Annotated in this window: 49 protein-coding genes and 1 pseudogene; 15 read left to right on the top strand and 35 right to left on the bottom strand. The window is 41.9% G+C overall.

Features of this window, described 5'->3' with window-relative positions:
* Positions 1-80: 80 nt before the first annotated feature.
* Positions 81-710, top strand: coding sequence for a CAP domain-containing protein (locus tag I8748_RS11405; protein WP_198124694.1), 630 nt, complete (start codon positions 81-83; stop codon positions 708-710).
* 353 nt (positions 711-1,063) lie between these two features.
* Positions 1,064-1,921, top strand: a complete 858-nt coding sequence (locus I8748_RS11400) for an alpha/beta fold hydrolase (RefSeq protein ID WP_198124693.1) — start codon at positions 1,064-1,066, stop codon at positions 1,919-1,921.
* 196 nt (positions 1,922-2,117) lie between these two features.
* On the opposite strand, the gene I8748_RS11395 is transcribed toward I8748_RS11400, so the two are convergent.
* The 5 genes from I8748_RS11395 to carA form a co-directional block, all read right to left on the bottom strand.
* Entirely contained in the window at positions 2,118-2,420 is a 303-nt protein-coding gene (locus I8748_RS11395; protein ID WP_198124692.1) for a DUF1816 domain-containing protein, read from the bottom strand.
* Between the two features lie 98 nt (positions 2,421-2,518).
* Positions 2,519-3,487, bottom strand: coding sequence for a 23S rRNA (guanosine(2251)-2'-O)-methyltransferase RlmB (gene rlmB, locus I8748_RS11390; protein ID WP_198124691.1), 969 nt, complete (start codon positions 3,485-3,487; stop codon positions 2,519-2,521).
* Positions 3,488-3,583: 96 nt separating this feature from the next.
* Positions 3,584-4,063: a Mini-ribonuclease 3 gene (locus tag I8748_RS11385; protein ID WP_198124690.1), complete on the bottom strand. Its 480-nt coding sequence runs from the start codon at positions 4,061-4,063 to the stop codon at positions 3,584-3,586.
* Between the two features lie 814 nt (positions 4,064-4,877).
* Positions 4,878-5,279, bottom strand: coding sequence for an STAS domain-containing protein (locus tag I8748_RS11380; protein ID WP_198124763.1), 402 nt, complete (start codon positions 5,277-5,279; stop codon positions 4,878-4,880).
* Positions 5,280-5,380: 101 nt separating this feature from the next.
* Complete coding sequence (carA, locus tag I8748_RS11375; RefSeq protein WP_198124689.1) at positions 5,381-6,547, bottom strand: glutamine-hydrolyzing carbamoyl-phosphate synthase small subunit; 1,167 nt, start codon at positions 6,545-6,547, stop codon at positions 5,381-5,383.
* 441 nt (positions 6,548-6,988) lie between these two features.
* On the opposite strand from carA, the gene I8748_RS11370 reads away from it, so the two are divergent.
* Positions 6,989-8,044 carry a retropepsin-like aspartic protease family protein gene (locus tag I8748_RS11370; protein WP_198124688.1) on the top strand — a complete coding sequence of 352 codons (1,056 nt, stop codon included), beginning with the start codon at positions 6,989-6,991 and terminating at the stop codon, positions 8,042-8,044.
* Here the strand turns inward: I8748_RS11370 and trpD are convergent.
* The 4 genes from trpD to tcmP all read right to left on the bottom strand — a co-directional run bounded on the left by trpD (position 7,974) and on the right by tcmP (position 12,473).
* Positions 7,974-9,119, bottom strand: coding sequence for an anthranilate phosphoribosyltransferase (gene trpD, locus I8748_RS11365; RefSeq protein WP_198124687.1), 1,146 nt, complete (start codon positions 9,117-9,119; stop codon positions 7,974-7,976). The genes I8748_RS11370 and trpD overlap by 71 nt on opposite strands.
* Before the next feature lie 367 nt (positions 9,120-9,486).
* A complete protein-coding gene (locus tag I8748_RS11360) occupies positions 9,487-10,371 on the bottom strand; it encodes a DNA adenine methylase (RefSeq protein WP_198124686.1) in 885 nt (294 codons plus the stop codon).
* 27 nt (positions 10,372-10,398) lie between these two features.
* On the bottom strand, positions 10,399-11,139 hold the full coding sequence (locus tag I8748_RS11355) for a DUF5131 family protein (RefSeq protein ID WP_198124685.1): 741 nt from the start codon (positions 11,137-11,139) through the stop codon (positions 10,399-10,401).
* A 32-nt stretch (positions 11,140-11,171) separates the two neighbouring features.
* Positions 11,172-12,473 (bottom strand): three-Cys-motif partner protein TcmP, encoded by a 1,302-nt coding sequence (gene tcmP, locus I8748_RS11350; protein WP_198124684.1) that lies wholly within the window; start codon positions 12,471-12,473, stop codon positions 11,172-11,174.
* 272 nt (positions 12,474-12,745) lie between these two features.
* Between tcmP and I8748_RS11345 the strand changes: the two are divergent.
* Positions 12,746-13,021, top strand: a pseudogene (locus I8748_RS11345) (cytochrome b/b6 domain-containing protein); the annotation flags it as partial.
* Between the two features lie 99 nt (positions 13,022-13,120).
* Here the strand turns inward: I8748_RS11345 and I8748_RS11340 are convergent.
* The 5 genes from I8748_RS11340 to I8748_RS11320 form a co-directional block, all read right to left on the bottom strand.
* On the bottom strand, positions 13,121-14,683 hold the full coding sequence (locus I8748_RS11340) for a sodium:solute symporter family transporter (protein WP_198124683.1): 1,563 nt from the start codon (positions 14,681-14,683) through the stop codon (positions 13,121-13,123).
* A 65-nt stretch (positions 14,684-14,748) separates the two neighbouring features.
* The gene (locus tag I8748_RS11335) at positions 14,749-15,024 is read right to left on the bottom strand and encodes a DUF485 domain-containing protein (RefSeq protein ID WP_198124682.1); all 276 of its coding nucleotides are present in this window, start codon (positions 15,022-15,024) and stop codon (positions 14,749-14,751) included.
* 394 nt (positions 15,025-15,418) lie between these two features.
* Positions 15,419-16,507 carry a hypothetical protein gene (locus I8748_RS11330; protein WP_198124681.1) on the bottom strand — a complete coding sequence of 363 codons (1,089 nt, stop codon included), beginning with the start codon at positions 16,505-16,507 and terminating at the stop codon, positions 15,419-15,421.
* 86 nt (positions 16,508-16,593) lie between these two features.
* Positions 16,594-19,998: an acetate and sugar kinases/Hsc70/actin family protein gene (locus tag I8748_RS11325; RefSeq protein ID WP_198124680.1), complete on the bottom strand. Its 3,405-nt coding sequence runs from the start codon at positions 19,996-19,998 to the stop codon at positions 16,594-16,596.
* Between the two features lie 242 nt (positions 19,999-20,240).
* Positions 20,241-22,793, bottom strand: coding sequence for a P-loop NTPase family protein (locus I8748_RS11320; protein ID WP_198124679.1), 2,553 nt, complete (start codon positions 22,791-22,793; stop codon positions 20,241-20,243).
* A 1,330-nt stretch (positions 22,794-24,123) separates the two neighbouring features.
* Between I8748_RS11320 and I8748_RS11315 the strand changes: the two genes are divergently transcribed.
* A complete protein-coding gene (locus tag I8748_RS11315; protein WP_318781209.1) occupies positions 24,124-26,130 on the top strand; it encodes a sensor histidine kinase in 2,007 nt (668 codons plus the stop codon).
* Positions 26,131-26,137: 7 nt separating this feature from the next.
* On the opposite strand, the gene I8748_RS11310 is transcribed toward I8748_RS11315, so the two are convergent.
* From I8748_RS11310 to I8748_RS11300, 3 genes are all read right to left on the bottom strand, one after another.
* Positions 26,138-26,872: an HNH endonuclease gene (locus tag I8748_RS11310; protein ID WP_198124678.1), complete on the bottom strand. Its 735-nt coding sequence runs from the start codon at positions 26,870-26,872 to the stop codon at positions 26,138-26,140.
* A complete protein-coding gene (locus I8748_RS11305) occupies positions 26,844-27,758 on the bottom strand; it encodes a DNA adenine methylase (protein WP_198124677.1) in 915 nt (304 codons plus the stop codon). Before I8748_RS11305 ends, I8748_RS11310 begins: the two co-directional genes overlap by 29 nt.
* A 138-nt stretch (positions 27,759-27,896) precedes the next feature.
* Entirely contained in the window at positions 27,897-29,018 is a 1,122-nt protein-coding gene (locus I8748_RS11300; protein WP_198124676.1) for a precorrin-8X methylmutase, read from the bottom strand.
* A gap of 167 nt (positions 29,019-29,185) precedes the next feature.
* On the opposite strand from I8748_RS11300, the gene I8748_RS11295 reads away from it, so the two are divergent.
* Both I8748_RS11295 and I8748_RS11290 read left to right on the top strand, forming a co-directional pair.
* Complete coding sequence (locus I8748_RS11295) at positions 29,186-29,755, top strand: Uma2 family endonuclease (protein WP_198124675.1); 570 nt, start codon at positions 29,186-29,188, stop codon at positions 29,753-29,755.
* A gap of 19 nt (positions 29,756-29,774) precedes the next feature.
* Positions 29,775-30,338 (top strand): Uma2 family endonuclease, encoded by a 564-nt coding sequence (locus I8748_RS11290; RefSeq protein WP_198124674.1) that lies wholly within the window; start codon positions 29,775-29,777, stop codon positions 30,336-30,338.
* Positions 30,339-30,561: 223 nt separating this feature from the next.
* Here the strand turns inward: I8748_RS11290 and I8748_RS11285 are convergent, their stop codons facing one another.
* From I8748_RS11285 to I8748_RS11275, 3 genes are read right to left on the bottom strand one after another with little or no spacing between them, the layout of a single operon-like run.
* Positions 30,562-31,185 carry a hypothetical protein gene (locus I8748_RS11285; RefSeq protein WP_198124673.1) on the bottom strand — a complete coding sequence of 208 codons (624 nt, stop codon included), beginning with the start codon at positions 31,183-31,185 and terminating at the stop codon, positions 30,562-30,564.
* 3 nt (positions 31,186-31,188) lie between these two features.
* Positions 31,189-31,536, bottom strand: coding sequence for an STAS-like domain-containing protein (locus tag I8748_RS11280; RefSeq protein ID WP_198124672.1), 348 nt, complete (start codon positions 31,534-31,536; stop codon positions 31,189-31,191).
* A 16-nt stretch (positions 31,537-31,552) separates the two neighbouring features.
* Entirely contained in the window at positions 31,553-32,464 is a 912-nt protein-coding gene (locus I8748_RS11275; protein ID WP_198124671.1) for a hypothetical protein, read from the bottom strand.
* 177 nt (positions 32,465-32,641) lie between these two features.
* Here I8748_RS11275 and I8748_RS11270 point away from each other — a divergent pair, with 177 nt between their 5' ends.
* The gene (locus tag I8748_RS11270; protein ID WP_198124670.1) at positions 32,642-34,561 is read left to right on the top strand and encodes a heavy metal translocating P-type ATPase; all 1,920 of its coding nucleotides are present in this window, start codon (positions 32,642-32,644) and stop codon (positions 34,559-34,561) included.
* A 396-nt stretch (positions 34,562-34,957) separates the two neighbouring features.
* Positions 34,958-36,235: a molybdopterin molybdotransferase MoeA gene (locus I8748_RS11265; protein ID WP_198124669.1), complete on the top strand. Its 1,278-nt coding sequence runs from the start codon at positions 34,958-34,960 to the stop codon at positions 36,233-36,235.
* Positions 36,236-36,260: 25 nt separating this feature from the next.
* On the opposite strand, the gene I8748_RS11260 is transcribed toward I8748_RS11265, so the two are convergent.
* From I8748_RS11260 to I8748_RS11220, 9 genes are all read right to left on the bottom strand, one after another.
* Complete coding sequence (locus I8748_RS11260) at positions 36,261-36,905, bottom strand: HAD-IA family hydrolase (RefSeq protein ID WP_198124668.1); 645 nt, start codon at positions 36,903-36,905, stop codon at positions 36,261-36,263.
* Positions 36,906-37,154: 249 nt separating this feature from the next.
* Entirely contained in the window at positions 37,155-38,348 is a 1,194-nt protein-coding gene (locus I8748_RS11255; RefSeq protein ID WP_198124761.1) for an NAD(P)/FAD-dependent oxidoreductase, read from the bottom strand.
* A 215-nt stretch (positions 38,349-38,563) separates the two neighbouring features.
* The gene (locus tag I8748_RS11250; protein ID WP_198124667.1) at positions 38,564-39,517 is read right to left on the bottom strand and encodes a LysR family transcriptional regulator; all 954 of its coding nucleotides are present in this window, start codon (positions 39,515-39,517) and stop codon (positions 38,564-38,566) included.
* Positions 39,518-39,792: 275 nt separating this feature from the next.
* Positions 39,793-40,554, bottom strand: coding sequence for a BMC domain-containing protein (locus I8748_RS11245; protein ID WP_198124666.1), 762 nt, complete (start codon positions 40,552-40,554; stop codon positions 39,793-39,795).
* A 155-nt stretch (positions 40,555-40,709) separates the two neighbouring features.
* Positions 40,710-41,450 (bottom strand): LbetaH domain-containing protein, encoded by a 741-nt coding sequence (locus tag I8748_RS11240; protein ID WP_198124665.1) that lies wholly within the window; start codon positions 41,448-41,450, stop codon positions 40,710-40,712.
* A gap of 192 nt (positions 41,451-41,642) precedes the next feature.
* Positions 41,643-43,307: a ribulose bisphosphate carboxylase small subunit gene (locus I8748_RS11235; protein ID WP_198124664.1), complete on the bottom strand. Its 1,665-nt coding sequence runs from the start codon at positions 43,305-43,307 to the stop codon at positions 41,643-41,645.
* Positions 43,308-43,549: 242 nt separating this feature from the next.
* Entirely contained in the window at positions 43,550-43,852 is a 303-nt protein-coding gene (locus I8748_RS11230) for a EutN/CcmL family microcompartment protein (protein ID WP_096551234.1), read from the bottom strand.
* A 6-nt stretch (positions 43,853-43,858) separates the two neighbouring features.
* Positions 43,859-44,206: a carbon dioxide-concentrating mechanism protein CcmK gene (locus tag I8748_RS11225; protein WP_015111750.1), complete on the bottom strand. Its 348-nt coding sequence runs from the start codon at positions 44,204-44,206 to the stop codon at positions 43,859-43,861.
* A 92-nt stretch (positions 44,207-44,298) separates the two neighbouring features.
* A complete protein-coding gene (locus I8748_RS11220; RefSeq protein ID WP_010995042.1) occupies positions 44,299-44,607 on the bottom strand; it encodes a carbon dioxide-concentrating mechanism protein CcmK in 309 nt (102 codons plus the stop codon).
* Between the two features lie 654 nt (positions 44,608-45,261).
* Here I8748_RS11220 and I8748_RS11215 point away from each other — a divergent pair.
* The 3 genes from I8748_RS11215 to I8748_RS11205 all read left to right on the top strand — a co-directional run bounded on the left by I8748_RS11215 (position 45,262) and on the right by I8748_RS11205 (position 49,972).
* A complete protein-coding gene (locus tag I8748_RS11215; RefSeq protein WP_198124663.1) occupies positions 45,262-47,118 on the top strand; it encodes an NAD(P)H-quinone oxidoreductase subunit F in 1,857 nt (618 codons plus the stop codon).
* Between the two features lie 122 nt (positions 47,119-47,240).
* Positions 47,241-48,746 (top strand): NADH-quinone oxidoreductase subunit M, encoded by a 1,506-nt coding sequence (locus tag I8748_RS11210; protein WP_198124662.1) that lies wholly within the window; start codon positions 47,241-47,243, stop codon positions 48,744-48,746.
* A gap of 95 nt (positions 48,747-48,841) precedes the next feature.
* Positions 48,842-49,972 (top strand): CO2 hydration protein, encoded by a 1,131-nt coding sequence (locus I8748_RS11205; RefSeq protein WP_198124661.1) that lies wholly within the window; start codon positions 48,842-48,844, stop codon positions 49,970-49,972.
* 121 nt (positions 49,973-50,093) lie between these two features.
* Here I8748_RS11205 and I8748_RS11200 read toward each other — a convergent pair whose 3' ends face one another.
* The gene (locus tag I8748_RS11200) at positions 50,094-50,879 is read right to left on the bottom strand and encodes a Uma2 family endonuclease (protein WP_198124660.1); all 786 of its coding nucleotides are present in this window, start codon (positions 50,877-50,879) and stop codon (positions 50,094-50,096) included.
* A 246-nt stretch (positions 50,880-51,125) separates the two neighbouring features.
* Between I8748_RS11200 and psbA the strand changes: the two genes are divergently transcribed.
* Positions 51,126-52,208 carry a photosystem II q(b) protein gene (gene psbA / locus I8748_RS11195; RefSeq protein ID WP_198124659.1) on the top strand — a complete coding sequence of 361 codons (1,083 nt, stop codon included), beginning with the start codon at positions 51,126-51,128 and terminating at the stop codon, positions 52,206-52,208.
* Between the two features lie 364 nt (positions 52,209-52,572).
* On the opposite strand, the gene I8748_RS11190 is transcribed toward psbA, so the two are convergent.
* The 3 genes from I8748_RS11190 to I8748_RS11180 are packed head-to-tail and all read right to left on the bottom strand — an operon-like array spanning position 52,573 to position 53,830.
* Complete coding sequence (locus I8748_RS11190) at positions 52,573-52,770, bottom strand: hypothetical protein (RefSeq protein ID WP_198124658.1); 198 nt, start codon at positions 52,768-52,770, stop codon at positions 52,573-52,575.
* 14 nt (positions 52,771-52,784) lie between these two features.
* On the bottom strand, positions 52,785-53,111 hold the full coding sequence (locus I8748_RS11185; RefSeq protein ID WP_198124657.1) for a Tse2 family ADP-ribosyltransferase toxin: 327 nt from the start codon (positions 53,109-53,111) through the stop codon (positions 52,785-52,787).
* A 17-nt stretch (positions 53,112-53,128) separates the two neighbouring features.
* Entirely contained in the window at positions 53,129-53,830 is a 702-nt protein-coding gene (locus I8748_RS11180; protein ID WP_198124656.1) for a Uma2 family endonuclease, read from the bottom strand.
* 838 nt (positions 53,831-54,668) lie between these two features.
* On the opposite strand from I8748_RS11180, the gene I8748_RS11175 reads away from it, so the two are divergent.
* Entirely contained in the window at positions 54,669-54,965 is a 297-nt protein-coding gene (locus I8748_RS11175) for a hypothetical protein (protein WP_198124655.1), read from the top strand.
* 46 nt (positions 54,966-55,011) lie between these two features.
* A complete protein-coding gene (locus tag I8748_RS34575; protein WP_225896382.1) occupies positions 55,012-55,371 on the top strand; it encodes a hypothetical protein in 360 nt (119 codons plus the stop codon).
* 95 nt (positions 55,372-55,466) lie between these two features.
* Here I8748_RS34575 and I8748_RS11170 read toward each other — a convergent pair whose 3' ends face one another.
* Entirely contained in the window at positions 55,467-56,396 is a 930-nt protein-coding gene (locus tag I8748_RS11170; protein WP_198124654.1) for a methylenetetrahydrofolate reductase, read from the bottom strand.
* A 58-nt stretch (positions 56,397-56,454) separates the two neighbouring features.
* A complete protein-coding gene (gene trpS / locus I8748_RS11165) occupies positions 56,455-57,462 on the bottom strand; it encodes a tryptophan--tRNA ligase (RefSeq protein WP_198124653.1) in 1,008 nt (335 codons plus the stop codon).
* Positions 57,463-57,671: the final 209 nt, after the last annotated feature.

Below are 57,671 nucleotides of genomic sequence, written 5' to 3'. Positions count from 1 at the left end.
CTATTGAACAAAGAACACAGTCAAGTATTGGAAACAGTCTGTAACAATTTTTTGAAAGTGTGTCTTAATTCCTAATTATTATGAAGTTACAATTTTGGAAATTTTTGCCAGAAATCCCACAAACAGGTGCTGAAAAATTAGTACGGGAGAATGCACTCTCTGTTTTAGAACAACAGGTGATAGCAGAAATGAACAAAGTGCGGACAAATCCTGCCGTATATCTCCCGATTATGGAAAATTATAGAAAGCGCTTCGATGGCAAAAAAGTCAAAATCTCTGATCGCGTTTATTTGCAAACTACTGAAGGAGTAAAAGCAGTTGATGAGGCGATGGCATTTCTCAAGTCAGCCCGTGCCGTAGGAGCATTAAGCATATCTCCAGGTATGTCTTTGGCTGCTAGGGATCATGTCCTAGACCAAGGACGAAAAGGTACAACGGGTCATTATGGCAGTGATGGCAGTGATCCCTTTACTCGCATCAACCGCTACGGCGCTTGGCAAGTGACTGCTGGCGAAAACATTAGCTATGGTTCTAGTACAGCCCAAGATATTATTATGCAGTTAATTATTGATGATGGAGCGCCATCACGCGGTCATCGTTACAACATTTTTAACCCTGCTTTTAAAGTTACAGGAGTTGCTTTTGGCATTCACGCCACATACAGGCAGATGTGCGTAATTACTTATGCTGGAGGGTATGTAGAGAAGTAGCTATTAAAAAAGGGGCATTGGGGAGCCACTGCGGTGAGGCAGCCCCCATCTTGGCGGTTTCCGTCGGTGGGGGACTGCCGAACCCGGAGGGTCTTGGGCTTTGCCCAAGTGGAGCAAGTGGCGTCATGGGGCATGGGGTATGCCCTATTTCCAAGCGAATTAGTTAAAATTAGAAACTTGAGAATATATAGGGACTCTTATTTGATTTTTGAATAAACGACCTACTCCTCGAAAACACTAATTCCCTACTCCCTACTCCCTGCCCACACAAGTAAGTTCAAAAATCAAAGCAGATTACTATAGACTCAAGGTGTCATAGAACATTTGTTCGGTAGACAGGAGAACGGGAAGTGATGAGCGATCGCTTTACTCAGACTACATCAACTACTGCACGTCTTAACGTGTATATCCAAGGTAAAGGCTTCCCGATTCTGGCTTTACACGGTCATCCTGGTTCGGGTCGTAGTCTTTCTGTATTTACCAATCATTTATCAAAGCGTTACCAAACTTTCGCCCCTGATTTGCGTGGATACGGCAAAAGTCGTTTTAATGGCATTTTTGAAATGTACGAGCATTTAGATGACTTAGAGGCGCTGCTAGACCGCTTTGGGATTGAAAAATGCCTCTTACTAGGGTGGTCGCTTGGTGGGATTTTAGCTATGGAACTAGCACTACGCCTACCACAACGTGTCACTGGTTTGATTTTGGTGGCTACAGCGGCTAGACCTCGTGGTAACCATCCCCCAGTTACTTGGCAGGATAATTTTTATACTGGTGCTGCTGCACTTTTAAACTCTATTAATCCGAGTTGGCAGTGGAATAGGGAGACTTTTGGCAAGCGATCGCTCTTTCGCTATCTGATCCAACAGCATACACCCACTGCTTATAATTACATTGCCAAGGAAGCAATGCGGGCTTATTTGCAAACCTCTCCTACTGCAACTCGTGCCCTTTATACTGCCCTGCGCGCTGGGTACGATAGACTAAAAGACCTACAGCAAATTGACTGCCCTAGTTTGGTACTCGCTGGCGCCCAAGACCGCCACATTACGGCTGAGTCTAGCTTAGAAACTGCTCAATATCTCAAAAATAGCCAGTGGGTTTGTTATCCTAATACCGCTCATCTGTTTCCGTGGGAGATCCCCCAGCAGGTACTAGGCGATATTGACCGTTGGCTAGAAGAGCATCCTCAAGTGATTGGTAGTCAATAGTCAATGGTCAATAGTCATTGGTCATTGATCATTAGTCATTAGTCATTAGTCATTGGTCAAGAGTTTTTGACTAATGACTCCTAACTCCTAACTCCTAACTCCTAACTCCTAACTCCTAACTCCTAACTCCTAACTCCTAACTCCTAACTCCTAACTCCTAACTCCTAACTCTTGACTATTGACTTTCGTGCCTTACCTACATCTGACCGCTAAAGACAGGCTTTACTTTGCGGTCAATCCTTTCCCCCAAGTCTTCAGCAATTGTCAAATTATTAGGTTTACAACGCTTCACATTTACTAATATTCCTTGCGCTCCTTCTATTTCCAAGTCTTCCACATATCCTTTGATTGCGACTTTGGCATCAGAAGAACTCAGGAATGGCCCAAAGTAGTAGGTGCAACGGGGATTTTGTGTAACAATCTCTACCCACCAAGCCAAGCCGAAATTGTTAAATGTACTAATTAAAGCTTCTTTCAGGTTATCCCAAATTGTTTTCATGGTTGTTACCGATTTATCAACGTGGTACTGAGTGTTAAACGATAAATTTTGCTGTTTTTTTTGATTTACATTTCTTTATACTCTGTTCCTCTTATTTTTCAAAGAGGTTTTTGTAACTTATCTAAGTACAAAGTGTTTAACGACCGTTGGCGATAAATCTCATAAAGTGCCATACCTGCGGCTACTGAGGCATTGAGGCTAGGGGTCTTACCCAGCAGGGGAATTGATACCAATACATCGCAGGAGCGTTGTGTTAACATACTCAGACCTTCCCCTTCAGACCCAACTACCAAAACGATGGGGCCTCTGAAACTGACTGTATGCAGGGGTTCGCTACCAGTGGTGGCGGTGCCATAAATCCAAAAGCCTGCTTCTTTCAATTCTTCTAAAGCGCGGCTGAGGTTAATGACTCTAGCTACAGGAAAATTTTCTAAAGCACCTGCTGCCACTTTGACCACGGTAGAAGTGATTCCAGCAGCCCTTCTTTGGGGAATAACCAATCCTTGAGCGCCTATTGCTTCAGCAGTGCGAATAATTGCTCCCAAGTTGTGGGGATCGGTGATGCCGTCAGCTACGACAATCACAGGTTCAGTGACTGATTTGGCCTGTTCAATCAGATCTGGTAATTCGATGTAGTCGTAGGGGGCAATTTGTGCTGCTACACCTTGGTGATTGGCACCGCTGGTAATTTGGTCTAAGCGCTTGGGTTCTACTTCATCAATGACTGTGCCATTGTCCTTAGCTTGGAGGATGAGATGATGAAAGCGGGGATCGTAGCGCAGGCGGGGGGTAATCCAGATGCGGTTGAGACCCCGTTGATTTTCTAAGGCACTCAAAACTGGATGGCGACCGTAGATCAAATCGCTATCTTCTGCGGGTTTCGTGATTGGAGATGAATGAGAAAACTGACGATTTGGGCGTGGATTGTTTAATACTGGTTTTCTATCTCCATCCCTGTGTTTGGGGCTGGGAAGAGAATTAGCAACCACGGGCTTGCTTTTAATTTTCACAGGTTGCCCACGGTTTGGTTCGCCAGAAGTCTTAATTTTTCTTGGTTTATTCGACATAATAAGTTTTGAGTATAGCTGAGGGATGGGCTTCCCGATTCAAAGAATTTATCAGGACACACTGCTGATTTTCCCGTCGTGAGATGGAGTTACTAACTATTTCTCTAGATGAAGTTGTTGCAACAGTTCAGTTAAACGCTGGGAATCGGTGAGATACAGGTAGCCAATTAAAGTTTCTAGACTAGTTGCTTGTTGATAAATTTCGGGATCAACCCGTTTTGGACGCCTTGTGGCAGCATTACGACCCCGCCTGACAATTTCTAATTCGGTTTGCCTAAGATGAGGGATCAGCGATCGCAAATGTAGCGCCTGTGTTTCCGCTCTGACCTGTGCTACTACTAGATGGTGGTAGTTTTCTATTCGTTGCAATGGCAATAGATAAGACATTCTAACATACAGTTCATAAATTGCATCTCCCAAATATGCTAAAGCCGCAGGGGAAATTTGTTGCAGTTGTGTCTGGGAAATCTGTTGTGCTAATGGCACTGTATTTGCACTGAATGCTTGGGTTAAAGATGAATCTAGCTTGGGAGCTTCATCTTGTCCACCTAATAGCTCTTCCTCCTTTGACTTCACAAGTTAATCATTCCTTAGCGGGCTATATATATTTAGAAGGCATCTTCAGATAGATTTATTTTTACTGAAGCAGGCTATATTGATATACCTGGCATAATCAACACTATCAAAATTGCTGACTAAATTTTATCTTTTTTAACTGGAAATTTGTACTCAGGATTAATCTGTTTTCTAGAACTACCAGACGGTTTTGCTATTTCTTCGGTCTGGCGACCGAACAGGGTGGCTTTCTAAGTTGACGAGGCACTGCGTAGCAAGGAGACTCGCGTAGGCGGGTCTTACCTGTTGAGCGCATCTGCTGTCAAATGCCATCATAGGGCATTTTTTCAAATATTTCATTTTCTCGTTATGGTAGTAAATTCCCTAACCATCTAACTTGACAAATAGTCGTTTGAAATCTCAAATATCTAAATAAAGTAACAATATAAATAATTTGTTACGCTGGTGTAAATTAAAAACGCCTCTTGTTCCGTAATGGTTTTAAGAATTGTCCCAAATCATGCTTTTGGAACTATCACGAAATTACAAGGGTTTTAATACTTAATTCACATTCAAAGTTTGTCGGTTGTTCCTATCCGCAAGCCATACTTTTTCGATTGATAGCTAGAGGCTACGCTGCTATTCAATAAGTGTATTCATTCTTAATTTTGTCTAATTGAGATAAATTTAGTCCCTGAGGGCGTATGCTGATATTGAGAGCTGCTGGCTTTTGTGCCTCTCCCACGAGGAGAGAGGTTGTCTGCCAGCGTTTCTACAAATTAAGCTACCCAGATAAGACATTCCGATAGCTAACTTGATCTCTCCAGTCAAGCGATCAAGCCTGGTTGATGTTTTCTAGAGCTACCTCAACTGAGGCTTGCAGCGCGAGAAACTTCTCTAAGCGAACAAGCTTGACCGTCTGAGTGACTCGGGGATTTGAAACAATTTGCAAGGTGCCGCCGCCATTTTGAGCCTTCTTGGCTAATTGCACCAGAGCACCCAAGCCAGAGCTATCAACGAAGTCAATCTTTGAGAGATCCAGAATAATATGCTTTGGACCCTCCTCAACTTTGCTTTCAAGTACCTTGCGAAACGTAGGCTCAGAAAAAGCATCTAACAAACCTGTGAGGCGGAATAGCTGACAGTTATCCCGGACTTCACGAGTGCCTCTCAGGCTCACGGTTAGATTAAGTGGCTCAGCAATAATTCCCTCCTCATCGTTAAAGTGAACGCTCAAGTATAGATGGTTTTTGTGCTTTTTGTCTACAACCGGCTGGGGGATTGGGAATTGGGCATTGGCAATTGCCAATGCCCAATTCCCCAGTCCCCATTCCCTTTTTAACTTACCTTGGCTGTTGCCCCATGTCTTGCGGCTCGCATTGCTTGCACAAACTCTTCAAACAAGTAATCAGCATCGTGAGGGCCGGGACTGGCTTCTGGATGATACTGTACAGAGAAGATGGGCAAGGACTTGTGACGTACCCCAGCAACGGTGCGATCGTTGAGGTTGAGGTGGCTAATTTCCACAACTGCTGTTGGTAAAGAATCTGGGTCGATGGCAAAGCTGTGGTTTTGGCTGGTAATTTCTATCCTTTGCTGTAAACCCGCAGGCTGATTTAAACCCCGATGTCCAAATTTGAGTTTAAAAGTTTCTGCTCCAAGGGCATGACCCAAAATTTGGTGTCCCATACAAATACCAAAGATGGGTTTTTGGCTTTGAAGCAGGGCTTTGGTAGTTTCAATTCCCTCGGTGACAGCAGCCGGATCGCCAGGGCCATTGGAAAGAAAAATACCATCTGGATTGTAGTTGAGAATTTCCTCTGGTGGTGTATCGGCAGGAACAACTATCACTTTGCAACCGTAACTTGCTAGGCGACGCAAAATGTTACGTTTCACGCCAAAGTCAACGGCAACAACGGTAAAGGATTCCCCAAGGTTAGCGATGGGCTGTGAATTGAACTCCCAAGTGGGAATTGTGGGATCTGACCATTGATAAACTTTGGGGGTGGTGACTTCCCGAACCAAATTTAATCCCGCCATGCTAGGAGCTGCTTGTACCTGCTCTAGCAACTCAGCTTCATCCAAAATTGTTGTGGAAATGCCACCGTTCATGGCTCCGAACATACGAATTTTGCGGGTGAGGGCACGAGTATCGATGCCGTAGATCCCTGGTATTTGGTGCTGTTTGAGGTAGTCAGGCAAAGATTGTGTTGAGCGCCAGTTGCTGGGTTGATGACAAATATTACGAGCGATCGCGCCCCGCACTTGTGGTCGTTCTGATTCTTCATCTTCTGGATTAACGCCAGTGTTCCCCAACTCGGGATAAGTAAAAATCACTATTTGACCGCAGTAACTAGGGTCAGTCAGCACTTCTTGGTATCCAGTCATGCCAGTGTTAAACACGACTTCCCCGATTGTGGTTCCCGTGGCACCGAAAGACCAACCGCGATAGGTGGTTCCATCTGCCAAGACAAGTAGAGCAGGTATTGCGTCAGTCAGGGACATAGGCGATAGATTAGGTATTGGGAATTGGGAATTGGGTATTGGGAATTGGGGAACCATTGCGGTGAGGCAGCCCCCGTCTTGGCGGTTTCCGTCGATGGGGGACTGCCGAACCCGGAGGGTCTTGGGGTCTCACGCCACTCCCTTTGGCTGTCGGGAGACCCGCCCACGGGGGTGGCTCCCCAAGTGGAGCAAATGGCGTCATTGGATATTGAGAAAACTCTTCCCTAGTCCCCAGTCCCTAGTCTCCAGTTAACAGTGAGCAGTCTTTAGTGACTATTTTAGTTAATACTGCGATCGCTAATTATCCCATGAGTTGAGAAATTTCGCGCTCTTTACGGAAATTAAGTAAAAATTAAGAATCAGAGTGCAAAATCTTTACAGGGGAATCGGTGGCGGAAGTGGATTTGCAGTCCCAATAGACAGGTAAAATTGAAATTAATTATGCGTCAGTCTTTTTTATCTCGTGCAGCCCTGGTTTTTCTCTCAAGTACTCTAGCAGTTCTGGCTGTTGCCTGTGGTGAAGATAAACAGACAACTGCGGTTCTTCGCAATCAACAGTCTGTGGTCAACGACAAGCCAGTAGTACCGCCTGTGGTAGAACCAGCAGCAGCGCCAGTCATGCCAAAACCGGAAGCTGTGCCACCGTTGGAATTAGCGCCAAACTTTTTTGAACTGGGATTAGATAAAGCAGCGGGTGCTGTGAGTATTAGCCAATCCGCTCAATCGCCAGATGATTGGAATTTGGTGGCAAGTCAATTTCAAGAAGCGATCGCGCTGATGAGAAAAATACGACGGCAAAGTCCCGAATTTGCGATCGCCCAAGTCAAAATTTCCGAATACCAGCGTAAGTACAAGTATGCCAAGAGCAAAGCTACTCCTAGCGATCAGGCGTTAGCAGAAACAGAACGACCACAGAAAGTAGTAGTTGTGGTTCCCCAGGCATCAACTGCACCCAAGGTGACTATACCCTTAGCTCCACCTGCACTCACAAAAGAACCAACAGCAAAACTGAACTCACCCTCACCAGAATTGCTCACCCCAGACAAAGAGGTATTTACAGCACCCATTAAACGGCGAGTTGGTGGAACCCCCATTGTAGAAGTGACTTTCAATGGTCGGCGCAAGTTCGATATGATTGTGGATACAGGAGCTAGTGGTAGTGTGATTACGCAACAGATGGCCCTTGATTTGGGTGTGATCCCAGTGGGAAAAGCCAAGGCCAATACCGCCAGTTCTAGGGCAGTGGAATTTCCCGTTGGCTATGTAGATTCGATGGCAGTTGGCGGAGTAGTGGTAAATAGATTACCAGTAGCGATCGCAGGTGGAGAACTCGAAACAGGACTTCTAGGACACGACTTTTTTGGTAATTATGATGTCACCATCAAACGCAATGTCGTAGAATTTCGCCCGCAATCGCGATCGCAAATCAATTCTGTAGAAACTGAACTAACTGCTCCAATTTCGCCCAAGCAGTACCGCTCTGGAGAATCTCCTTAGCTACAGTAACACCTTGAGCGTGATCCAGTAATGGGACTACACCCGCTACTTGCAGCGCCAACGATGCATTTAAAGCTACTGCGTCTTGTTGTGCAACAGTTCCCTTACCTTGCAGCACTGCCTTGAGAATCTTTGCGTTTTCCTGCACATCCCCACCCCGGAGTGCGCCAACAGTAGCATTTGTGACTCCCGCCTCTTCGGGATTCACGGTAGCTAACTGCACCTCACCTTCGGATAGAACTGCTAAATCAGTTAAATCTCCTAACCCCGCTTCATCGAGTTTTTCGCGTCCATGTACCACAATCGCTTTTTGTTTACCCAAATTGTTTAATGCTTGGGCAACCGTTGCCAAAAGTTTGGGAGTAAATAGCCCCACCACTTGCCCAGTGGGGCACAAAGGATTGACTAAAGGGCCGAGTAGGTTGAAGACAGTCCGCACCTTGAGAGTGCGCCGCAATGAGGCAACTGCTTTGAGTGCTGGATGCCAACCAGGGGCAAACAAAAAGGTGATCCCGACTTGTTGTAGTGCAGCTTGCACTTTCTCGCTGGGGGCAGTTAAGTTGACTCCTAAGGCTTCTAAAACATCGGCACTTCCTGTTAAGCTTGAGGCTGAACGATTGCCATGTTTAGCGACGGGTACACCATAGGCAGCAGCAACAAAGGCAACGGCTGTGGAAATATTAAAGGTTGATGAACCATCGCCGCCAGTACCACAGGTATCTATGATAGGGATTGGGGATTGGGGATTAGGGATTAGGGATTGGGTAAATTCTTGCCCAGTACCCAGTCCCCATTGCCCCTTATCCCCAGAGGGGGCCCCGAGTTCCCCAGTCCCCAACCTTGATTGAGATTGTAAGACAACAGCCATACCAGTCAACTCATCGGCAGAAACGCCTTTAAAGTTCAGTGCTGTTAAAATTGCTCCTGATAACTCTGGAGGAACCGCTTCAGTTAGCCATCCTTGCATCAATTCAGCGGCTTGGGTACGTGACAATGATTCACCATCTATTAATTGTTGCAGCAGGGTATACCAGCTAGTAGAGGATTCTTGAGCAGGGATCGGGGTAGTTGCCATAGCCAAAGTTTTTGTATGTTGTAGGGTGTAGCTACATTGAGGGGCATGGCAGCTATCCTACCGGAAAATTGGCAAGGAGCAAAGGTATAGTATTTTAGATTTTGGATGTTGGATTTTGGATTGCTAAAGAGTTTTTATTAATTGATTTTTACTTTCTATTTTTGGTAATCAATTTTTTATTGGTGTTATATTAGGTAGCAATTTTATCGAACCGCAGAGACGCAGAGGAGGACACTTGCGTGGGCGGGTTTCCCGACTTGAGGAGCCAGTGCGTTGCGGAGGTTCCCTCCGTTGTAGCAACTGGCGTCAAAGTGTCCGTCGCGCAGAGAGAGTAGAAAGATAGATTTCCACGAGTGATTTAGGATTGCTACATTTTCAATTCAAGGCTCATTTGAATTGGGTTATGCAAATTATTATTTTCTAGTTTTTTATTTCTATTTAATTGAATTTGGTAATTATTAATAAATAATTCTTTTCCTTTAGCAGCACCGCTCTGTTTATAGTTATTCATCCCATACTGCAATTCCCATTCTGAGATATTAGCCCATTGAAAGTTTTCTCGAATTTGGGGGGAATCGTCGTAAGTAATTAGCCAGTGATGATGACATTGTTTTAAAATTTCTGCAAATCTATGATGATCAAAGGACGTGTGTAAATTCCCGTCTTTTCCATACAGCCTTGATTTTGTAGCACTAAAATAGGGAGGATCTAAAAATAAAAATACATCTTCGCCTGCTTCAGTCAAGAGTTGGCTATAATCTAAATTAGTGATTTTTATATCTGGCAATAAAATATTTTCTAAGTTTTCTAGTCTTTCTATTGAAGAATCAGTAAATCTTTTTTTAAAAGCTTCCTGAGAATACCCACCTGATTCTACAGTTCCACTAAATGTAATTCTATTAAGAACGAAAAAGCGGACTGCTCTTTCTAAATCAGTTAAAGTATTTACATCCACAGTAGTTAATTCTGTAAATAGTATTTTACCATTGGTGTAGTTAAGCTTAATCTGGCGAATCTCTTTAACTAATTGAGCTATATCAGACTGTGCTAACTTCCAAAATAAGAATAGTTCACGGTTTAAATCATTAATCCAAATCTTCAAGTCAGGAAATTTTTGCTTTAAGTAGATAAATACAGAACCACCACCTACAAAAGGTTCCCTAAATTCTGAAAAATTATCTAGCAAGTATTCGACTATTTGATTGATTGCTTTTGATTTACCGCCAGGATACCGGAGAGGGCTTTTAAACATGAGTTGATAGCAACTATAAAAAAATTGTTAAAGGGACACTGGTGTATTATTGACATCTGCTATTTTAGGAAAATCATCCCAAGTTCTTCCATCTAGTTCTCTACCATATTTTTTCTTTTGAACTCCTCCCCATTGTTTAAAGAAAAACGGCACATTAGCTTGGATACACTGCTCTCTAATATCTCTCACCCATTCAACTTTCATTGGTCGAGCGCCCACTCCAGATTCTCCGCCAACGATAATCCAATGCAGATCATCCAAAGACAGTTTTAAAGAACCTAAAAGCGGCTCACAAGATAAAAACCTAATTTTTGCAGGAATCTCTTTTAAAATCTCACTTCTCCATACCCAAGCCTGAGATTCTATACTTACTCCAGCCCAAACGTTATTAGGCCATTCCTTCATACAGTTAGCTATTTCAAGCATTCGTTGTGGGCGTTTGGTTAATAATTGGAACTGATGCCAATGAGCCTCTTTCATAACATAAAATACTTTTTTGATAAATTCCTCTGGAATATCATCAAGGAATAAATCACTCATAGAATTAACAAAGATTAACCGAGGTTTCTTCCATGAAAGAGGCATTGTTAGTCTTTCATTCCAAGTTCTTACATCAAAGCCCTGTTCATAAGGATGACCAGAAATTCCCCGCCATCTCTCTGCAAAACGTTCTGCGTAACAATGGTAACAACCAGGGCTAATTTTATGACAGCCAGTAGTAGGATTCCATGTAGCTTCAGTCCATTCTATTGTTGAAGATACTGACATAAAATTTTGCTCAACAAAAAATCAATGTTATTTTAATACCATTGTACTAGTTTAATGTAATTATTTAAAGTTAAGTTACCTCTGACTCCCAAATCTCTGGCTTCTATAATCTTCTCATTATAAAGATTTAACAGAATTTCTCTATATTTGGCTCTACTGAGATAACCAAGGTTAGCAACTTCAAGAATAATTAGTGTTATTACCTCTTTCAATGTCATCCAATCTTTATTTTTTTCTCGTAAAATATCAATTATTTTAGGTTTAATCTGCAAAATTCGCTCATAATTTTGACGTTCCCATGCTTGAGAAAGAAATTTATGGTTACTTCCACTTTTGTCAACCTCAAAAAATAACAATTCATTTTCTTTACAGAAGAATTCATTTAAAAACTCACCGAAAGCTTTTTGAGGATGGTTACTACCAACTACAATATGGTACTGCGGTCTAGTATCGTTATATTCTTCCTTTACCTCAAAACTAGCCACTCCTTTAAAGCTGCTTTCCTTTTGAAGCCTAGACTTAAAATATTCAAGTGCCCATCTTTCAAACTTTTGCTTCTCCTCTTGATCTTGGTATTCGAGCCATTTTGGTTTCCAGTCTGAATCTGAGTTATGACCTAATAATTTGGTTAAGTTTTCTGTATATGTTTCAGCAGTTTTATGATCCTTATCATTTTTATATGTTGTTTTATAAAAACCTGCATTGCGAGCAACTGCACGATTATGAAACAGTAGAAATAATTCACCTTTATATTGACTGACATAATCGGCGATAGAACATATTTGCTCAAAGGTTACTCCTTTAACTCCAAAAGCGTCCAGAAAAAATAATGTTGGATATTTGCCTAATTCATTCATTATTTGAGCCAATACTTTATCAAATCTTTGAGGTTCATAAATTTTATAGGGCAATCCTTCACCTATGAAACTACAGTTACTCTTGAGTTTTTGGTTGAGGTCTTTGTCTTCCTCAGTAAAAAAACATCTTAAAGTAACGCGCCCTTCAGCACTAAATATTTTTGAACATTTAAGGGCTATCAAAGGTGAACCATCAGTATCTAAAAACTCAGTTTTGTATCTTTGCCAGAAATTGGAATTATCCACAAAATATTCAATACCAATTCCTTCATCATATTTGCCAGCACCAGCAAAACCATCTACATAGTTAATATACATAGATTGATAGGGTTTGTTACCACCGAGATTATAACAATGAGCCTGTATATATCTGAGCATGATCCGATGTTTAGCTGCTGACCAAGATCTTTTACGAGTGAAAAATTTATTTGAATCTTCTGGTTGTTCATCAAATAGAGATAGTTGTTTTACAGACATTGCTGAACCTCAGTAAGTAAAAAATATCTGGTAGCTTTGTCCTAGATTAGCAAATGCAAGCAAAATTGGTAAAAAATGCAATAAGTTCCCAAAAAGTAGCGTAATGAGCAAAAGATTACCCACCCTGAACATTTTTCTTGATTAATTCGTGCATAAACCCGTAAACAACTAATCTAGGGTAGGCAAAGCCCACCATGTCCAGGTTCTGGTAGACAAATTATTTCTTCTTGTCTGGTTAAAATTGTCTCAAGGAAGCTACTGAGGGTATTTCCATGTCTCGTTCTGCATCCTATCAACTTTTGTTGTTACGAATTCTTCATGACGTAAGTATAATTTTAGTAATTGCAGCAATTATTACAGGATTTTTAGTTTACAACAGTTATGATGGCAGGTTTGGCAAGTTACCAATTCCTGCAATCGGGGAAATTCAAGACATTCACGGAACCTTGGCTTTATTTTTATTGCTTGTATTACCAGCTTTTGCACTGTATAGCTTTCATGCTGGATACAAACGCCTCCTACAACCAGATTCTTTACCGAACATCTCTTTTGCTTGTAATTCAAATTGCAGCCAAAAATAAAAGCCCTCTAAAGAGGACTTGAGATGATATAAAAGGTTCTTTTAAGTTAAGTTGATCTATATACTTTTAGGAACCAAGATGAATACGATTTTCAACTTCTGCAAATTTTTCTTCTGCCTGTTGTTCTTTACTGAGTAGCGATACAACAATAGCGACAATAAAAGCCAACGGGATGGTAATTAATCCGGGATTTTTTAAAGGAAAAGGTGCTGTAGCGTGCTTGAGAATTGTTACTTGAATAGTAGGAGAAAAGTAAATCAATACTAAAGCGCAAACAGTACCTACCACCATACTCGCTACTGCACCATTGGTTGTAAAACGTCGCCACAGCATTGAAAGTAACAAAGCTGGAAAATTGGCACTTGCAGCGATCGCAAACGCTAATCCTACCATATAAGCAACGTTTTGCCCCTTGAATAGGATACCTAACAGTATTGCTATTAACCCTAAAAGCATTGTTGCACCGCGAGCAACCTTCAGTTGTTCTGACTCATCAGCATGGCCCGATCGCACTACATTCACCCATAAATCATGAGATAATGCGGCTGCACCTGATAGTGTCAACCCTGCGACTACTGCCAAGATTGTTGCAAAGGAAACGGCTGCAATAAATCCTAAGAAAGCATCTCCACCTAGAAATTCTGCTAACATTGGCGCAGCCATATTACCACCAGTACCTATTTGCTTGATTCCATCTTGACCTACCAGTACCATTGCACCAAAACCTAAAATAAAGGTCATAAGATAAAAGAAACCAATCAAAGCTGTGGCGTAAGTAACAGAAATCCGTGCTGTTTTGGCATCAGGTACTGTGTAGAAACGCATTAGGATATGGGGTAGTCCAGCTGTGCCAAACATCAACGACATTCCCAATGATATAGCATCAAGGGGATCTGAAACTTGCTTACCAGGGGCTAATACGCCTGTATATTTATCAGCAGCAGCGGCGAATAAAGCCAATGGATTGAAGTGAAATTGGGCTAATACTAAAACAGTCAATAAAATCGTTCCACCTAACAATAGAACTGCCTTAATAATTTGTACCCAAGTAGTAGCAATCATTCCACCGAAAATCACATAAGCCATCATTACACAACCAACGATGACTACAGCCAATTCATAATCAAAGCCAAATAATAACTTGATCAGTTCTCCAGCACCTACCATTTGAGCAATTAGATAAAAGCTGATTACTGCTAATGTTCCAATAGCTGCTGCAATCCTTACAGGCTTTTGTTGCAGTCGATAAGCTACCACATCTGCAAAAGTGTATTTTCCTAGATTTCGTAGTGGTTCTGCAATCAAAAACATTACAATTGGCCAGCCAACAAGAAACCCAATGGAGTAAATTAAACCATCAAAACCATTTAATGCTACCAGTCCAGCAATGCCTAAAAAACTAGCTGCGCTCATGAAGTCTCCCGCTAAAGCTAGCCCATTTTGAAAACCGCTAATCCCTCCACCAGCTGTGTAGAAGTGGGATGTACTTTTAGTGAGTTTTGCTGCCCAATAAGTAATACCAAGAGAAGTCGCTACAAATAGAAAAAAGAAACTGATCGCTAACGGGTTAAAGCGTCCAAAACTACTAATATCTGCTACCATTAGCAGAGTTGAACATAAATTAGTCATGCTCATGTTAGGTTTGATTAGATTTGATATTTTGTATTTGGCATTAAAGATTGATCATCAGTAACTCACTTATCTATCAGCTTGGCAACTTTGTTGTCATAATAATTATTTGCCCAGCGCACATAGATAAAAATTAGCACCCATGCTGAGATAATCACCAGCACTCCTAATAAAATTCCTAAACTTAGTCCAGGCAACACTAATGAACCCAACAAAGGTTTATTAAATGCAATTAGTAAGATAAAACCAAAGTAAATAAACATCATGGCTGCACTCAAGATTAAGGATACTTGCCAGCGTTTAGCTGCAAGACTTTCAAGAGCCTTTGCACGATCATTCATATCTTTTTTTACCTTGATTAAAGCTCAGATTATCTCATTTAAACTGACTTTATATCCAATTTTCTTAAAAAATATTAGTAATTATAGAGCTACAAAAAAATTATATTAAAAATTAATAAGATAATTAAAATATGTTGAAAGTCGCATATATATTTATTTTGTCATAGCAGTTCTAACTTTTAGGACTGACACACTGAGGTCTATAAAGATAAAAGGTGATGACTCTGTTGGTTTTTCATCAGAGTCATCACCTTGATCACAACAAATAGACGAACATTTCAGTCAATGTAATGTTCGACAATATCTTAACAGATGTATTGGCTATTACATAGAAAATTGTTATTTATTAATAATTCTTACATTACTTCTGTTCTGGACTTAAACATAATATAAACTAGCGTGATGAGCGAAAAATAACGCGCCCTGGAAATTCTTCTTGATTAATTCGTGCATACACTCGTAGACAAGTTAAAACTTCTCCAGGAACGCCACCACATTCTAGTTGCAAATCATCTTTTGCTAAAGCACAAATATCAGCATAAAGTCCTGATAATTGACGAATCCGCACATCATGACCAGCTTTAATAGCCCTGTCGGCTACTTTTTTTAATATTCGCCGTGATTCTTGTTGCAGCTTACCCCACCAAGAATAACGTTCTGCTGGTGGGACAAAAACTAAAGAGTGTATAGCTTCATCCATATCTATCCAAGCACGGAGAGTTAAAAGCGGATCGGCATTTTCCTCTGCTTTTAAGGTACGTTGAAAGCGGTCTGTTAAAGCATCAATATATAGCGATCGCTGTTCTGGTTTAGAATATAAACTAATAACGTCAAAACTAAAAACGCTCTTTAAAGCATGATGTAAATCTGGGTCTATCTCAATAAAATTAATATAAGTAAGCAGTAACCCAGCTAGTAAATCTATATCTTCAGAAGCAAAATCTTGAGTAATTTTAGAATTTAAAAGTGCTTGTTTAGATAAACACAAACCCTTAGCTTGTACAGTTCCACTTAGTCCAGGATAAATAATTTCATCCCGAATAAAAGGAAGTTCATAAACGTATGAATTATCCTGCATTGCACCAGCTGACTGTGCCATTTCCAAAGCACGCTGTTGCCAAGATGTAGCCAGTTCTTCAGGAACTCTTAGCAGCTTGCATTGAATTTCGTTCCACAATTCCGAGTCTGTCTGACTTTGCAGTGAGGAACTTCCAAGATAATAACTGAGTTCTGAATCAGAATCAAAAGCATCGCGCAGATGATTTAACTTGATCTCATCTGATGCTAAATAAACCTCCTCATCTACAGGCTGCAACAAGCTATGGAGTTCTTCCAACACCTCATCACATACCTTAGCCCCTGGATCTAAAGGTAATTGTGTGCGAGCCTGATTTAAAGTAGCCTCTAGTCCATGCAAACTAAACCGCAATAACCTGGCTAACTCCGAATTTTCTATCTTCAATAACTTACTTAAATCCTGCATGAATATCACCTTCTTTATCTCACGCAAAGGCGCAAAGGCGCTAAGAAAAGCTTTGCGTCTTTGCGACTTTGCGTGAGGTAATTCTTTTAATGTACCCCGCAAAACGGATCGCGTTCCTTATCAACTTCGTTGGGTTGCAATTCTAATTCAGCGCGATAAACGCATCCTTCTTGCTTGAGACATTCTAAACTTGTCGATGTCCAGTATGGCACTTCCCCGGCGTGCATACGCAAAATACCTTTGTTGTCAAGGGTGACACGATATTGACAAGGGTAATCTGTTGTTACTTCTGGTTTGCTGAGTGCGCCAATACGTATCCATTTTTTCGTGTTAGTTTCACTATCTGTTTGATAAATATAGAAGGTGTGCTGACCACTTTGGGGAAAGGGGGGTAAAGAATTACTAATTAAACCGCTTCCTGGTTCCGGTGCGCCATCACGTAGATAATGAAATTGTTGCAAAAACTTACTATCATCCTTGTCTACTTCAAATACTAAATGATAGGCATCTGGTTGATCTACAGTTGCAGACTCAATCACATTGATGGCGATATCACCATCATTTAAATCTTTTTGAGGACGTTCTACAGCAATATTCCACTTTAATTTACCATCAGCAAATAGCGTTGATGTTTCTGAAGCTGCTGATAAGGCTGAACCCACATCAATACCAGGAACATCAATCCAATAATGGGGATTTCCTTGACACAACAATACGCTAAACTGGAGTGTTTGATCAATCTCAAATTGGACTTTAATTTTTTTGAGAAACTCTACTTCTTCCATCCCCAATTTTTCCATGAGGTTTTTACCGTCGAAACTTCCCCAAAGTCGCAAATCTCCATCTTCATAGTCTTGACGATAAATAATATTAATCAATTGTATACCTTGCCATTGGGTACGAACTTTGGCTACATTTTCCCAGTAAGCAAGTTGATATAGTTCTTGTCCAGCTTTGAAGATTGTTAGTAAATCGTTGCTTTGGGTTTTGCGTTTGAAGTTACACGGCAGATAGTAAAATAAGTTTTTAACATCAATTTCTAGTTGGTTGGCTCCTTTACGCAACAATCCTTTGGATTCTTCGGGGTCGAATCTTAATCTTCGCAATTTCTCTGCGTAACAAGCACCTGCTGAGGTGGCTAGTTTGGTAAATTCTAATACAAAGGTAATCCTTTCTGGATTCCAGACGAAATAAGGAGAGTTGCTAAATTCCTGATAGATTTGGCGTTGCACTAAGTCGAGATTGCAGGTTTTACCAGAAAGAATTAACCAATCAACTTTATGTGTATTCCACGCATCTATATTGTTATCTTGAGGACGTAAACGACTTTCCATCAATCCTTTAGCAATGCCGATCGCTTCTTTGATTGCTGAAGCCGCAGCACGTTCAAATTGCTGATTATCTAGTGTAACACAGATACTCTCAGGGTTTTTTACTTGGAATTTTATGCCGCTTTGGGTAAGCAGTTCGGAAATTTGTTGTTCAGAAAGATTGAAGATTAACGGATAATTTTCAGCGGGTGGCTTTTGTCCGAGTTTGAGTTTGGCTGCTTCTGCATGATCCCAAAGGGTGTAAAATGTTTGCAAGCGTTGGGGTGCTTGTTGCCAACGAGTTGGTAATACTTTTTCGGCTGTATCTAAGGCATCTTTATAAGCAGCATCACCTTCGGGATTCTCTTTATCTAAACATTTGATTAGACTGCCGCTTTGATATTTTCCTTGTGCTAAGAAGCGTTCGTTTAACTCGGAGTTAATTAAATCTTCTAGCTTTTCGCTTTCAATATCACCTCTCGAAACTGCTGTTAATAAAAAGTCTGCGATCGCAACTTTCAATAATCTGAAAATTCGCAAGGTGATTAACTCACCGCCTAACTGTAAATGTCCAGAAGAACCTAACAGTTTGGGAGTGAGTTTATAGTAACGTCCGCCTAAACCCCGGTCTTCATTTTCGGCAAAGAAAGGAGTTTTATCTTCTAAAGTCAGTTCAATTAAAGCTAAGTCTGTGGTGCCGCCACCGATATCTAAAACCAGAACATTTTGCGACCATTTATTCCCGTCTTGGCGACAACGAGTTTTAAAAGATTCAATGCCAATATTCAAATTACCACCAAATTCTCGCCATAAGAAAAAGATGGCTACAGAAACGGCTTCATCATAAGCAGTTTGGACATCATCGATGCCTAATTCTTCAACTAGTTCCTTAACTTCTTTGCGAACAACTGGTGGCGCGACGGTGGGATAGGTAACAACTGCTGTGAGAAATTCACCTTCAGAAAATCTGCGTTTTGCCCGTTGGCGGTAATCTTCAGTTAATTCAATTAAATGTCCCCAAGCTGCTTGGATTAGTTGGTTAACATTAATTGTTTCTTCCTCACCATCCAAAGTTACCGGAAAAGTTCGATCCTGACCAAAATAACGTTTAGGTGAATGATGAAACCTGCTGATAATTTCCTTTAAAGAAGCACTTGTACCTTGGGCGATCGCTTTTTTTCTGTTGTCCCTGGCTTCCCTACCCATCTTGAGTTGTAGTTCTGACAAACGAGCAATTTCTAACTCACTTGGTACTTCTGTATTGCGGCGGTCAATATCTAAGACAACAGGAATTAAATTTTGTGATTCTAGGGTGGGGACGCGGAACACTTCATGATATATTTGATATAGCTTTTTGCTCACCGCCCGCCGAAATTGATCGCTATTACCCAAACACAATTCAATTTGACGAATTGCTTCTAAAAATCGCTCTTTGTGATCACTGGTAAAAATTTCACTCAAGCGATTGGGTTCGATTTCTAAATTTTTACTAATATCAGCGAGAAACTTTTCCCAATCAGCAGCACTGACATTTGGTAAAGCAACCGAGGCGGGAGAACTTAGCCATTGCGCCAAGCGATCGCGTAATCTTAATTCTTGTTCTTTTGGTAAAATTTCCGCTATTGGTACTTCAATGGGATCGAAAAGTGTCACTGTAGAATTGGACGTACCAAAATCAAGGGCGAACCATCCCGGAAATCTTTTTTGTTGTTTTTCGTTTGGTTGTTTCTCAATCGAGTTGTTTAATTGAAAAGGATTCATTGTAGTATCCGTTGAGATTGTTTGCTGGTCATAAATTGGTGCTGACCAAAGATGACATGAAGATGAAATTTGTTTGCGCTTAGATAATAGTGGATTTCCTCTAGAGTCAGAATCAAAATACTCGACAATTACCTTTAAAGTACAGTTTATTGGTTGAGTTAAAGGTTGCTTTAGTTTACAAGGATATTGTTCTAATTGTCCGATTTGAGAAATTTTTGGTGTAACTGAGTGGAATTGTTTATATGTTTGTTGAATTTGTGCTGCTACTTCGCTTGGTATTCCTTTCACACTACAAATGATACGCGAAATGTGAGGAATATTACTACCAGAAGCCACAAGTTGAATTTTGGGAAGTTCCAAATATTCTTTTTTGTAAACACGCACTTGAAATCGAGGAGAAAGTCGAATCTCTACAGGCATTTCATCTTTTCCTTGGTTGGGGGTATTGGGGATTAAGGATTGGGTACTGGGGATTGGGTATTAGACTTCTTACATAAATCTTTTTTGTCTCACGCAAAGGCGCAAAGACGCAAAGAAAAGAACGCTAAGAACGACTTTTGCAAGAGGTCTGTTGAGTATCGGGGATTGAGAAAACCTCACTTAGTCCCTATTCCCCAGTCCCTATTCCCTATTCCCAATTCCCCCTTCCCTATCCAGCAACTTTATCGAGAAAAATCTGAGTGAGAAATGGTGGTGATTTGTGAGAGAATCTGTAACCAGGTGGGAATAGCGATCGCAGTTGGCGAGTCTTTACCCGCCAGATATCTCAGCAACTCTTCTTTTTTGGAGATATTTTGTAAAGTGGGAACAATTTGATCTAAAATTCCCTCAAGTTCAGCATTGACTCGCTGATTGACTTCGCTGACATACTGCACAAGATGTAAGCTGGCGCTGGCTGTGATTTCATCCCGCAACCGCAAAACGAAAAGCTGGTGATTTGTGGATCTACTTAACCCTTGACTTCTTTCTGGTGCCCAGTCAAAGATTTGCCCAATGTTGTGTTTTTCATCTTGACGCGCCAAGGGAAACATGACTTCGGGTGAAATTGCTTTGTCTGTGCTGCTAATTTCCGAAATGATTGCTTCTTTCCATTGGTTAGGATCGCAACCCAGCAGCAACTTATAAAATAAGTCGGCTTCTTCCCCACTAAATGCAGCTTCAATTTCTTGTTCCATTTCTGGGTTGAGAATTGTCTTGAGGTGGTCGCGTTCTTGGGCTATTTGGTTGGATAATTTACTCAACAAGTCTACCACTGCTTGCCGGATGCGATCGCGGGCAAATTCTTCTAGTTCTGCCACAGTCTTGGCAAACGCTGGGTAAAAATCATCGCTTTTAGTGGGAATAGCAGTATTTACTCTATTACCACGATCAAATAGTTTACCAGCTGCACCCTTCGATTCGGTAAGAGCGATCGCGCCATTATGAGCTTTGTTAAATAGTAAAGTCCACTGAGTCCAATTGATAATTTTATAGGTGAGTTCATCTTTCACCACATCGCTGACGACTTCTCCCCGTCGGTCTTTGAGTGGTTCTTTGCCTAAATCTTTTTGGAAGTTTCTGTAGGTTTTATCTAAATTTTCAATAGCAGTCCGCAACTCAATTAAAGCTGGACTATCTCCGGTGGGTATGCCTTGCTCGTGAATTTCGGCAATAATATCTTCTAGGATATTTTGTTGTTGACGCAAATGGTCGGCAGCTCTGCGAGTATCTTCATGTAGTTGCTTCAGTCCGTGAGTAGCAACATGATTTTGAATTAATTCTCGTAGCTTGGCGATACCCCCATCTTGAGCAAAGTAACCTAATTGTCTACCTAAATGGCTACGTGCATTTGATTCTAACAGCCGTTCGCTTAACCTTCCCCACTTTTGTTGCAACCGCTTCGACCTTTCTAGGTAATCAGGATAATCCAAATTTGCTAAAAATTCTGGTGAACCAGCTTTGACAGTAGTTGAACGTTTGGCTAATTCCGCCAGTCCCAATAGTGGGGATAGTAAAACGATGCGGTCTTTGTGGGTGGTAAATGCATTTGCACCATCGATGGTGGTTTGCAGCACTTTCAATTTTTGGAAAACAGTATCCTCATGCAAAGGAATGTTAGCTGCGGTATCGTCGATGAGTTGGTCGAGTTCTCTTTCACCGCCTTCACTATCTAAGGGTAACTGGTCGAAGCGCCCCACACCAACTAAGATTAAATCTTTCAAATCTTGTCCCGGTCGCTGCTGCTGCATCATCGTGAAGATTTTATTGGCGCGATCGCTTCCCGGAGATTTGCCATTCAACAATACTAAAATTGTCTGGACTTCTGCCAATTCCCGTAATGATAAAAATGTATCCCTAGCGCCAGAATTAGCAGCACCCAATCCTGGAAAATCAAGGAGAACAAATTCCGAAGCATCCGTGACATCCCAAATTTCCCGTGAGATTTTCACTTCAATATCTATGCGGCGAATTAGGGGGAAACTGTTCTGTAACAGCTTTGCAGCCAGCCTTTGAGGAGAACTCGGTAATCGAATATTACCGGAAGGTAAATCTGCAAAGCTGAGGGTTTGAATCGCCATTGGCTGTTCAGCTAACTGTAACCCTTCACGAGCTGTAGTAGCATCAATCTGATATCTTCCACCACAAAGCGCTTCACCATAGGCGTGATAAGCACGCACAAATAAGACCAACTCCCGCAGCAAATAACGTAGTTCTAAATTGTTACTGCTGTTCCATAATTCTTCGCACCAGCCAATAACATCTTTACCGATGTCAAGATTTGATACAGACCTTGGTGTGAGTCCTGCTGCTATAGCACGTTGGCTTGCTTCGCTCAACATGAAGCCAAGGCACTCATCCACTCCATCGTGAGAAAGATACTCAACAGTAAAGTTACCTAACGCAGTCGTGCTAAATCCATCTTGCGGTATGAGATGAATTGCTGTAATATTACCTGTAGTCGGATTTTCACTTACTGGCAAAGCATCGGCAAATCCAATCAAGCTGCCTAAAAGTAAAGTTTTGCCACTACTAAATTCTCCCATCACACCGATTTTGACAGCCGAAGTCGCAAGTTCTACAGTTTTCTGGGCAGTTTCCCGCAGGCGTACCAGGCAGTCATCAAGGCTTGCCGGCACCCAATCTGCTTGTTGAGAGGGATAAGCAGGCACTGAGTCTATTTTCTGGAGAATAAATTCGCCGTACTCTTTAAAGCATTCCAGTTTTCCTGGTTCCATAGAGAATTTTTCCGCCCAAGATAAATTTCTGTGAGTTTTATAACACAAAAAATGCGATTAGCAGTCCTTGGTACAACGAGTTGATCAGCTGTTCTACATAATTGTGATCGCAGATGACTGATGAACGCCAGGAAAGCTCAAGTCGGGAAACCCGCCCATGCAACTGGCTCCTGATGACTGTCATCTATGAGAAATTTAAATGTAGAGACGGCTTTGTTGCAATCAATTTTCTTGTGGTGCGGGCTGGACAGCCCATTGGTGTCAACTTAAGTCAAAAAGCTTATTCCACAGTCGTTTTACCCCACCCCTTATACCGTTTCACTTTAAAGTTGATACATTTAGGCAAGCAGAGGGGCAGGGGAGCAAAGGAGCAGAGGAGAAATTATTTGTATCATTAATTTAGTGAAATAGTATTAATCCCCTCCCCGTAAACGGGGCTACCGTGTACACACAAGTATAGCCAGCAAAGGTTTCAACTCTTTTAGCCCCTATAAATGCCCAAATTTTGGGCAACTGGAAACTTCATTTATCCCCTTAATTTTAGGAATAGGGCAATGAAACCAAGTTTTGGGTAGGATTTCAAGACTTGTGTGTACACCGTAGGTAAACGGGGAGGCAGGGTGGTTTCATACCATCAGAGAAAAATTAAAACCAGGTATCAAAGCCTCTCCCCCACGGGGGGAGAGGTTTGGAGAGGGGTCAAAATCTATGGTTCAAAACGAGAAATAGAGGCTTTCATATTTTTCTTTTTTCGTATGAAACCACCCTGCCCTAAGAATTTATTCCTAGGGGATTTTACTTGGTTGTCTTCAACATAAATTTATGAATTTTTATGTCTTCTTTATGAAATTTTAAACATAAACAAATAGAAATCCCAAACAAATTAACTTTAACTTCACTGAAATAGTATTAAACTCAATTTTGATTACAATCAAGCCATAATAACTACTTGGAAAAATCCTCTTAAACTATTACTGTCTTACAGTCTTTTTCCCTGCCTGATACAGAATTTATAAATTTAGTAAAAATTTAGCCATGTGTTTTCTATTGGCTTAATTATGAGAAATTTAACTCAAAATTAGATCAAGTTTTTAGTGCTTCTGAAATTCAGATTCAAATGATTCCACAACAAATTTATAACTTTGGTTGTATAGACAATTCATGAATTATCTCTACGTCAATCAGAGTCATAATTACTAAAGCCTCTATTGAGGATGAAGTATCAGCATAAATTAAAACTTAATAATTTATTTACGATAAAGACTGTATATTAAAACGTTATATAACAAAAATCATCAAAAATAAATTTCAGCAAAGCAGGTAGATAAAAGTGTTTACTGAAAAGCTGCAAGATGCCATCGCAGAAACTCTAGTGTTTGAGGAAGAAATACAGCAAAATGCCACAATCCTTCAATACCAAGCCTATAAAGCAAATTCTGAATCAGAAATCCGAGTCGAGACATGCACAACAGAATTAACAAATACACTCAAGCGGCTGCAAACCGAAATTGCAGAACACCAACAAACTAAACAACAGTTACACCAAAAAACTTTAGAATTTGAAGCAGTGTTACAAATGCTGCCTCATTTATATTTTCGTATCGATACTGATGGAAAAATACTAGATTATAAACCAGGCAAAATTCAAAGTATACATCAATTAGAAGGAGTTGTTGCAGGTAAGAAAATTCTAGAATTTCTACCGCCAAATATCCGAATTAAATTTCAACAATCAATCAATAAAGTAGTTGAAACCAAAACTTTAGTTAGTTTTCAATATACCTTACTGCTATCAGAAGGAAATAGAAATTTTGAAGCTAGATTATTTCCATTACAAGAGCGGCAAATTATAGTTATTGTCAGGGAAATCAGCCATTCAGAAGCTAAATTTAGAGCGATCGCTCAACGAGAAGCCCTGCTGAATCGTCTGTCTAGTCAAATTAGAGCTTCCTTGGATCTCAATTGTATTTTAGAAACCGCAGTCCAAGAAATCCGCAACTTATTCGAGATAGATCGCTGCGTCTTCTTTTGGTATCGCCAAAACACAGATTCGCCCCAGTGGGAAAGTGTATACGAAGCAAAAAGTTCCATCTTGCCTTGTCTGCTGACAGATCAAGTCGTTTCTGATGAAATTGAACTCATCGCCGCCAAAACCTTGAACAAAGAAATCATCCGCATTGATGATGTTGAGACTGTGAGTGATTCCATGACACAGCAGTTTTTGAGCGATTTTGGCTTTACTGCTTTTATCTCACTACCAGTACATACTCAATCTGGTGAAATTGGTGCATTTAGCTGCGGTTATTGTAATGGCTTTCGACCTTGGCTAGACGATGAAGTAGAATTGCTACAAGCAGTTACAGATCAAATAGCGATCGCCATCGATCAAGCCAAACTGTATACCCAAAGTCGCCTCACAGCCCAAACAGCCCAAGACAAAGCAAACCAGCTAGAAGCAACTTTACTGCAACTTCAACAAACCCAGGCTCAACTAATCCAAACAGAAAAAATGTCTTCTTTGGGACAGTTGGTAGCAGGAATTGCCCACGAAATCAATAATCCCGTTAATTTCATCTACGGTAATATCAACCACGCCAGTCAATATGTTAGGGATTTGCTTTCCTTACTAGAACTTTATCAACAACACTACTGCCCACCAGTACCTGAGATTCACCAGCACATCTATGCGATTGATTTAGATTTTCTTCGCCAAGATTTGCCCAAAATCCTAGATTCTATGAATATAGGGGCTAAACGTATCCAGCAGATAGTTCTATCTCTACGCACCTTTTCTCGCGTGGATGAAGATGGAATGAAGCCAATGGATATCCACGAAGGTATTGATAGCAGCTTGCTGTTATTGCAAAATCGCCTGAAAGCGAAACCAGGACAGCCAGAAATCCAAGTAATCCAAGAATATGGCAACTTACCACGGGTAGTCTGTCACGCTGGACAGATTAATCAGGTGTTTATGAATTTATTGACAAATGCGATCGATGCTTTGGAGGAGGGAGTGGGGAATGCTTCTTTCCCAACTCCCCACTCCCAACTCCCAACTCCCTACATTCGCATTCGTACTGAACTCACAGCCGACCAGCAGGTAATTATCCGCATTGCTGACAATGGCCCAGGAATGACCGAAAAAGTACGTCAACATTTATTTGACCCCTTTTTCACTACGAAACCTGTAGGTAAAGGTACTGGTATGGGATTGTCAATTAGCTACCAAATTGTTGTCAACAAACATGGCGGGCAATTACAGTGTTTTTCAGCACCAGGAGAAGGGGCAGAATTTGTAATTACGATTCCACTACAGCAGCAATCTTCAGAACAATAATGCAGTTTTAGCCGTCGCCGTTTTGTCTAATTTCTCGTTCAATAATTTCTTTAATCAACTCAGGAATATCTTTGTCTAACCTATCAGCTTGTTGTTTCAATCTTTCATAAATCTCAATCTCATCTCCTTGCCATAAAAGGTCTATTCTTCTGACTTGGCGCATTGCAATATGATTGTAGTTCTCTGGGTATGCCCAGTAACAAGACAAGCATATAGACTTATTCTTGATAGTTTTCCAATTTTCGCAATGCTCACACGACCAAGATTTCGCCCGGTTGGCAGAACCACAAAGCAGCATGAAGTTTTCTGGCTCCAATTCTGGTTCACCGTCAACTTCAAAAGGTATCCGGTGATCTATCTGTAATTCACGTTTATCAACTTCCTCTAAGTAGATAAAACACTTACAACCATATCTGTTGATAAGTTCGTCTTTTATTTGCTTCGATAAACCTGTCCTACCAGACAATCTAGAAAATCTCGCCTTGCTGATGTCACCAAATCTATAGGCTGCTATTCTTCTCCCGTCACTACCTGTTACGCGAAAGGTTTCGAGAGGAATGCCATGTTCTCTAACATCTCTAGCTGCTCTGGGAGGATGATTATAGCCATATCTCTGCTTCAAATCCTCTGTTGTCACAAAGCCATATTGCAGGATATGGTCTATGACAGCTTTTGGTCTTTTGGCTGTCACTGCTCGGCACAGTTCTATAAAATCATTGGGTAGCTGTGGAGAACTGTCCATGCCGTTTCAAAAAAGTAAGCTGGTTATGTGCTTTACTAATATAGCTTGTTAAATTGGATGACAAATAAAGAGACTCTACAGTTATTTCTTCTCTACCAAGAAGTGTTGCTTGAGACGATCGCCCGACTTCAATTTCAATTTTCTTAAGCCCTAATTCTTCAGGTAATTCGTTACCAAAAATTTTGTTGCCTCGTTTGCCATCGTAGCTAATTGCAAATGCTATCCCTTTTCGCCTCAACTGTTTAAGAGCTAAAACGAAATCATCAAAATTTATCCCGGCATAATACCTCAAATCTCTATCACCACAAACGCCTTGATAAGGGGGATCTAGATAGACAAAATCGCTAATATCAACTTCAGTTAAGACTTTTCGATAATCTAAGCATGTAAATTGACATTTACCCTTTAAAAGTTGGGAAACTCCTTCTATATTTTTCCTCATTTTTTCAGGTTGAGTTCCCTTTCGTCTTTTATCAGGACTTTGATTAAATAATCCTTGAGAGTTATACCGAACAGCCCCTTTTACACATCGAGCCAACAAATAGAGGAAAAGTTTTGGATCGTTAGTTTTATTAAACCTATCTCTGATTTGAAAGTAGTGTTCTACAGAATTATTATGCTGCTGGTTCCATATATTTGCATAGGCATCCGCTATTTCATCTGGTTTCTCTACAATCAACTTTAGTAGTTCAACCAGTGGCTTATTCAAGTCATTCAGCCAAAAGTTTTGAGCAATTCCTCTAGAAGAAGCTGCAATACTGATGGCAGCAGTTCCCGAAAATGGCTCTACTAGCCTTTCCACATTGTTGGGTAGAAATCTCAGAATATCCGCAGCGAGATTTCTCTTGCTGCCTTGATATTGGATAGGATGTGGTAGACTAGCCATCTCAACTAGAGAACAAATGATCTAGCTTAGTCTATCATGAGAATTAAGACGGCTAATATTATTTTGAATTTTGGATTTTGGATTGAAAATTGCCTTCTGTGTCTGAGTTTGAATCAATCTATCTGTCGCAATCATTTTTCAAATTGGAACTATATTGTCTTTCAAATAACAATGGCAATGTGGCTTTTCAATCAATGACTCAACTAAGGCATTGAGGGAAGTAGCAGCTAATAAACCACCTCCTAATGTGCCTTCAATTGTGATAAACGGTGTTTTTTGTTGCATGAGTTGTCGCTTAGCTGCGGGTGCATGGCTAAAGCCAATGGGCATTCCAATCACTAATGCAGGCTGAATTTTTTGTTTATTTATGGCTGTACAAGCTGACAGCAATACTGAGGGTGCATAGCCAACTACTAACACACATCCTTTGGTAATTTGCTGCAATTTTTCCTGCCATTTCTGAGTGTGCCAAAATTCCTGTTCTGCTTCTATGGCTGTGGTGACGTGGGGATTGTCAATTAAAGTTGTGACTTGACAGCCTAAGTGAGCTAACCGAGTTTGATCCAATGCAGCGGCAACTGTGGGAATATCTACAAAAATATCACACTCTGACTTGAGAGCTTCTCGACTGGCTGCGATCGCATCTTGACTCAATCTGACAAAGGACACTAGGCTAACATCACCACAAGCCAAAACCAATTGTGAAATCAGGTGTTGTTCAATTTCGGAACGTTGAGATAAATCAGGTAACAAGTGTTGTAACGATTCAACAAAAGCTTCTGAATGTGTGTGAACTTGTGCATCCAAGCCACTCCAAAGTTTTTCTAATCCTCCCAATCCCGCTTGGGTTTCAACTTCTAGTAACTTGAGTTGTGCCAGCACTTCAGCCTGCATAATTTGACAATGGCGATCGCGTCCTAATAATCCTTCGAGTGCTGATGCTGTTTGGCGTAGTTGGGAAATTTGCTGCATGACAGCGCGATATTGCTGCTGAAGTTGTGCTGTTAAGGTTGCAGTGTCTGCTTCTGGTTCCACCTCTAAAATTTGGCGGATGTGGTTGAGTTGGAACCCTTGCTGTTTCAGTGCTACAATCCGTTGCAACCTGATGACATCTTTTTGAGTGTAAAGGCGGTAGTTGCTTTGCGATCGCACTGGTTGCGGTAACAGCCCCAATTGATGATAGTGTCGTACCATGCGTGGAGTAATACCACCACCAACTGCATCGGTAAGTTCTTTGATGGTTAAACAACTAGCATTCATAATTGATTATTTTAAACTTTTGATATATTGCTTACATTCATAATCTATAAGTAATTTTTCTTCTAATATTCTCAATAGGCGATCGCGTCGCCGCCCTCTATGACTGTAAGACAATAGAGAAAAGAACAATCTCGCCTACAGTATTAAGAAATATTGAGGGAAAATCTATGCAGTCCCCTATAACCCTCTTCACCGTTGAAGAATACCTCCAACTAGAACAAACCAGCGAAATTCGCCACGAATATCTTGGTGGTCAAGTTTTCGCCATGTCCGGCGGTAGCAAAGAACACAATCTCATAGCCGGAAACATTTACTCACAATTGCGTTCTCATTTGCGTGGTGGTTCCTGTAGCGTCTTCATGGCTGACATGAAAGTGAGAATACAACTTGCCAATCAAAATAAAAACATATTTTACTATCCCGATGTCATCGTCAGCTGCGACCCCGACGACCAAGACCGCTTTAGCTTGAATTATCCTTGCTTAATTATAGAAGTGCTATCACCAAGCACAGAACTAACAGACAGACGAGAAAAACTTGTTAACTACCGAAATTTAGCAAGCTTACAAGAATATGTATTAGTTTCTCAAGAGGAAATCACAGTAGAAGTTTATCGCAAAGATGCTCAAGGAAATTGGTCAGTGACAACTTTAGGAAAAGATCATGAATTGCGCTTAGATTCTATTGGTTTAACATTGACAATGGCAGAAATTTATGAAGATGTAATCAAAGTATAAAACTCATAGGAGAAAAGCTATGCAATCCGCAGTTAATTTCCTTACCGTTGAAGAATACCTACAACTAGAACAAACTAGCGAAATTCGCCACGAATATGTAGACGGTGAAGTCTTCGCAATGGCTGGCGCTAGTGAAGAACACAATCTCATTGCAGGGAATATTTATGCTTTACTACGTCCTCATCTACGTGGGACTCCTTGTCGTGCTTTCGTTTCAGACATGAAAGTTCAACTCAAGGTGCAAAAGGCTGATATCTTCTATTATCCCGATATTTTAGTTACCTGTGACCCAAATGATAGAGAAAGGTACTTTAAAACTCGTCCAACTTTAATTGTGGAAGTGCTATCAAATTCCACTAAAACTATAGACAAGCGAGAAAAACGACTCAATTATCAAAATATTGAAAGCTTGCGAGAATATGTATTGGTTTCCCAAGAGGAAATCAAAGTAGAAGTTTATCGCAAAGATGATCAAGGAAATTGGTCACTCACAATTTTAGGTAAAGATGACGACTTACGTTTAGATTCTATTGGCTTGAAGCTGACAATGGCAGATATTTACGAAGATGTAATCAATATTTAAGGTGGAATAAATTATGCAACCAGCTTTAGCATCAAAACCCAAGTTTTAACAGGAAACAAAATAGAAATTGAAATCCCCAAAGCTGAGATTGGCGATAGTGTTGATGTATTTGTGATTTTACCAGAAAAAGCTGAACCAAAACTTCGTTCTGTTGACCGGACGCGCTGCCTCGCCTTTGAGCGAGACAAAAAAATATTTATGCAAGAAGTCTATTGTATTTCCTCTATCTGCTAGCTACTAATTTTTGCTGTAAGTTAGCTGCTTGAATGACATAGTTGTTGCTTGTAAATACCTCAATACCTGGGACAACAGCATAGTCCATATCATTTGTAATGATTTGAATTTTCCCTGCTTCTGCTCTGCTAATAGCTTCAAGGAGTAGTAAATCATATCCATCAACAGCTTGAGTTTGAAATCGATTCAATGCTGCATCGGTTGTTGCATCATCTACTGTCAAATTAATAGGAGCAGCAAGTGCTTTTACCTGACGCCAAGCTGACTGAACTTCAGCAACAACATTCATCCGTTCATTTGGATAATTATGACGGTATTCTTTAAGTGGCAGATGACCATGAGACTGTATGTAAATGTCATACTCTGTTTTCTCAATGATATGAGCAAGCTCCGCCAATATCAGCCCAGAGTAGGTTAGTAGAGCTCCATTTACAAGAGCTTGGTTGATATATTTAAGATAACTGCTGAATTTGGAGGCTTTACCAACAAACCCAGCATTTGTGTAAGTCTGCCAAAACCAGACGTTGGTATCTACAAGAAAAATATCATCCTGCTGTGGAGTATCAGTTTTAATATCGATGATATCAGCTTGAATGTTGAGATTAACCGCCATACCCTAAAGAGTTGCAGCCTGCTCTGCCATCACTGTATCAACCGCATTACGAAATCGCTCATCAGAGTAGTAGTGCTTGGCATTGGTAATTACACGCTCAAGAACATTCCACCCATCAGAACTGATACCGATGAATTCAACCTGTTGATTTAGCTTATCTGCTGGGATATCCTTCAGGAGTTGACCAATGGCAAAGTTGAAAAACAGTGATGCAAAGACTTTAACTCCAGTAAAGTCTAATTCTACAGAGTTGCCAGCAAGCAGTACTGGATGAATCTGGTCATATACGTTCTGCCCACTTTCAGCGGTGATAGCGTATTCCCCCACAATATTAAAAATTTTGTATACCATTCCTCTATCTCCCTCTTTAAAATAAAGGCTTCCTAGGCTGATCAACTTCAGAAGCCAGGCAGTAGTAAGATTCATCGCACTTCAGTGCAATATTAATCAGGGTTCCTCGAAAATTAGTACACTTGTTCTCATATATAATATTATCGCCTATATTTACATACCCGTCATTACTGAAAATTGTAAGGTTTCCATGATTTTTTATAATGAATTCTTGCAATAAATTTAAGCCTGCACCACGGGAGATACTGCCAAGCTTAGTACTATTGCCAGGCTTGAATGCCCACTCTAGAGCTTCATTAGCAGTTTTGCCCAAATTTTGAGGTAAAGAGCGAACACTTGTTGGGATGCCCATACCAAAGTCGATGACTGTCAGATGCAGAACTCCCATATTGGGGTAGTGCTGACCACAGCTAAACACCCCTACTGTAGATTGACTATGCTCAAATGCATTGCAATATATCTCTAATACTCGCCCTGTAATTGCGTCTTGTAATCTCGGACTGATGTTAACCCAACCTTTGCCCAACCAATTGTATTTTAAGTAGTCTGTAATAGCATTTAGATCCTGCTGAAGATCATTGCGATAAGGTATGGAGTTGCCGTTCCAGGGTTTCCTGTCACAACCAAAATCACACAGGAAGCCATTTTGAGCCAAGTTCATACTAACTTTCTCTGGAAGTGTATTCCAATCAAAAGTGAGAGAGCCACCACGAGCTTCGATAAGACGGAATAGCCCCCCTAAGAAAGCAACGCCATAGTGTCCCAAAAATTCGCAGTAGTGAAAATCTACCTTGATATTTAAACAATCTTGGGGTAACTGCTCTATCTCGTCTCTGAGTTTGAACAACTTATTAAAATGGTAGGGATTGTCATCAATCTTGGTGACATAAAGAATGAAATTTGGTTGGTTTTTAGTCTCTAACAGCAAGATAACTCCGACTATTACAGATATCTCTTAAATTTTATATTTTGAACTTTAACACTGGTATCAATAAATAAGATTGTCTTGCGATCGCCCTTATCCTTCACATTTTGAATTCTAAACCTTGACATTAACATTAATGTCAAGGTTTAGCTTAAGAGAGTCCTTATTAATTCAACTCTCATGCTCTACCCACAGCGTTTTAACCAATTCACCAAAGAACATGCAGATACCTTAGCAGCCCTACTCTGTGGCTTGCTGTTATTCTTGGGATGGTTCGCTTTGCATTTTGGCGCTTTGGGATGGGCATTATTGCTGTTACCTGCTGCTTATGTGATTGGTGGCTACGAAAGTGCGCGTGAAGGACTGACTACTTTAATTAAAGAAAAGGAACTAGATGTAGATTTGCTGATGATTGTGGCAGCTGTTGGTGCTGCTAGCTTGGGTTTATGGCGCAGGGAATATCACTTAATTATTGATGGGGCAATTTTAATACTCATCTTTGCGATTAGTGGGGCGTTGGAAGGCTACGCTATGCGGCGAACTGAACGGAGTATCCGCAGTTTGATGAGTCTAACACCAGATACGGCAACGGTTTTACATCAAGGAAAAGAAGAGGTAGTTCCTATTTCCCAACTAAAGGTAGGAGATGAGATAGTTGTGAAACCAGGAGAATTAATTCCTACTGATGGCATAATTGTGTCTGGTTACAGTACTTTGAATGAAGCTGCAATTACAGGTGAATCTTTACCTGTTGAGAAGACAGTAGGCGCTGAAGTATTTGCTGGTACACTCAATGGTTATGGTGCGCTGAAACTTCAAGTACACAAACCAGCAGAAAGTAGTTTGATTCAGCGTGTGATTCGCTTGGTAGAACAAGCACAAACAGAAGAACCGCCTTCTCAACAGTTTATTGAGCGATTTGAACGCGGATATGCACGGGTAATTGTCATAGCTGGCGTATTACTGGCAACTTTGCCGCCATTTATTTGGGGTTGGGACTGGGAAACTACAATTTATCGCGCCCTTACCTTTTTGGTGGTAGCTTCTCCATGTGCCTTGATGGCAGCAATTATGCCCACACTGCTGTCAGGAATTGCCAATGGTGCAAGACAAGGGATTTTGTTTAAAAATGGGGCGCAATTGGAGAAAATTGGTAAAGTCCGGGCGATCGCTTTTGATAAAACTGGTACCCTGACAACAGGACAAGTACAAGTTTCTCAGGTAATTTCTAGTAGTGAATACTCGCAAGGAGATGTATTAAAAGCTGCGGCTGCTTTAGAATCTTGTTCCGAACATCCCATTGGTAAGGCCATTGTACAGGCAGCTAATGATTTAAATTGGGTGCGGGGAGTTGAGGTGCAAGCCATACCCGGACAGGGAATTATTGGTATTTTAAATAATCAAAACCTAGTTGTAGGGAAAGCAACTTTTATCCAGCAATATGTTGCCCAGTTACCAGAGGCATTGTACAGCTTGGCGAAAGCCTGGGAACATGAGGGGAAAACTGTTGTTTGGGTAGCGCGAGAAAGCGGGGAAGATTATGAGGTGATGGGGGCGATCGCTATTGCAGATATGGTACGCACCGAAGCAGTAGCAACTATTACCCGTTTGCGAAAGTTGGGAGTTGAAGAAATTGTGATGATTACGGGTGATAATCAGCGCACTGCTGCTTGTGTTGCTCAAGCAGTGGGAATTAATTGCGTGTATGCAGAACTTTTACCTGAAGATAAGTTAGATGTCATCCGTAGTTTGCAGAAGCAGTATAAAATAGTAGCAATGGTGGGCGATGGCATCAATGATGCACCCGCTTTGGCTCAAGCTTCCGTAGGTATTGCCATGGGTGGGGCGGGTAGTGATGTAGCATTGGAAACCGCAGATATTGTATTGATGGCAGACAGATTAGAGAAAATTGCCACCGCGATTAAATTGGGCAGGCGATCGCAAAGTATAGTTAAACAGAATATCGCTATAGCTTTAGGGTTTATTATCTTGCTGTTGATTGGTAACTTTTTAGGCAATATCAACTTACCTATCGGTGTAATTGGTCATGAAGGTTCTACAGTATTAGTTACTCTCAGTGGACTCAGATTACTCAAATAAAAAACTCTACCCCTGTGTGGATAGAGTTTTTGTCAGTGGTCAGTGGTTAGTGGTTAGTGGTTATATCAAGTTCGCTTAATTACTTATAAAAAGCGAAGAACCCCACCCCGCCTTTGACGCAAGTCAAAGTTTACCCTCCTTGTTCACGGGGAGGGGTTAGGGGTGGGATGCAATGACAGTGGGAATTATAACTATTTATCCGAACTTGATATTAGTGGTCAGTGGCAAAGATATCTAAAAACCACCCACAAGGGGATAGAGTATTAGACCAGACTTAAAAAACAACTGACAACTAACAACTGACAACTGACACGCGAACCGAAATAAAAGAAGTTGTTGCTTCTTGTATTCTGTATACTTGCCATGAGTAACTTTATTTGTTTGGAGTCGCTCATTATGGTGTCAGTTAGCGATGCAGAAGCAATCATTTTAAATTTAGTGCAACCGTTAAATTCTCAACGGGACACAGAAATTGTAGATTTGTTGGCAGCAGATCATCGCATTTTGGCAACGCCTGTCACCAGTCCGCTAGATTTTCCCCATTGGGACAATTCGGCAATGGATGGCTATGCAGTACGTTACAAGGATGTACAAGACTCTAATGCTGAACAGCCAGCTATTTTAGAAATAGTGGAAGAAATTCCAGCAGGATATCAACCAAAGTCTACAATTCAGCCAGGACAAGCCGCCCGAATTTTCACAGGTGCAGTGATGCCAACTGGTGCAGATACTGTAATTATGCAGGAGAGAACACGCCAGGAGGCAAACCACGTTTTGATTCTAGCTGCGCCAACAAAGTCGCAAGAATTTGTTAGACAAAAAGCCTCTTTCTACCAAGCGGATACACAACTATTACCAGCAGGAATTCAGTTAAAAGCTCAAGAAATTGCTGTCTTAGCAGCAGCACAATGTCCCCGATTAAATGTTTACCGTCGTCCGCGTGTGGCAATTTTTTCTACTGGGGATGAATTGGTAACTCTTGAAAAACCATTGCAACCAGGACAAATTGTTGATTCTAATCAATATGCCTTAGCTACTTTAGTAAGAGAAAGTGGGGCAGAACCGCTATTGTTAGGTATTGTCAAAGATGATCCGGTTGCACTTCAAGAAACTATGAACTATGCCATAAATAACGCCGATATAGTTATTTCTTCTGGTGGAGTTTCAGTAGGAGATTATGATTATGTTGATCAAATTCTAGAGTCATTAAAAGCAAAAATTCACATTCGTACTGTGGAAATGCGGCCCGGTAAACCTCTCACTGTTGCCACATTTCCCCCCCAGATAGTAGGGGTGCAAAGCTTTACGCCCGTACAACAGCCAACATTATATTTCGGTTTACCAGGAAATCCTGCTGCTGTTTTAGTAACTTTTTGGCGATTTGTGCAACCAGCAATTAGGAAATTGTCGGGACTTGCTGAAGGTTGGGAACCAGCATTTTTGAAAGTGCGATCGCATGATGAATTGCGATCGGATGGCAAGCGTGAAACTTATATTTGGGGTCGCTTACATTTAGTTGATGGAGTTTATGAATTTCACAAAGCTGGCGGTAGTCATAGTTCTGGCAATTTAATTAACTTAGCTCAAACCAATGCCTTAGCCGTTCTACCAATAGGTACAACATTAATTTCCCCACAACAAGAAGTGCAAGTTTTGCAAGTTAGTAATAGCTAATAATGCCCCATGCCCAATGCCCAAACTATTGACGATTAATCCAAATGCCTCTCAATCCTGCTGCTTTAGCTCCTTGATAGTCTTCTATGATACTGTCACCAATGTGCCATGCTGCCTCTGGTAGACAGTTATGTTTTTCTAAAGCAATGGCAAAAATTTTAGCATCGGGTTTCGCTGCACATGCTTGTGTAGAAATGGTTACAGATTGGAAATAATTGCTCAGTCCCAAACTTTGTAATACTGGGTAAATTCGGGAATCGAAATTGGACAGTATTCCTAGTTCAATTCCCAATCGTTGCCAGCTGATTAGAGATGACAAAACATCGGGATACACAAACCACGGTTCGGCAGTACCAAAATGAATGTAGAGTTCGCTAAAAAAAGCAGAAAAGTCAGAAAATTGCTTGATCACACCTGCACTTTCAAAGGTGTTTAAGGCAATTGTCCGCCACCATTCAAACTCTAGTTGGGGAATATCTTGTGGTTCGGCATCTGGAAAAATAGGTGGCGGTGCTGCTTTAAAGCTTTGGATAAATGTTCTATTTAATGTTTCGGCTGAAACTGTAACCTCAAATTCCTGGGCTATCTGACTATAAACTTCGCCCACACTACCTTTGACACCGAAGAGTGTGCCTACTGCATCTAAAAAAATAACTTTTGGTCGTTCCATAATAGCAAGTGCTTAAGTCCAAAATTCGTAATTCGTAATTCGTAATTCGTAATTAAGAAAGTTAAATTTAATGAGGGTTTCTGGTTGGAATTTGTCACTTTGTTTTAGAGAATTGGTGTTATACCAAGAAAATTGCATATTAATTAGAGTTGACTGTTAACAGTCAACGGTCAACGGTCAACAGTCATCTAATACGAGTATTTATGCTTACTAAATTTGCTTGAGCGTAATAGTTGTCTTCTAAATGTTCTACTGAGAAAGTGTTTCTATAATAGGACGGACGAGCCAATTAAAACCAACTTTCAGCTGATGATCTAAAGTTGGCATCCGATATAGATAGGCAAGACGACGGGCGACGTATGCTAAAGTCCCATCTAGTTTAATTCCTAAGCCAGTCAAGGTGGCGTTATCTTTCCCTAGTGCCATCATTTCCCCTAACTGTTGATAGCGGAAGGGAAGTAAGGGACGATTAGTTAAACTTGCCCAGATGTTCCAGGCTGTATAATCAGCTTGTTGAAAGGCTGCTTGTGCAGTAGCAGGGACTTGCTGCCCTTCAGCATCATAACACTCTGCTAAATCTCCCAAGGCAAAGATTTCTGGATGGTCAAGGACTTGTAGTGTGGATGTAGTGCTGATTTGACCACGCTGATTTTGCTTGAAAGGAAGTGTTTTGACTACGGGAGCAACTCGCGTTCCTACAGTCCAAATTACTATATCTACGGGAATCGAGTCTACCTGATTTTTATATTCTAGAGATATGCTGTCTTGTGCGATCGCTTCGACTTTGGTTTCTAAATCCAGAAATACATTGCGTGCTTCTAAAGCTTTCTTTGCTGCTTCACGGTTAAACTCTGGAGAAGTTCGCAAAATCTCGTCACTGATTTCAATTAGGCGAAAACGTCCTCTTTCTCCTAGTCTGTCTGCTAGTTTACAAGCTAATTCCACACCGCTGTAGCCAGCGCCAACAATTGCCACGCGAATTTTTTCTAGTTTCGATTCTTCTAGCACTCGCAGGCGTTCTTCTAAACGATAGGCATCAGTGATGGTGCGGAAGGGAAAAGCGTAGGATGTAGCGCCAGGAACTAAGTCTAGTGGTGTTTCTCCACCTAAAGCAAGCACTAATCGGTCATAGTGGATTTCTGGCCCATCTTGTAGATGTACCCATTGCTGCTCAGTGTCGATTCCAGACACGACTGCTTGGTAAAAACGTACACCTGTGTTTTGTAAAAGTTCTTCAAAGGGTGGGGCAATTTCCCAGGTTTGCAATTCTCTGGTGAGTAATTCGTAGAGTAAGGGGGAAAATAAAAAGCGATCGCTTTGATCTACCAGCACAATTTCGGGTTTTTGCGTAGACTCCCAAGGTAATTGGCTTAAGCGCAAAGCTGTGTAGAGACCACCAAAGCCTCCACCAAGGATACATATTCTTGTAGTTTCTTGAGTCATCGTTTCTATAGGACTGTCAATCCCAGCATGGCAACTTACTCTCAGTGTAATGATTTCTTGCCAGCTATGCTCATTTGCTTTTGAGTCAGGATAAATAACGCTAATCAGCCTCACACTACTCATTTGCTACTCAAAACAGGCATTTTTACCTGGATTTTAAGCAGGTGGGAGAGGCGATGATTCTAACTTCCTCCCCCAAGTAGCGTGAAGCAACTTCATACTTCAGCGTTCAGTTGATTCGACTCAGCTGTAGTGTAGGTAGAAAAATTTGTTGGCTGCACAAACTGCTTTGCTGCCTCCAGTAAATACTCATAATAGGTACGAGCAACGATAGATAACTGTTTGCCAGCTGGGTGTACCATGTACCAAGTGCGTTTTATGGGAAAGTTTTGTACGTCTAGAATGCTGAACTCTGCTGTATCTGTCAGTAAGGTATGGCGAGATAAAACAGAGATTCCAAGACCGCCAGCGATCGCTTGTTTAATCGCCTCGTTACTACCCAATTCCAATTTGACCTTGACTTTTAGCCCTTTTTCGTCTAGAAGGCCTTGAATAGCCCGGCGAGTTCCTGAACCTGGTTCCCGCATAATAAAAGGTTCACTACACAGACGTTCTAAGGGGATATTTTTCTCTTTTGCTAAGGGATGATTTACTGGTGCAAATACTACCAAGGGATTGTCTAATAAAGCCTGGTAATTCACATCTAAATGTTCTGGAATTTGACTCATCACATACAAGTCATCGAGATTATTCACCATCCTTTCTAAAATGCCTTCGTGGTTCGTGACTTGCAGCGAAATCTCAATGCCTGGGTAAAGTTGACAAAACGGCCCTAACAAACGCGGTACAAAATATTTTGCTGTTGTAATCACTGCCAAACGTAATTGACCCTGTTTTAGCCCCTTTAAATCTGCTACTTTCATTTCAAACTGGGCTATAGTATCAAAAAGCTGTCGGCAAGTGGCAAATAATTCCCGTCCCGCTTCTGTTAGATATAGACGCTTACCCACCTGCTCAAATAATGGCAACCCTACTGATTTCGTGAGTTGCTTGATCTGCATGGAGACAGTGGGTTGGGTAAGAAACAATTCCTCAGCAGCACGAGTAAAGCTACCGTGCCGTGCCGCCGCCTCAAACACCTTCAACTGGTGTAGCGTCGCTTGGTTCAAGGGTGATTCTCCTCTAATAGCGATTCAACACATATAAAACTAGTATCACTGAACACTTGCAAATGATACTGTGTTGCTCATACAAAGTTATGAGCTTTTATATAGACAATACTCTATGACCGCTATTCAAATAAAGTACTTTTATTTATGGAGTTGACCAGTTATCATCAGAACAACAAGCAAAGCGTAAGATGCCTTCCAGCTAAAGATGAATGTTGAAGACTGAATACTGAATGAAGATTGCTGACAATTTCTCACTCATGATTCATGACTCATCATTCATCATTCCATACTTCTTCTGTAACTTTTGCAGGTAGCTTGGCTAAATCTGGCAACCTCATAACCTCTAATTCGGCAACTTGTTCCTTAGCATTCATCGGGAACTTTAACGGTTGACGTTCTTCTATCCAGCAACTTGCTACAGGCAAGGTTTGTTCTAATTCATCTAGTGGTCGAGGAATGACCATCACCGCGTTCAATTCTCCAATCCGTTCTGCCTCGTACATCCCCGCTTCTACTGCTACTGCGACATTTGCCACCGAGCCGCGAATAATGGCTGTACACAAACCTGCACCTATTTTTTCATAAGCTGATAATTGCACGTCAGCAGCTTTGAGCATGGCATCACAAGCTCCTACCATCGCCGGGAAACCTCGTGTTTCCACTAAACCAATTGCTAAGTTACTCAAACGGCTATAACTACCTTCCTCCATATATTTACTGAGGCGGTTAGTAATTGGTAGCACGATATCCAGGTTAGGATAAGGTCGAGGAATCACCAAGCTAGAAATTAATTGACCAAACTGTTCAGCAGTTTGCACACCAGATTCTACAGCCAGACGAACATCAGCAATGCCACCCCGGACAATTGCAGTACAATGGCCACTACCAATTTTTTCATAGCCAACTAGGTGAACCCCTGCCGATTTCAGCATCATATCTGCTGTACCAACTATGGCTGGAAAGCTAGCAGTGGATACTAAACCCAAGGCAGTGTCTCTGAGGTCGTCTTGACGACGCGATGACTGAGTTTGCATGTGAATTTTCCCAAGTTACTCACAGAAAGGATGAAGGATAAAGGCTGAAGGATGAAAAAATATGAAAATTTAAAGCGCCCGCATAGAACTGTAGGGTTAATTTCATATTTCATACTTCACACTTCATACATCAGATCACAACTTACAATTAACACTTACTCAGACTGATCGTCAGAGATTGGCTGATTTAAGGCTTGCCTATGGGGAAATAATGTACCTAACAGTCTCTGTATGCTTCCTTGTCCATAAATTTGAGTGCCAAAACTATTATTGGATGATTCTGTGGTAGGCGGACTTGATTGTGTAGACTCCTCTGTGGCTGACTCCAAGTTAGAATTAGTTCCGTTGGTGTTTTCCTGCACAGCAGATTGGCTTTGTGCTGTTGGCGAAGATTCAGCAGGGGAGACAGATTGGTGTTTAAATTCCAAAAAAGCCGATGCTGAGAGACTAGTGGAGGAAATCACCTTGTCTTGTTGACTCTGCTTTTGGGAAGTTGTAGCAGCATCATTCTTGGATGGTTCCAGTTGTTTTTGCTGATAAATCTGCCGACTGGTGTCACCCAAAATTGAGCCAGCTGGAACTACTACTCCAGGTTCAACCGAACAATTGAAAAGTGTTGTTGCTGAACCAATACAAGCGTTTTCACCAATTTTACCTTTGCCAACCATCAAAAAGCCGGCTCCCAAGTTGGCTCCTGCTGCTACTTCTAGGGTTCCTTCAGTCACCTGGAGAATTGACCCCATACCAATACAGACGCCTGGGCCAATGATTATTTTGCTGTTTGCAGCCGCTTGGAGTATCACCCCTGGTGCCAGTACCGCACTCGGATCAATAGTCACATCGCCACTAATGTAAGGTTCAAAGCTGTTGAGTAGGCGCAGTGGCGGCACAGACATGAAATTTTAACCTCGGAAGCCGGAAGAAATTTAGAGAGTTAGGAGTGAGGAGTGAGTAGTTAGGAGTTAAAACTGAGGAGTTAGGAGTTAAAACTGAGGAGTTAGAACTGAGGAGTTTTAATTCAGAGTTTATTCCTAACACTTAACTCCTAACTCATAACTCCTAACTCATAACTCCTAACTCTCAACTCTTCATGGACGTTGGATAATTGTTTCCAAAACTCGACGCTTGGCTTTGGGGTCAATACCAATCAATCGTACATATTCTCCTTCGTATTCCCCAAGGTATGCTTCCACAGCTGCGATCGCTTCCCTTTCTGAGTTAGCCTGAATTTGGCCAGTACTAGTCCAAGAACCTGTACGGAAGCGTCGTTGGTCTACGTGTTCAATACTAATTTTATGTCCACCAGCCAGTAATTGCCGCACTTGGTCTACTACTTCAGAACTCAAGCGAGTACTGGTAGCTTTTGCCGAGGGCGCACTAGAGCTATTAGCAGGACTACTATATGATGATTTTTGGCTACCAGATGGAGCTACTTGACCATTGGGTCTTTGAATAATGCTTTCCAATACCCGGCGTTTGGCTTTGGGGTCAATGCCAATTAAACGTACATATTCGCCTTGATGATTACTGATACAGTCTTCTAAGGCTGCAATTACATCATTGGTGGAATTAGAGTTAATTGGCGCACAACTTTGCCAAGAACCAGTACGGAAGCGACGCTCATCTACGTGTTCTGTGCCAATTTTGTAACCGCCTGCCAACAATTGGCGGATTTGCTCTACGGTTTCACTATTAATTTTGCCATTGCCTGAGCCGTTACCATTGCTACTGTGGTTGTAGCTGCTATTAACATGATTAGCTGGCGCTTTAAAGCTGGCAGTTCCATTCACTGCACCATCTGGACGTTGGATAATGGTTTCTAACACGCGCCGTCTACCATTGGGGTCAATACCAAACAAACGGACATACTCGCCGTCGTGGTCTCTTAGACAACTTTCTAAAGCTGCGATCGCTTCCCCTACCGATCTGGCTTCCAGTGGCTTACAACTTGTCCACGAACCTGTACGGAACCGTCTATTGTCTACGTGTTCCGTACCAATTTTATACCCTTGCTCTAACAGATAGCGCACCTGTTCTACGGTTTCTGCACCCAAGCTATTGCTCGACACTTCACTACTCCTTTCCAGCTCTAAAACAGTAACACCATTACTACTTGTATATGATTTAGCATTCTCATCTCGAATGGGTGCAATACATTTGCTATCCGCAGCACAGCGGTAACCCGCTCGTAGCGCCTGATTAATCCCAACCACATGATGGGCAAATTGCTCGTCTTGCTCTTGCACATCTGGCAAGCGATCGGCTTGCTGTTGGCTTGTAATTATCGCTCCCGAAGGCACATACTTACCTGGGGGAATTTCTACATCTTGAATCAAAGCGTGCATCATCACGATGCAACCTGCACCCACCCTGGCATTAAACACTGTGGAGCGAAAACCAATGAAGGAATTATCCCCTACATATGCTGGCCCATGAATCAGGGCCATATGAGTAATGGAAGCATTTTCGCCGATCCATACCGAATAATTATCGCCATCATCGCCAATTACTCGGCCTTGCTCCAACCCATGAATTACTACACCATCTTGAATATTGGTGTTTTCACCTATATAAAAAGGTGTGCCTTCATCCGCTCTAATCGAAGTCCCCGGAGCTACGATTACATTTGCACCTATCCGCACGTCCCCAATGATATTGGAAAACGAATGTACAAATGTGCTTTCATGGATTTTTGGCTCAGCCAAATTCCTCGACCACGGGGTTGGGGGTGCCGCCGTGCTGCGGACTGCCATTGCGAGATTCCTCCTCTATCGTCACTTGTGAGGCAGTACGGCCAAGAGGGGTTTCCCCAAGTGGAGTAACTGCCGAACCCATAAGGGTCAATTGTTAGTTGTCAGTTGTTAGTTGTGAGGCAGTGCGTTGGGCGGCTTTGCCGACTTGAAGCAACTGCCGTTAGCGAAGCGGTAGCGAGCTTGCGAGCGTCACCCGTAAGGGTCAGTTGTCTTGCCACTGACTACTGACTACTGACCACTGACTATCTATACTGGTCTTTTTTGCTGTAAATCAGGCGATCTTCCAAATGAATGGTATCAATGATCGCCACCACCGCTGCATCTAACGGACGTTGTTCATTGCCAAGAATCTGACGAGCTGCACTGCCACGACTGACAAGTACCCACTCATCTACTCCTGCACCTACACTATCTGCTGCTACCTCGTATTTTGGCAGGAAATTTCCTTCTTCATCTACTAATTGCAACAAAAGTAGTTTCACGCCTCTAAGGCTTGGCTCTTTTTGCGTGCTAACTACTGTGCCACGAACTTTGGCAATTTGCATTACAAATTATGGTCTTCTACCGCCGAAGGGACGAATTGCATTCACGTTTTCCCGGAACTGCTCTACATCTTCTGTATAACGAATTGGGAGGACATATTCCAAGTTTTCATGAGGACGAGCAATAATGTGAGTAGACAGCACTTGTCCGCCATTTACTCGCTTAACTGATTCCACTCCTGCTGCCACAGAAGCTTGCACTTCGGAAACGTCCCCCCGCACAATCACTGTAACCCGACCACTACCGATTTTTTCGTAGCCTACCAAGGTGACACGAGCAGCTTTTACCATCGCATCAGCCGCTTCCACTACCGCTGGAAAGCCTAGCGTTTCTACCATTCCCACTGCGATTGACATTAGTTCTAACCCTTAAATTGATGTTTCTAGACTTGGATGAAAGTGATAGCTTCAAGTTGGCAACCCGTTAATTACTTTGTTTAATTCAGCTTTTAGGTGCGGAACTGCTCCACAGCTTCGGTGTAACGAATCGGCAAGACGTACTCCAGGTTTTCGTGTGGGCGAGCAATGATGTGAGTGGATACCACTTCACCTCCATTGACTCTTCTGGCAGCTTCAATCCCTGCTGCAACTGAAGCTTGCACCTCAGACACATCTCCTCGGACAATTACGGTCACCCGCGCACTACCAATTTTTTCATATCCTACCAAAGTTACACGCGCAGCTTTCACCATCGCGTCAGCAGCTTCTACAACTGCCGGAAAGCCCTTAGTTTCAATCATTCCAACTGCAATTGGCATCGCAGAACTCCTAAAAAATTAATCCAATCAGTACTGTTGTTTGAAAATTTTGACGGGTAGGCTCATCTTGAGCTACAAAAACACTTCCAAACTAAGCATAGGAAAGCTTGGCGTTCCTGGCAATATAAATTACTATAATAGTTTATGATAAAATACTTTTAAAAAACTTAACAAAAGTTTATACCAGGGTTCTGCTCTATTAAAGTTCACTGATTCCTAGAGCAGTCACTTATGCTTTATAATTTTTTTATTACATTTACAAATCAATATTCATAGCCAAAGCTAATTCTGTCTGTCAAGAAAGAAACTTAGGCTGCATATCTTGCTGTCTCTATGTTTCTTCAATCTTGTTCTCTGAACAAAGACTAGGTGAAAAACACATAAGTTTATTAAATATATTGTATAAACTTCTCTACTACCAAGCAGAAATATAAATTTACTTACATACTTAATGTAAGTAGAGTAAATGCTCTTGTCTATGTAACGTTATATTGAATTAAAGATTAATAGATAAGCTCAAGTAAAAATGCTTATTCAACTTTTAGTGAAAAAATATTTAAAAAGACCTAGATTCTAAGAAGGTTGATTTTTTAATCAAAATTGTTTTAAAGGCTGTGAAAAAAATCTCTCACTGAGTCGTCAAGGAAAAACTAAATGAATCAATTTCTATTTTTAACAAGTTGGTGCGTGCCTTTTTATAGCTTGATAGGCGCACTTTTAACCTTGCCGTGGGGAATAGGAATAATTCGGCGTACAGGCCCAAGACCCGCCGCATACGTCAACTTGTTGACAACTTTCTTAGCTTTTGTCCATAGTCTGTTTGTATTTAAAGATATATGGAATATAGAACCGGTAAATTTGGTGCTTACCTGGTTTAAAGCTGCTGATTTAGACTTATCCATTAGCTTGGAACTCTCGCCAGTTAGTATTGGAGCAACAGTTTTAATTACAGGTTTAAGTCTGCTAGCACAAATTTATGCCCTAGGTTACATGGAAAAGGACTGGTCGTTGGCCCGTTTTTTTGCGCTGTTCGGATTTTTTGAAGCGGCGCTAACTGGTTTAGCAATCAGTGACTCCTTGTTTCTCAGCTATGCCGTTTTGGAAGTTCTGACCCTTTCCACTTACTTGCTGGTGGGATTCTGGTATGCTCAACCGCTAGTAGTGACAGCCGCGCGTGATGCCTTTTTAACCAAGCGGGTAGGAGACTTATTACTGCTAATGGGTGTGGTGACACTTTCCACTATGGCAGGCAGTTTAAACTTTTCTGATTTATATGAGTGGGCACAAACGGCTGAATTAAGCCCAGTCACATCGACATTATTAGGGTTAGCATTGATTGCTGGGCCTGCGGGTAAATGTGCCCAATTCCCTCTACACCTGTGGTTAGATGAAGCCATGGAAGGGCCTAACCCGGCTTCAGTACTGCGAAACTCACTGGTAGTTGCGGGTGGTGCTTATGTACTATATAAATTGCAACCAGTATTAGCACTATCGCCAGTGGCGTTGAATGCCTTAGTCATCATGGGTACAGTGACAGCGATTGGTGCAACATTAGTATCCATAGCTCAGATTGACATTAAGCGATCGCTATCTCATTCCACCAGCGCATACATGGGATTAGTATTTTTGGCAGTGGGTTTACAGCAAGGCGGTGTAGCCTTGATGTTACTGTTAACCCATGCGATCGCTAAAGCATTATTATTCATGAGTTCTGGTTCAGTAATTTATACTACTAGTACACAAGACCTCACAGAAATGGGCGGTTTGTGGTCGCGAATGCCAGCCACCACCACCGCCTTTGTTGTTGGTTCAGCCGGGATGGTGACACTGCTACCATTAGGAAGCTTCTGGGCGATGCTGTCATGGGCTGACGGTTTGGTAGATATTAGCCCTTGGGTGATTGGCGTTTTAGTATTAGTCAATGGCTTAACAGCATTGAACTTAACCAGAGTATTCAGATTAATCTTTTGGGGTGCGCCACAACAAAAGACCCGCCGCGCCCCAGAAGTTAGTTGGCAGATGGCATTGCCAATGGTGATCTTGACTGTACTAACTTTACTAGTACCTTTGATGCTACAGCAATGGTATTTGTTACCCGATTGGAACAGTGTGAATTGGTACGTAGTTTTCGCATTGCTCGCTTCTACTTTAACTGGATTAGTTACAGGCTCTACAATTTATTTGCACAAAGCTTGGTCAAGATCCAGAATCCTGGCTTGGAGATTTCTACAAGACTTGCTGGGTTACGATTTTTACATTGACCGCATTTATCGTTTGACCGTGGTGAATGCAGTAGCGTTTCTATCTAGGATATCTGCTTGGAGCGATCGCTATTTAGTCGATGGTGTGGTCAACTTGGTTGGGTTTGCGACAATTCTCGGTGGACAAGGTTTAAAGTACAGTATTTCCGGTCAATCCCAAGGATATTTATTGACCATCCTAGCCGTCATCAGCGTGCTAGGTTTCTTCATTAGTTGGTCATTAGGTCTACTGAATTATTTGCCTTTTTAACAGTGGGGAAAGGGAGTTAGGAGTTAGGAGTTAAGAGTTATTTCTCCCTCATCTTTCCCCACTCCCCTGCACCGAAAGCACCCCCGCTCCCCCGCTCCCTTGCTCCTTACCTGATTCTGTCTATGCTTAGTGCTTTGATTTTAGTACCGTTATTCGGTGCAGCTTTAATCGGTTTTTGGCCTTCTAGCATCAGTGGGAAATTTGCCCGTACATTAGCTTTAGTCTTTGCCAGCATCACATTCTTGTGGTCGGTTGTCATCGCAATTCAGTTCAATCCCACACAAGCTAGTCAACAGTTTGCTGAGTCCTTATCTTGGATTGATGCCTTGGGCTTAAACTATAACTTAGGGGTAGATGGTTTATCCTTGCCCTTGCTAGTTTTGAATGGACTGTTAACAGGCATTGCCATCTACAGCAGCGATGAATCTCTCCAGCGTCCTAAATTTTATTACTCTTTGATACTGCTGTTAAGTGCTGGCGTGACAGGAGCTTTTTTAGCACAGGATTTACTGCTATTTTTCCTGTTTTATGAACTAGAACTGATTCCTCTGTATTTATTGATTGCCATTTGGGGTGGCGCAAGACGCGGTTATGCCGCTACAAAATTCCTAATTTACACTGCCGTCTCTGGAATCCTAATTCTAGCAAGTTTCCTGGGCATGGTTTGGCTGAGTGGCGGTTCCAACTTTGCACTAGCAAACTTGAACGCCACAACTTTACCTTTGGCGACACAACTTTTACTGCTAGCAGGGATTTTAGTAGGTTTTGGTATCAAGATGCCTTTGGTACCCTTCCATACTTGGTTACCAGATGCTCACGTTGAAGCCTCCACACCAATTTCTGTACTGTTGGCTGGCGTGCTGTTGAAGTTGGGAACTTACGGCTTACTGCGGTTTGGCATGAACTTGTTGCCAGAAGCTTGGAGTTATGTGACTCCTTGGTTAGCAATTTGGGCTGTGGTTAGTGTACTGTATGGTGCATCCTGCGCGATCGCCCAAACTGACATGAAAAAAATGGTGGCATACAGTTCCATTGGACACATGGGCTATGTGCTGTTAGCAGCGGCGGCAGCTACACCTTTAAGCGTATTGGGTGCTGTCCTGCAAATGATTAGCCACGGCTTGATTTCCGCACTGCTGTTTCTGTTGGTAGGGGTTGTGTATAAAAAAGCTGGCAGCCGAGATTTAGAAGTTCTTCAAGGGCTGCTCAACCCAGAACGAGGTATGCCCGTAATTGGTAGCTTGATGGTTCTGGGAGTCATGGCTAGCGCTGGTATACCGGGAATGGTGGGCTTTATTTCCGAATTCATTGTTTTTCGAGGTAGTTTCCCAGTTTTTCCAGTGGAAACCTTGTTATGCATGATTGGTACAGGTTTAACAGCGGTTTACTTCTTAATTTTGATGAATCGCGCCTATTTTGGGCGTTTATCTGCACAAGTAACCAACTTACCCCGCGTGTATTGGAGCGATCGCCTTCCATCTGTGATCCTAGCTGTGCTGATTGTAATCTTCGGCATCCAACCCAATTGGTTAATACGCTGGACTGAACCCACTATCACAGCAATGTCGAGCGTGCAACACGTAGTAGCAACAGTGGCTTTAGACAAGGCAAAAGTGACTAGGGACTAGGGACTGGGGACTGGGTAAGAATTTTCCCAATCCCCAATCCCCAATCCCCAATCCCCAATCCCCAATACCCAATCCCTACTTTTGGAGAACTGGCAATGGTAACTGTTAGACAAAAGCCCAATTATAACCCTTTAAATGAATATATTGAACGCCTGCTAAACGGAGGAGCATTACTACCAGATAGCCCACAAAACGTACTGGAAGTAGTGGGAATTCTCAAAAGCTATGGTGTAGTTTTAGATGCTTACTCAAAAAATCTCATTTACATTGCTGAAAATCAGTTTTTAGTATTTTTCCCATTTTTTAAATACTTTGATGGGAAAATTTCTTTCCAAAAATTACTGAAGCATTGGTGGCACGACCGAATTAATTTTGAATACGCCGAGTATTGCATGAAAGCTATGCTTTGGCATGGTGGTGGAGGGCTGGATAGTTATTTAGATACAAAAGAATTTCAAGAAAGAGCGCAAGCAGTTATTAAAGCAAAATTTAAGGCAAATCCGCTCGTCTTGGGACTTAATCAACTATTTCCAGACTTCTTAACCGAACAGTTGCGAGTATCTGCTTACTACAGTGGTTTGGGTCAATTTTGGCGGGTCATGGCTGACATATTCCTCAGTTTATCAGACCGCTATGATCGAGGCGAAATCAAATCAATTCCTCAAGTTGTAGACCATATCAAAGCTGGGTTAGTAGCGGATGCATTAAAGCCAATTACCTATGCTGTGAAAATTCGCGGCCAAGTCTATGACATCATTCCCAAAAATATTGGTTTAACCTTCCTAGCAGATACAGCAGTACCTTATGTAGAAGCAGTATTTTTCCGGGGAACTCCTTTCCACGGCACAGTTTCATACAACGCCCAAGCATATCAAATTTCCCCAGATCAAGCTCGATTTCAATATGGCGCACTGTATGCCGATCCTTTACCCATTGGCGGCGCTGGTATTCCTCCCACCTTGCTAATGCAAGATATGCGTCATTATCTTCCAGAGTATTTGCACGAAGTTTATCGTCGCAGTTTGCGGGGTGAAGATGATTTGCGGATACAAATTTGTATCACTTTCCAAAAATCGATGTTTTGTGTGACAACAGCAGCGATTTTAGGACTAATGCCATATCCTGCGGATACACAAGAACCATCAGAACAACAGGCGAATCGAGTTTATTTAGAAAAGTGGATGGAACGGTTCACAACTTCGCGGTTGCTGGATGTGAATAAATAGTTAAATTGATGACTGTTTGTAGCTGACTGTTAACTGTTAACAGTCAGCTATCTTGTTTTAGAAAATTCGTATTACATTGGGATATTTTTTTATTTAGTTAGATATTGACTAAAAGACAGATTTATACGTCAGGGTCAATACCTAAAGAGCGCAACTGAGCAGCCAAACGTTCAGCCCGTTGGCGTTCTTGTTCAGCCCGTTGGCGTTCTTGTTCAGCCCGTTGGCTTTCCTGTTCAGCCCGTTGGCGTTCTTGTTCGGCTCTTTCATTGCCAGTCAACAATAAATTACCTTGCAAATCCCACCAGCGCAACCAGGGTAATTCTACATTTTGATATTCTCCCTGCCAAATGCCTAGCTCAACTCCCATAGGTGCGATAGGATAATGCCCGCGCTCATTTGCTGCTAATAACTGATATTGTCCTCCAATAAATTCATATACTTCTACAGTTGCTTTCTTAACTTCATAAATACCGTAGAAGGGAGGACGAATCACTTGCTCATAAATCCAAAATTTGCCTTTCCAAGGAGTTTTGTCTTTTTCTTCGCTACCATCCCCAGAAACAAATTCTAATACAATCAATGGGGCGATATACTCTCGCCAAAACACATAAGAGCGTCGGGTTTGTCCATCAAGCAAAGGTGGTACATTCGCTACATAAAACCAATCCGGTGCTTCTGCTCCTTTTTCAGGAGGATCGGTCAAACGCCAATAAATACCCAAGTCCTGACCAATACAATATTGACCATCGGGATTTAACTGCTTGAGGACGGGTGTAATCGAGTCAGTCAGTAAGATGCTTTGAGGATGCTCTTGCCAGTTTTTCACAAAGGTTCCATTAGATTCTGGCAGTTGGGTATGGTCGGGGAAAGGAGTCAGGTCAGTGGCTGGGTTGGTTGCAGAGGTCATAAGGCTACCTTTGCACTCTTTGTAAGGGTTGTTCTTTAGTTTAGCAAGCGATCGCGCTCATCATTCCCCAAGCAATGCCAGTCACAAAGCCAGAGCCATTACATCTGAAATAAGCAAAGCTAATAATTGCGATTACCATAACAAAACTTAAAACACTTGATTAACTTTTGTAAAGCAGTGTAAATTACTATCACAGGCAAAAACAAAAGCGCCTGATACATACAACACAAACGCACTTATAAAACCATGACAGCAACCTTACAACAGCGCAGTAGCGCCAACGTATGGGAGCAGTTCTGCAACTGGATCACCAGCACCAACAACCGCCTATACATCGGTTGGTTCGGCGTACTAATGATCCCCACCCTGCTAGCTGCAACCACCTGCTTCATCATCGCCTTCATCGCCGCACCTCCAGTAGACATCGACGGTATCCGCGAACCAGTAGCAGGTTCCCTACTGTATGGAAACAACATCATCTCCGGAGCAGTTGTTCCTTCTTCCAACGCCATCGGCTTACACTTCTACCCAATTTGGGAAGCAGCATCCTTAGATGAGTGGTTGTACAACGGTGGCCCTTACCAACTAGTAATCTTCCACTTCTTGACCGGCGTATTCTGCTACCTAGGTCGTGAATGGGAACTCTCCTACCGCTTGGGAATGCGTCCTTGGATTTGCCTAGCATTCTCTGCACCAGTAGCAGCAGCAACCGCAGTCTTCTTGATTTACCCAATTGGACAAGGTTCCTTCTCTGATGGTATGCCCTTGGGTATCTCCGGAACCTTCAACTTCATGATCGTCTTCCAAGCAGAACACAACATCCTGATGCACCCCTTCCACATGTTAGGAGTGGCTGGTGTATTCGGTGGAAGCTTGTTCAGTGCAATGCACGGTTCTCTAGTAACTTCTTCCTTAGTTCGTGAAACCACCGAAAACGAATCACAAAACTACGGATACAAATTCGGTCAAGAAGAAGAAACCTACAACATCGTAGCTGCTCACGGTTACTTCGGTCGTCTAATCTTCCAATACGCTTCCTTCAACAACAGCCGTAGCTTGCACTTCTTCCTAGCAGCTTGGCCTGTAATCGGAATCTGGTTCACCGCGTTGGGTGTCAGCACAATGGCGTTCAACTTGAACGGTTTCAACTTCAACCAGTCTGTGATTGATTCCCAAGGTCGTGTGATTAACACCTGGGCTGATATTATCAACCGCGCTAACTTGGGTATGGAAGTAATGCACGAGCGCAATGCTCACAACTTCCCCTTAGACTTGGCTGCTGGTGATGTTGCTCCTGTTGCACTAACTGCTCCTGCGATTAACGGTTAATTCTTCTAGCCACGTCAAGTAAAGCAAAAAGCGCTCTCCCATTAGGGGGGGCGCTTTTTGCATTGGCTGTTCGATTGTTACTCATACCTGATTGCACTTTTTCTGCATAGCTAACTCAACGTGAGTTCGATGAACCTCTCCCCAACCCCTCTCCGACGCGGAGAGGGGCTTTTAACATCTGTGGTAAAGAACGAAAAATCAAGCTTTTTAAGCTTTTAAATTCGTCGAACTCACGTTATATTACGTTCCAATTTATAGCTGTTGTACGGGTTAGAAGCGATCGCACTTGTAACCCCATTCCAAAATATTAAGCTTCTGGTTCAACGCCAAGCGCGATTATTCGCTCTTTCACTCATCCACCACATTAAAAAACGGGTGGCGCAATTGTTGAGAGTGCCTTTTTTAATTCTTGTGACAACGATTCTAGAAACATCATGTCATTTGTGATATCTGAAACTTCATCTTCATTTAAATTTTCTGTTTCTAATTGCGTTTGATAAGCTGAAATCCTGTATTCTAGTGCCTCAACAATAAATCTAATTGCTTTAGGAGAAAAATTCACGTTCAATAACTCCCTTAATTGACTTTGTAAAATCCCTCACCAACTATCCGCAGAGCAGTTTTATAGTCTTCCATCCGCATAGTGTAGCTTGGTTCCCACAGCCAGTGGTTGCCGTAATCATTCACCAAGCGGAGTTCGTTGGGAATATCAGTTCCTCTATCCAACTTCCACCAATTTTTTCCACCCCCCTGAACTGCAAAGGTTGAAATTCCCCCTGAACCTGCAACAACCCAAATCTCGCCATCTTCAGAGTAAGTTTCAATGTCTTTGGAACGAATATTATCTATTCTTGAAGAAGTCACGTTTCCCATACGGTACAAATCAACGGGAGTTTTTCTCATACCAATCAGCCAAAAATTTAGGCTTCTGGTTCAACGCCGAGCGATCGCAATTGTGCAATCAAGCGATCGGCTCTTTCTTCACCAGTCAACAACAAATTACCTTGCAAATCCCACCAACGCAGCCAAGGTAATTCTATATTTTGATATTGTCCCTGCCAAATGCCTAACTCAACTTCTAAAGGGGTTATTGGATAATGTCCGCGTTCATTTGCTGTTAAGAGTTGATATTGTCCTTCAATAAGGTGATAAACTTCCACACTGGCTTTAGTCACTTCATAAATGCCATAAAAAGCTGGATGAATCACCTGCTCATAAATCCAAAATTTACCCGTCCAAGGGGTTTTGTCTCGTTCCTCACTACCATCTCCAGAGGCAAATTCTAATACAATCAATGGGGCTATAAACTCTTGCCATAAAACATAAGAACGTCGCGTTTGCCCATAGAGCAAGGGTGGTACATTTGGTACATAGAACCAGTCTGGTGCTGCTGCACCTCGTTCTGGCGGGTCAGTCATGCGCCAATAGATACCGCTATCTTGACCAATACAATATTGCCCATCAGGATGGCGTTTTTGCAACACTGGTTTAATTGAGTCTGTTATTAAAATGCTTTGAGGATGTTCTTGGAAGTTTTTCACGAAAGTACCGTCAGACTCCGGTAGCTGCGTATGGTCTGGGAAAGGAGTGAGGTCAGTACTTGGATTGGTTGCAGAGGTCATAAGGCTACCTTTGCATTGGGTAAGGGTTGTTTTTTAGTTTAGCAATGGATAGGGTGGAGGAGCGATCGCTAGATATTCTCCACCCATACAAGATTATTTGCATAACTACTACTTTGCAGCGTGTTGTAAAATTTTGCGTTTGCTGTCACCATCTGGCATTGTTGCGTAATAGCCAAAGCTAGGTAAAAACAATCATACACACTTCGCCCTAGAGTGATCGCACTCTTGCAAAATTTCTGCGATCGCTTGCGCTACAAATTGGCTACAGCTTCAGAATTCACTAGTAAAAATTTATGTTTTTTAATTTACTTGAGTAAATATTAATTCTTTTCTCTGTGCTTTTGTGGTTAAAAATATTAAACCACAGAGACACCAAGACACAAAGTACTTTACTCAGATTCCTTTTAACCGAGAAATACATAACACAAGCCGAATACCACTAAGTTAAGCGCAAACCCCTGATATGGTTGGCTTCTGGGTGTGGGGTGTGGTAAAACTTTCATGATTTCCCCTACACCCTACACCCTACACCCTACCCCCTACACCCAGCATCGACAAGGGTTTTAAGACTTACCGTGAAAAGTCAGAAGTAACATCCCCCTCATCCCCCTCATCTCCCTCATCCCGCCTTTAAATGCAACTCGATACCAGTCCCCAATCCCCACCCGCCCAACAGTGCAACTTGGACAGGAAAACTTCTTGCAAAAATTTTGCAAAAAGCTATTGACAAGTATAAAATTATACCTTAAATTAAAGACATAAGAAAAGCGATCGCCCCTCCGCCAAGAGATTACGACCGCTTTTCTTTCAACCCCTTCATTAGGAGTTAACTAATATCATGGCACAAGAAAAAAATTTCTCAGACGAGCAAAACTTGCCTCAAGCAGAATTTCAACAAAACTTCAACAGCGAAGACTTGGATGCAGCCAAAATCAAGCCATCTTCTCAGAAGTCATCACCCAACAGAGAACGAATCAAACATCTATTAATTGGTTCTCCCAAAGCTGTCACCAGCACAATTCACTTTTTGCAGATGATTGGCTATGCAAACGTTGGAGATTGGAGTCCACTACAACCAATTGGCGATTCTGATGAAGTGATGAGTATTTTAATCCGTCAGATTTCAGTTTCATAACTTTAAAACTACAAGCCCGACTTTTTAGACAAGTCGGGCTTTTATTTTGCCCAAAAACGTCAAAGCAGGAGTAAGGGCGTACAGCTGTACGCCCCTAAAAGCCGATTCATTTGTTGCAAACATTTTTGGAAATGGTATTACAGCCTGCGCGAAACACTCAAACGTGAAGGCGGAAGCTGCTACAGGGAAGGCGGAAGCTGCTACAGCCTGCGCGAAACACGGAAATGTGAAGGCGGAAGTTCTTACAGGGAAGGCGGAAGTTCTTACAGCCTGCGCGAAACACTTAAACGTGAAGACGGAAGTTCTTACAGGGAAGACGGAAGCTGCTACAGCCTGCGCGAAACACGGAAATGTGAAGGCGGAAGTTACTACAGGGAAGACGGAAGTTCTTACAGCCTGCGCGTAATACCCAAACATGAAGGCGGAAGTTCCTACAGTTAACGCACCGCCAGAGATTTGCGGTGCGTTATGGACGATAGTCCATAACGCACCCTACGAAATTTACTTCGCTAACACCAAATCAACCGGTGCAACCCCGGCTAAATTTAAAATTGGCGCAATCAAATCTTCGCGCTTCACCGCCATCATGTGGACACCATGACATAATTGCCGGGCAATTTGTACTTGTTCGGCTGCAATTTTCATTCCTTCCTCAAGGGGGTTTTTGGCTTTTGCCAATCTATCAATAATGTGCTGGGGTATATTTACACCAGGAACGCACTTATTAATAAATTGAGCATTTTTTGCCGATTTCAACAGAAAAATTCCTGCCAAAACTGGTTTATTATAACCAGCAGCAATTTTATCCATGAACTTTTCTAGCCGCTCAAAATCAGTAATTAACTGACTTTGAAAAAACTGTGCCCCAGCTTCAATTTTGCGTTCAAATCGACTTTGCAAACCTGACCAACTGGCACATTGCGGATCTACTGCTGCACCAGGAAATAAATCCAGCGCCCCATCGGTTAACGGTTTATCGTTGCAATCAAAACCCTGATTCATTTTGCGAATAAGTTGCAACAATCGCACAGCTTCCAAATCAAAAACGCCTTTGGCATCTGGATGATCGCCTGCTTTCACTGGGTCGCCAGTCAAAGCTAAAATATTACGAATACCCAAAGCATGAGCGCCCATCAAATCAGCTTGTAAACCAATGCGGTTGCGATCGCGGCAAGCAACTTGACAAATTGGCTCTATGCCATTTTGTAGTAAAATAGCAGACGCTACTAAAGAAGACATCCGTAACACTGCTCGGCTACCATCGGTAATATTGACGGCATGAACCCTCCCCTTAAGGGTCGCCGCCATTTCAAGCATGTGTTCTGGATTACCGCCTTTTGGTGGTGCGACCTCGGCGGTAATCAAAAATTCACCCGCCAGGGCGGCCCTACGAAAGCAATTCAAGTAGGTATGGCTATGGTTATTGTCCATAACATTAATATGTTGGGTCTCTTACAGGGTATAACGAACCACACCTAAAAGAGAATCCTTAGACAGGGGCAAGATAACCTAAAGCCGCTTTGACTTGTGATAGGGTTTGGTTTGCGATCGCTTGGGCTTTTTCCCTGCCATCACGCAACACAGATTCTATATATGTTTTATCATCTGTGATTGCCTGATATTTTTCTTGTATTGGCTTGAGTGCATTAATTGTCGTTTCTGTCAACAATGGTTTGAATTGTCCCCAACCCATATCTTGACACTCAACTGCTACCTCTTCTTTGGTCTTTCCAGACAGCAGCGTATATAGTGTTAATAAATTGTTACACTCTGGACGCTCAGGGTCATCGAAAGTCAGACCACGAATCGGATCAGTTTTACAGCGTTTAATTTTATATTGAATTTGCTCCGGTGTATCTAGCAAATTGATGCGGCTTAACTCAGAAGGATCAGACTTGGACATTTTGCGTGTACCATCAGCCAAACTCATTACCCTGGCTCCTTCCTTGCGGATTAGGGGGTCTGGTAATTTTAGTACAGGCTGGTCTTTAGCAAATAAATGATTAAAGCGAGCTGCAATATCTCGTGTTAATTCTAAATGTTGCTTTTGGTCTTCACCTACTGGTACTTTATCTGCTTGATAAAGTAAAATATCAGATGTCATCAACACAGGGTAGTCCAACAAGCCGACACTGACATTTTCTCCTTGTTTGACAGCCTTTTCCTTGAACTGGATCATGTCTTGCAACCAGTTTAAAGGAGTGATGCAATTGAGCAACCAGGTAAGTTCACTGTGGGCAGATACGTGGGATTGTACAAATATAGTAGAGTGAGTTAAATCCAGACCACAAGCTAAGTAAAGAGCAACGAGAGTGTAAGTATCAGATGCCAACTGTTTTGGCTCGTGTGGTACTGTAATTGCGTGTAAATCAGCCACGAAAAGGTAATTTTCGTATTCGTTTTGACCTTCTACCCAGTTGCGAATCGCTCCTAAATAGTTGCCTAGATGATAATCGCCCGTTGGTTGAATTCCAGAAAGAACACGCTGCTTGCCCATAAATTTCAATTTAGTTATCTCAATTCCCCACTATGTAAAGTGGCGGTTACAAAACTCATTTAATTTTGACATTTTCTTGGTAAAGTTGTTGTTTTGTCAGTGGTCAGTGGTCAGTTGTCAGTTGTCAGTTGTCAGTTGTCAGTGGTCAGTTGTTAGTGGTCAGTTGTCATTAGTTATTTCCCCCCATCTCCCCTGCTCCCCTGTGCCCC

The sequence above is a fragment of the Amazonocrinis nigriterrae CENA67 genome (assembly GCF_016056305.1).
GTDB classification, from domain to species: domain Bacteria; phylum Cyanobacteriota; class Cyanobacteriia; order Cyanobacteriales; family Nostocaceae; genus Amazonocrinis; species Amazonocrinis nigriterrae.
Note: the sequence above shows the minus strand (reverse complement) of the source record. Positions and strands in the feature narration are given on the sequence as shown.

Excerpts from the sequence above, each read along its gene's own strand:
- I8748_RS11185 (WP_198124657.1), bottom strand. The coding sequence starts at position 53,111 with ATGAGAAAAACTCCCGTTGATTTGTACCGTATGGGAAACGTGACTTCT.
- I8748_RS11370 (WP_198124688.1), top strand. The coding sequence starts at position 6,989 with ATGCGTCAGTCTTTTTTATCTCGTGCAGCCCTGGTTTTTCTCTCAAGT.
- I8748_RS11285 (WP_198124673.1), bottom strand. The coding sequence starts at position 31,185 with ATGGCGGTTAATCTCAACATTCAAGCTGATATCATCGATATTAAAACT.
- I8748_RS11360 (WP_198124686.1), bottom strand. The coding sequence starts at position 10,371 with ATGTTTAAAAGCCCTCTCCGGTATCCTGGCGGTAAATCAAAAGCAATC.
- I8748_RS11295 (WP_198124675.1), top strand. The coding sequence starts at position 29,186 with ATGCAGTCCCCTATAACCCTCTTCACCGTTGAAGAATACCTCCAACTA.
- I8748_RS11265 (WP_198124669.1), top strand. The coding sequence starts at position 34,958 with ATGGTGTCAGTTAGCGATGCAGAAGCAATCATTTTAAATTTAGTGCAA.
- I8748_RS11330 (WP_198124681.1), bottom strand. The coding sequence starts at position 16,507 with ATGCAGGATTTAAGTAAGTTATTGAAGATAGAAAATTCGGAGTTAGCC.
- I8748_RS11205 (WP_198124661.1), top strand. The coding sequence starts at position 48,842 with ATGGTAACTGTTAGACAAAAGCCCAATTATAACCCTTTAAATGAATAT.
- I8748_RS11200 (WP_198124660.1), bottom strand. The coding sequence starts at position 50,879 with ATGACCTCTGCAACCAACCCAGCCACTGACCTGACTCCTTTCCCCGAC.
- trpD (WP_198124687.1), bottom strand. The coding sequence starts at position 9,119 with ATGGCAACTACCCCGATCCCTGCTCAAGAATCCTCTACTAGCTGGTAT.
- I8748_RS11300 (WP_198124676.1), bottom strand. The coding sequence starts at position 29,018 with ATGAATGCTAGTTGTTTAACCATCAAAGAACTTACCGATGCAGTTGGT.
- I8748_RS11335 (WP_198124682.1), bottom strand. The coding sequence starts at position 15,024 with ATGAATGATCGTGCAAAGGCTCTTGAAAGTCTTGCAGCTAAACGCTGG.
- I8748_RS11305 (WP_198124677.1), bottom strand. The coding sequence starts at position 27,758 with ATGGCTAGTCTACCACATCCTATCCAATATCAAGGCAGCAAGAGAAAT.
- I8748_RS11210 (WP_198124662.1), top strand. The coding sequence starts at position 47,241 with ATGCTTAGTGCTTTGATTTTAGTACCGTTATTCGGTGCAGCTTTAATC.
- I8748_RS11340 (WP_198124683.1), bottom strand. The coding sequence starts at position 14,683 with ATGACTAATTTATGTTCAACTCTGCTAATGGTAGCAGATATTAGTAGT.
- I8748_RS11270 (WP_198124670.1), top strand. The coding sequence starts at position 32,642 with ATGCTCTACCCACAGCGTTTTAACCAATTCACCAAAGAACATGCAGAT.
- I8748_RS11405 (WP_198124694.1), top strand. The coding sequence starts at position 81 with ATGAAGTTACAATTTTGGAAATTTTTGCCAGAAATCCCACAAACAGGT.
- I8748_RS11355 (WP_198124685.1), bottom strand. The coding sequence starts at position 11,139 with ATGTCAGTATCTTCAACAATAGAATGGACTGAAGCTACATGGAATCCT.
- psbA (WP_198124659.1), top strand. The coding sequence starts at position 51,126 with ATGACAGCAACCTTACAACAGCGCAGTAGCGCCAACGTATGGGAGCAG.
- I8748_RS11245 (WP_198124666.1), bottom strand. The coding sequence starts at position 40,554 with ATGCAAACTCAGTCATCGCGTCGTCAAGACGACCTCAGAGACACTGCC.
- I8748_RS11215 (WP_198124663.1), top strand. The coding sequence starts at position 45,262 with ATGAATCAATTTCTATTTTTAACAAGTTGGTGCGTGCCTTTTTATAGC.
- I8748_RS11175 (WP_198124655.1), top strand. The coding sequence starts at position 54,669 with ATGGCACAAGAAAAAAATTTCTCAGACGAGCAAAACTTGCCTCAAGCA.
- I8748_RS11260 (WP_198124668.1), bottom strand. The coding sequence starts at position 36,905 with ATGGAACGACCAAAAGTTATTTTTTTAGATGCAGTAGGCACACTCTTC.
- tcmP (WP_198124684.1), bottom strand. The coding sequence starts at position 12,473 with ATGTCTGTAAAACAACTATCTCTATTTGATGAACAACCAGAAGATTCA.
- trpS (WP_198124653.1), bottom strand. The coding sequence starts at position 57,462 with ATGGGCAAGCAGCGTGTTCTTTCTGGAATTCAACCAACGGGCGATTAT.
- I8748_RS11310 (WP_198124678.1), bottom strand. The coding sequence starts at position 26,872 with ATGGACAGTTCTCCACAGCTACCCAATGATTTTATAGAACTGTGCCGA.
- I8748_RS11320 (WP_198124679.1), bottom strand. The coding sequence starts at position 22,793 with ATGGAACCAGGAAAACTGGAATGCTTTAAAGAGTACGGCGAATTTATT.
- I8748_RS11230 (WP_096551234.1), bottom strand. The coding sequence starts at position 43,852 with ATGCAAATTGCCAAAGTTCGTGGCACAGTAGTTAGCACGCAAAAAGAG.
- I8748_RS11235 (WP_198124664.1), bottom strand. The coding sequence starts at position 43,307 with ATGGCAGTCCGCAGCACGGCGGCACCCCCAACCCCGTGGTCGAGGAAT.
- I8748_RS11400 (WP_198124693.1), top strand. The coding sequence starts at position 1,064 with ATGAGCGATCGCTTTACTCAGACTACATCAACTACTGCACGTCTTAAC.
- rlmB (WP_198124691.1), bottom strand. The coding sequence starts at position 3,487 with ATGTCGAATAAACCAAGAAAAATTAAGACTTCTGGCGAACCAAACCGT.
- carA (WP_198124689.1), bottom strand. The coding sequence starts at position 6,547 with ATGTCCCTGACTGACGCAATACCTGCTCTACTTGTCTTGGCAGATGGA.
- I8748_RS11220 (WP_010995042.1), bottom strand. The coding sequence starts at position 44,607 with ATGCCAATTGCAGTTGGAATGATTGAAACTAAGGGCTTTCCGGCAGTT.
- I8748_RS11255 (WP_198124761.1), bottom strand. The coding sequence starts at position 38,348 with ATGACTCAAGAAACTACAAGAATATGTATCCTTGGTGGAGGCTTTGGT.
- I8748_RS11290 (WP_198124674.1), top strand. The coding sequence starts at position 29,775 with ATGCAATCCGCAGTTAATTTCCTTACCGTTGAAGAATACCTACAACTA.
- I8748_RS11170 (WP_198124654.1), bottom strand. The coding sequence starts at position 56,396 with ATGGACAATAACCATAGCCATACCTACTTGAATTGCTTTCGTAGGGCC.
- I8748_RS11225 (WP_015111750.1), bottom strand. The coding sequence starts at position 44,206 with ATGTCAATCGCAGTGGGAATGGTAGAAACGCTAGGCTTTCCAGCGGTA.
- I8748_RS11325 (WP_198124680.1), bottom strand. The coding sequence starts at position 19,998 with ATGCCTGTAGAGATTCGACTTTCTCCTCGATTTCAAGTGCGTGTTTAC.
- I8748_RS11280 (WP_198124672.1), bottom strand. The coding sequence starts at position 31,536 with ATGGTATACAAAATTTTTAATATTGTGGGGGAATACGCTATCACCGCT.
- I8748_RS11395 (WP_198124692.1), bottom strand. The coding sequence starts at position 2,420 with ATGAAAACAATTTGGGATAACCTGAAAGAAGCTTTAATTAGTACATTT.
- I8748_RS11240 (WP_198124665.1), bottom strand. The coding sequence starts at position 41,450 with ATGTCTGTGCCGCCACTGCGCCTACTCAACAGCTTTGAACCTTACATT.
- I8748_RS11180 (WP_198124656.1), bottom strand. The coding sequence starts at position 53,830 with ATGACCTCTGCAACCAATCCAAGTACTGACCTCACTCCTTTCCCAGAC.